Source organism: Pseudomonas sp. LTGT-11-2Z, assembly GCF_003691445.1.
In the GTDB taxonomy this organism is placed as follows: domain Bacteria; phylum Pseudomonadota; class Gammaproteobacteria; order Pseudomonadales; family Pseudomonadaceae; genus Aquipseudomonas; species Aquipseudomonas monteilii.
This window is the reverse complement of the sequence record NZ_CP033104.1, coordinates 3,666,603-3,722,845: the sequence shown is the minus strand read 5'-3', so window position 1 is coordinate 3,722,845 and position 56,243 is coordinate 3,666,603. Positions and strand designations below refer to the sequence as shown.

At 62.1% G+C, this 56,243-nt stretch carries 50 protein-coding genes and 4 pseudogenes (1 of these 54 only partly in view); 23 read left to right on the top strand and 31 right to left on the bottom strand.

What is annotated here, in order from left to right; genetic code table 11:
* Window positions 1-25 precede the first annotated feature (25 nt).
* Window positions 26-619 carry a cupin domain-containing protein gene (locus tag D8767_RS17355; RefSeq protein ID WP_016715694.1) on the bottom strand — a complete coding sequence of 198 codons (594 nt, stop codon included), beginning with the start codon at window positions 617-619 and terminating at the stop codon, window positions 26-28.
* A 346-nt stretch (window positions 620-965) separates the two neighbouring features.
* Here D8767_RS17355 and glnT point away from each other — a divergent pair, with 346 nt between their 5' ends.
* The 5 genes and pseudogenes from glnT (at window position 966) to D8767_RS17330 (ending at window position 6,186) form a co-directional block, all read left to right on the top strand.
* Window positions 966-2,300, top strand: coding sequence for a type III glutamate--ammonia ligase (gene glnT, locus D8767_RS17350; RefSeq protein WP_016715695.1), 1,335 nt, complete (start codon window positions 966-968; stop codon window positions 2,298-2,300).
* A gap of 65 nt (window positions 2,301-2,365) precedes the next feature.
* Window positions 2,366-3,271, top strand: a complete 906-nt coding sequence (locus D8767_RS17345) for a glutamine amidotransferase family protein (RefSeq protein ID WP_016715696.1) — start codon at window positions 2,366-2,368, stop codon at window positions 3,269-3,271.
* 27 nt (window positions 3,272-3,298) lie between these two features.
* Window positions 3,299-3,973 carry a protein glxC gene (locus tag D8767_RS17340; protein ID WP_025754498.1) on the top strand — a complete coding sequence of 225 codons (675 nt, stop codon included), beginning with the start codon at window positions 3,299-3,301 and terminating at the stop codon, window positions 3,971-3,973.
* 15 nt (window positions 3,974-3,988) lie between these two features.
* Window positions 3,989-5,314, top strand: coding sequence for an FMN-binding glutamate synthase family protein (locus D8767_RS17335; RefSeq protein WP_016715698.1), 1,326 nt, complete (start codon window positions 3,989-3,991; stop codon window positions 5,312-5,314).
* A gap of 57 nt (window positions 5,315-5,371) precedes the next feature.
* Window positions 5,372-6,186, top strand: a pseudogene (locus tag D8767_RS17330) (ammonium transporter).
* Window positions 6,187-6,249: 63 nt separating this feature from the next.
* Here the strand turns inward: D8767_RS17330 and D8767_RS17325 are convergent.
* Both D8767_RS17325 and D8767_RS17320 read right to left on the bottom strand, forming a co-directional pair.
* On the bottom strand, window positions 6,250-7,662 hold the full coding sequence (locus tag D8767_RS17325) for a cytosine permease (RefSeq protein ID WP_016715699.1): 1,413 nt from the start codon (window positions 7,660-7,662) through the stop codon (window positions 6,250-6,252).
* A 294-nt stretch (window positions 7,663-7,956) separates the two neighbouring features.
* On the bottom strand, window positions 7,957-8,409 hold the full coding sequence (locus D8767_RS17320; RefSeq protein ID WP_016715700.1) for an Lrp/AsnC family transcriptional regulator: 453 nt from the start codon (window positions 8,407-8,409) through the stop codon (window positions 7,957-7,959).
* A gap of 112 nt (window positions 8,410-8,521) precedes the next feature.
* On the opposite strand from D8767_RS17320, the gene D8767_RS17315 reads away from it, so the two are divergent.
* Window positions 8,522-9,136, top strand: coding sequence for a LysE family translocator (locus D8767_RS17315; RefSeq protein ID WP_016715701.1), 615 nt, complete (start codon window positions 8,522-8,524; stop codon window positions 9,134-9,136).
* A gap of 66 nt (window positions 9,137-9,202) precedes the next feature.
* Window positions 9,203-9,835 carry a LysE family translocator gene (locus D8767_RS17310; RefSeq protein ID WP_016715702.1) on the top strand — a complete coding sequence of 211 codons (633 nt, stop codon included), beginning with the start codon at window positions 9,203-9,205 and terminating at the stop codon, window positions 9,833-9,835.
* 3 nt (window positions 9,836-9,838) lie between these two features.
* On the opposite strand, the gene D8767_RS17305 is transcribed toward D8767_RS17310, so the two are convergent.
* The 10 genes from D8767_RS17305 to D8767_RS17260 all read right to left on the bottom strand — a co-directional run bounded on the left by D8767_RS17305 (window position 9,839) and on the right by D8767_RS17260 (window position 18,962).
* Complete coding sequence (locus D8767_RS17305) at window positions 9,839-11,620, bottom strand: ATP-binding protein (RefSeq protein WP_016715703.1); 1,782 nt, start codon at window positions 11,618-11,620, stop codon at window positions 9,839-9,841.
* Window positions 11,621-11,720: 100 nt separating this feature from the next.
* On the bottom strand, window positions 11,721-12,284 hold the full coding sequence (locus D8767_RS17300; RefSeq protein WP_016715704.1) for an NUDIX hydrolase: 564 nt from the start codon (window positions 12,282-12,284) through the stop codon (window positions 11,721-11,723).
* 21 nt (window positions 12,285-12,305) lie between these two features.
* Window positions 12,306-13,052 carry a GntR family transcriptional regulator gene (locus tag D8767_RS17295; protein ID WP_016715705.1) on the bottom strand — a complete coding sequence of 249 codons (747 nt, stop codon included), beginning with the start codon at window positions 13,050-13,052 and terminating at the stop codon, window positions 12,306-12,308.
* Window positions 13,053-13,140: 88 nt separating this feature from the next.
* Complete coding sequence (locus D8767_RS17290; RefSeq protein WP_016715706.1) at window positions 13,141-13,530, bottom strand: carboxymuconolactone decarboxylase family protein; 390 nt, start codon at window positions 13,528-13,530, stop codon at window positions 13,141-13,143.
* Between the two features lie 72 nt (window positions 13,531-13,602).
* Entirely contained in the window at window positions 13,603-14,088 is a 486-nt protein-coding gene (locus D8767_RS17285) for a flavin reductase family protein (protein ID WP_016715707.1), read from the bottom strand.
* Window positions 14,089-14,100: 12 nt separating this feature from the next.
* Window positions 14,101-15,582, bottom strand: coding sequence for an aldehyde dehydrogenase (locus D8767_RS17280; protein ID WP_016715708.1), 1,482 nt, complete (start codon window positions 15,580-15,582; stop codon window positions 14,101-14,103).
* Window positions 15,579-16,412: an alpha/beta fold hydrolase gene (locus tag D8767_RS17275; RefSeq protein ID WP_016715709.1), complete on the bottom strand. Its 834-nt coding sequence runs from the start codon at window positions 16,410-16,412 to the stop codon at window positions 15,579-15,581. The genes D8767_RS17280 and D8767_RS17275 overlap by 4 nt, the downstream gene beginning before the upstream one ends.
* 69 nt (window positions 16,413-16,481) lie before the next feature.
* On the bottom strand, window positions 16,482-17,078 hold the full coding sequence (locus tag D8767_RS17270; protein ID WP_016715710.1) for an amino acid synthesis family protein: 597 nt from the start codon (window positions 17,076-17,078) through the stop codon (window positions 16,482-16,484).
* 282 nt (window positions 17,079-17,360) lie between these two features.
* A complete protein-coding gene (locus tag D8767_RS17265; RefSeq protein WP_016715711.1) occupies window positions 17,361-18,401 on the bottom strand; it encodes an LLM class flavin-dependent oxidoreductase in 1,041 nt (346 codons plus the stop codon).
* A gap of 75 nt (window positions 18,402-18,476) precedes the next feature.
* The gene (locus D8767_RS17260; RefSeq protein ID WP_016715712.1) at window positions 18,477-18,962 is read right to left on the bottom strand and encodes a flavin reductase family protein; all 486 of its coding nucleotides are present in this window, start codon (window positions 18,960-18,962) and stop codon (window positions 18,477-18,479) included.
* 317 nt (window positions 18,963-19,279) lie between these two features.
* Here D8767_RS17260 and D8767_RS17255 point away from each other — a divergent pair, with 317 nt between their 5' ends.
* Window positions 19,280-20,686, top strand: a complete 1,407-nt coding sequence (locus tag D8767_RS17255; RefSeq protein ID WP_016715713.1) for a cytosine permease — start codon at window positions 19,280-19,282, stop codon at window positions 20,684-20,686.
* Between the two features lie 52 nt (window positions 20,687-20,738).
* On the opposite strand, the gene D8767_RS17250 is transcribed toward D8767_RS17255, so the two are convergent.
* Together D8767_RS17250 and D8767_RS17245 are read right to left on the bottom strand one after the other, a co-directional pair.
* Window positions 20,739-22,364, bottom strand: coding sequence for a methyl-accepting chemotaxis protein (locus tag D8767_RS17250; protein WP_016715714.1), 1,626 nt, complete (start codon window positions 22,362-22,364; stop codon window positions 20,739-20,741).
* A gap of 316 nt (window positions 22,365-22,680) precedes the next feature.
* Window positions 22,681-23,592 (bottom strand): AraC family transcriptional regulator, encoded by a 912-nt coding sequence (locus D8767_RS17245; protein WP_016715715.1) that lies wholly within the window; start codon window positions 23,590-23,592, stop codon window positions 22,681-22,683.
* A 102-nt stretch (window positions 23,593-23,694) separates the two neighbouring features.
* Here D8767_RS17245 and D8767_RS17240 point away from each other — a divergent pair, with 102 nt between their 5' ends.
* The 5 genes from D8767_RS17240 (at window position 23,695) to D8767_RS17220 (ending at window position 28,184) form a co-directional block, all read left to right on the top strand.
* Window positions 23,695-24,255, top strand: coding sequence for a carboxymuconolactone decarboxylase family protein (locus D8767_RS17240; RefSeq protein ID WP_025754491.1), 561 nt, complete (start codon window positions 23,695-23,697; stop codon window positions 24,253-24,255).
* A gap of 99 nt (window positions 24,256-24,354) precedes the next feature.
* Entirely contained in the window at window positions 24,355-25,419 is a 1,065-nt protein-coding gene (locus D8767_RS17235) for an acyl-CoA dehydrogenase family protein (protein WP_016715717.1), read from the top strand.
* Complete coding sequence (locus D8767_RS17230) at window positions 25,416-26,237, top strand: ABC transporter ATP-binding protein (protein WP_016715718.1); 822 nt, start codon at window positions 25,416-25,418, stop codon at window positions 26,235-26,237. The genes D8767_RS17235 and D8767_RS17230 overlap by 4 nt, the downstream gene beginning before the upstream one ends.
* Complete coding sequence (locus D8767_RS17225) at window positions 26,224-27,429, top strand: ABC transporter substrate-binding protein (protein ID WP_016715719.1); 1,206 nt, start codon at window positions 26,224-26,226, stop codon at window positions 27,427-27,429. The genes D8767_RS17230 and D8767_RS17225 overlap by 14 nt, the downstream gene beginning before the upstream one ends.
* The gene (locus D8767_RS17220) at window positions 27,429-28,184 is read left to right on the top strand and encodes an ABC transporter permease (protein ID WP_063977388.1); all 756 of its coding nucleotides are present in this window, start codon (window positions 27,429-27,431) and stop codon (window positions 28,182-28,184) included. The genes D8767_RS17225 and D8767_RS17220 overlap by 1 nt, the downstream gene beginning before the upstream one ends.
* Before the next feature lie 49 nt (window positions 28,185-28,233).
* Here D8767_RS17220 and D8767_RS17215 read toward each other — a convergent pair whose 3' ends face one another.
* Together D8767_RS17215 and argC are read right to left on the bottom strand one after the other, a co-directional pair.
* Window positions 28,234-28,920 (bottom strand): GNAT family N-acetyltransferase, encoded by a 687-nt coding sequence (locus D8767_RS17215; RefSeq protein ID WP_016715721.1) that lies wholly within the window; start codon window positions 28,918-28,920, stop codon window positions 28,234-28,236.
* An 80-nt stretch (window positions 28,921-29,000) separates the two neighbouring features.
* On the bottom strand, window positions 29,001-29,942 hold the full coding sequence (argC, locus tag D8767_RS17210) for an N-acetyl-gamma-glutamyl-phosphate reductase (RefSeq protein ID WP_016715722.1): 942 nt from the start codon (window positions 29,940-29,942) through the stop codon (window positions 29,001-29,003).
* A gap of 115 nt (window positions 29,943-30,057) precedes the next feature.
* Here argC and D8767_RS17205 point away from each other — a divergent pair, with 115 nt between their 5' ends.
* The 3 genes and pseudogenes from D8767_RS17205 (at window position 30,058) to D8767_RS17195 (ending at window position 31,666) form a co-directional block, all read left to right on the top strand.
* Window positions 30,058-30,939: a LysR family transcriptional regulator gene (locus D8767_RS17205; RefSeq protein ID WP_016715723.1), complete on the top strand. Its 882-nt coding sequence runs from the start codon at window positions 30,058-30,060 to the stop codon at window positions 30,937-30,939.
* A gap of 75 nt (window positions 30,940-31,014) precedes the next feature.
* Window positions 31,015-31,308 (top strand): annotated as a pseudogene (locus tag D8767_RS17200) (LysR substrate-binding domain-containing protein); the annotation flags it as partial.
* A 94-nt stretch (window positions 31,309-31,402) separates the two neighbouring features.
* Window positions 31,403-31,666, top strand: coding sequence for a hypothetical protein (locus D8767_RS17195; protein WP_016715725.1), 264 nt, complete (start codon window positions 31,403-31,405; stop codon window positions 31,664-31,666).
* A gap of 123 nt (window positions 31,667-31,789) precedes the next feature.
* Here D8767_RS17195 and D8767_RS17190 read toward each other — a convergent pair whose 3' ends face one another.
* Entirely contained in the window at window positions 31,790-32,440 is a 651-nt protein-coding gene (locus D8767_RS17190; protein WP_063977386.1) for a TIGR04211 family SH3 domain-containing protein, read from the bottom strand.
* 200 nt (window positions 32,441-32,640) lie between these two features.
* Between D8767_RS17190 and D8767_RS17185 the strand changes: the two genes are divergently transcribed.
* Window positions 32,641-33,120, top strand: coding sequence for a VOC family protein (locus tag D8767_RS17185; protein ID WP_016715727.1), 480 nt, complete (start codon window positions 32,641-32,643; stop codon window positions 33,118-33,120).
* A 148-nt stretch (window positions 33,121-33,268) separates the two neighbouring features.
* On the opposite strand, the gene D8767_RS17180 is transcribed toward D8767_RS17185, so the two are convergent.
* Window positions 33,269-35,014, bottom strand: a complete 1,746-nt coding sequence (locus D8767_RS17180) for a BCCT family transporter (protein ID WP_121757645.1) — start codon at window positions 35,012-35,014, stop codon at window positions 33,269-33,271.
* A gap of 316 nt (window positions 35,015-35,330) precedes the next feature.
* Here D8767_RS17180 and D8767_RS17175 point away from each other — a divergent pair, with 316 nt between their 5' ends.
* The 4 genes and pseudogenes from D8767_RS17175 to D8767_RS17160 all read left to right on the top strand — a co-directional run.
* Window positions 35,331-35,648, top strand: coding sequence for a hypothetical protein (locus D8767_RS17175; RefSeq protein WP_016715729.1), 318 nt, complete (start codon window positions 35,331-35,333; stop codon window positions 35,646-35,648).
* Window positions 35,649-35,656: 8 nt separating this feature from the next.
* On the top strand, window positions 35,657-35,857 hold the full coding sequence (locus tag D8767_RS17170; protein WP_016715730.1) for a DUF1289 domain-containing protein: 201 nt from the start codon (window positions 35,657-35,659) through the stop codon (window positions 35,855-35,857).
* A gap of 51 nt (window positions 35,858-35,908) precedes the next feature.
* Complete coding sequence (locus tag D8767_RS17165; protein ID WP_016715731.1) at window positions 35,909-36,550, top strand: LysE family translocator; 642 nt, start codon at window positions 35,909-35,911, stop codon at window positions 36,548-36,550.
* A gap of 118 nt (window positions 36,551-36,668) precedes the next feature.
* Window positions 36,669-37,115 (top strand): annotated as a pseudogene (locus tag D8767_RS17160) (transporter substrate-binding domain-containing protein); the annotation flags it as partial.
* A gap of 21 nt (window positions 37,116-37,136) precedes the next feature.
* On the opposite strand, the gene D8767_RS17155 reads toward D8767_RS17160, so the two are convergent.
* The 4 genes from D8767_RS17155 to D8767_RS17140 are packed head-to-tail and all read right to left on the bottom strand — an operon-like array spanning window position 37,137 to window position 42,238.
* Complete coding sequence (locus D8767_RS17155; RefSeq protein ID WP_016715733.1) at window positions 37,137-38,159, bottom strand: XdhC family protein; 1,023 nt, start codon at window positions 38,157-38,159, stop codon at window positions 37,137-37,139.
* A 12-nt stretch (window positions 38,160-38,171) separates the two neighbouring features.
* Window positions 38,172-39,515: a c-type cytochrome gene (locus tag D8767_RS17150; protein ID WP_016715734.1), complete on the bottom strand. Its 1,344-nt coding sequence runs from the start codon at window positions 39,513-39,515 to the stop codon at window positions 38,172-38,174.
* Window positions 39,516-39,533: 18 nt separating this feature from the next.
* On the bottom strand, window positions 39,534-41,783 hold the full coding sequence (locus D8767_RS17145; RefSeq protein ID WP_016715735.1) for a xanthine dehydrogenase family protein molybdopterin-binding subunit: 2,250 nt from the start codon (window positions 41,781-41,783) through the stop codon (window positions 39,534-39,536).
* Complete coding sequence (locus D8767_RS17140) at window positions 41,783-42,238, bottom strand: (2Fe-2S)-binding protein (protein WP_016715736.1); 456 nt, start codon at window positions 42,236-42,238, stop codon at window positions 41,783-41,785. The genes D8767_RS17145 and D8767_RS17140 overlap by 1 nt, the downstream gene beginning before the upstream one ends.
* A gap of 245 nt (window positions 42,239-42,483) precedes the next feature.
* Here D8767_RS17140 and D8767_RS17135 point away from each other — a divergent pair, with 245 nt between their 5' ends.
* Complete coding sequence (locus D8767_RS17135; protein ID WP_016715737.1) at window positions 42,484-44,670, top strand: OsmC domain/YcaO domain-containing protein; 2,187 nt, start codon at window positions 42,484-42,486, stop codon at window positions 44,668-44,670.
* 250 nt (window positions 44,671-44,920) lie between these two features.
* The gene (locus D8767_RS17130; protein WP_016715738.1) at window positions 44,921-45,736 is read left to right on the top strand and encodes a class I SAM-dependent methyltransferase; all 816 of its coding nucleotides are present in this window, start codon (window positions 44,921-44,923) and stop codon (window positions 45,734-45,736) included.
* Here D8767_RS17130 and D8767_RS17125 read toward each other — a convergent pair.
* From D8767_RS17125 to icmH, 8 genes and pseudogenes are all read right to left on the bottom strand, one after another.
* Window positions 45,720-46,601 carry a DUF6708 domain-containing protein gene (locus tag D8767_RS17125; RefSeq protein ID WP_122048345.1) on the bottom strand — a complete coding sequence of 294 codons (882 nt, stop codon included), beginning with the start codon at window positions 46,599-46,601 and terminating at the stop codon, window positions 45,720-45,722. The two genes, D8767_RS17130 and D8767_RS17125, sit on opposite strands and share 17 nt — an antisense overlap.
* Window positions 46,602-46,603: 2 nt before the next feature.
* A pseudogene (locus D8767_RS17120) lies at window positions 46,604-48,043 on the bottom strand (hypothetical protein); the annotation flags it as partial.
* A gap of 74 nt (window positions 48,044-48,117) precedes the next feature.
* A complete protein-coding gene (locus tag D8767_RS17115) occupies window positions 48,118-49,011 on the bottom strand; it encodes a DUF6708 domain-containing protein (RefSeq protein WP_122048344.1) in 894 nt (297 codons plus the stop codon).
* A gap of 2 nt (window positions 49,012-49,013) precedes the next feature.
* Complete coding sequence (locus tag D8767_RS17110; RefSeq protein WP_122048343.1) at window positions 49,014-52,004, bottom strand: T6SS effector BTH_I2691 family protein; 2,991 nt, start codon at window positions 52,002-52,004, stop codon at window positions 49,014-49,016.
* Window positions 51,997-52,929 (bottom strand): DUF4123 domain-containing protein, encoded by a 933-nt coding sequence (locus D8767_RS17105; RefSeq protein ID WP_029380311.1) that lies wholly within the window; start codon window positions 52,927-52,929, stop codon window positions 51,997-51,999. Before D8767_RS17105 ends, D8767_RS17110 begins: the two co-directional genes overlap by 8 nt.
* On the bottom strand, window positions 52,926-55,094 hold the full coding sequence (locus tag D8767_RS17100; RefSeq protein ID WP_016714375.1) for a type VI secretion system Vgr family protein: 2,169 nt from the start codon (window positions 55,092-55,094) through the stop codon (window positions 52,926-52,928). The genes D8767_RS17105 and D8767_RS17100 overlap by 4 nt, the downstream gene beginning before the upstream one ends.
* A gap of 74 nt (window positions 55,095-55,168) precedes the next feature.
* Window positions 55,169-55,684: an Hcp family type VI secretion system effector gene (locus D8767_RS17095; RefSeq protein ID WP_016714374.1), complete on the bottom strand. Its 516-nt coding sequence runs from the start codon at window positions 55,682-55,684 to the stop codon at window positions 55,169-55,171.
* Between the two features lie 132 nt (window positions 55,685-55,816).
* Window positions 55,817-56,243, bottom strand: the 3' portion of a protein-coding gene (icmH, locus tag D8767_RS17090; protein WP_016714373.1) for a type IVB secretion system protein IcmH/DotU. 437 nt of this gene lie beyond the right edge of the window; 427 of the gene's 864 nt are visible here — the last part of the coding sequence; the start codon falls outside the window, past its right edge; the stop codon is at window positions 55,817-55,819.

Here is a 56,243-nt window from a genome sequence, read left to right as displayed (position 1 = left end):
TCGGCAGTTGCCTTGCTACGCCGCGTTACTCTTCGCCGTAGTTCATGATCGACAACAGGCGGATGGGCACCTGCACCAGCTGTTCGGGGCCATGCGGGGTTTCACCGTCGAAGGTCAGGCTGTCGCCGGCATGCATGTGATAGAGCTGGTTGCCATGGCGGTACACCAGTTCGCCTTCCAGCAGGTGGAGGAATTCGGTGCCCGGGTGGGCGAAGGTCGGGAACTCTTCGCTGGCGTCATCCATGCTCACCATGTACGCCTCGAAGTTCTTTTTCGGCCCCCTGGCGTGATTGAGCAAATGGTAGGTGTGGCCCTTCTCGGTGCCGCGGCGCACCACCTCCAGCCCTTCGCCGGCCTTCACCAGCAAGGCATTGCCGTCGGGCTGGTCATATTGGCTGAACAGCTTGGCCATCGGCATGCCCAGTACATCGCACAGGCGGCTGAGGGTGTCGAGGCTGGTGGACACCTGGGCGTTCTCGATCTTGCTCAGCATGCCTTGGCTGATGCCGGCGATGCGCGCCACGTCGGCGAGCTTGAGGGACTGGGCCTGGCGCTGGCGCTTGATCTGCAGGCCTAGGTACTGCTCCAGGCGAAGGCGCGGTTCGGTTTCGGTCGACATCGAATGTCCTGCACGGTTTCAGTTCAAGAATAAAGATTTCGCACTGGGAAAGTGCGAAAAGCAGCTGCGTTGACTGCTTCTTTCCTCGGGTGAAAACAAGTTTCCCATAAATAGAGCATAAATATCAGCCTGGGTTTTGAGTGGCCTGTGCGGGCCTCATCGCGGGCAAGCCCGCTCCTACAGGGGCTGCGGTGCATTTTTGCAGGAGCGGGCTTACCCGCGATGAGGCCAGATCAGGCGATACACAAGGGCGCTGTGGACAGAGTTGGCAAGTGCATTGCATTCCTGTGAGGAAAGTAAGTTTCTCGTGCGGAATCATTGCCCCTTACCCAGGAGTGTTCAACCCATGTTGCCAGCAGAAACCCAGCGCACCCTCGACCAGCACGGCATCAAGTACGTGCTGGCGCAGTTCGTCGATATTCATGGCTCGGCGAAGACCAAATCGGTGCCGGTCTCGGGCCTGAAGATGGTGGCCGAGGAGGGCGCCGGCTTTGCCGGGTTCGCCATCTGCGGCATGGGCATGGAGCCGCACGGCCCGGACTTCATGGCCCGTGGCGACCTTTCCACCTTGATCCCGGTACCGTGGCAGCCGGGGTACGGCCGGGTGGTGTGCGTGGGGCATGTCAACGGCCAGCCCTGGCCTTACGACAGCCGCTATGTGTTGCAACAACAGGTGCAACGCCTGGCCGACAAGGGCTGGACCTTGAACACCGGCCTGGAGCCGGAATTCAGCCTGTTCCGCCGTGACGAAGGCGGCAAGCTGCAACTGGTGGATGCCTCCGACAACCTCGACAAGCCCTGCTACGACTACAAGGGCCTGTCGCGCTCGCGGCTGTTTCTCGAGCGCCTGACCGAGGCCCTGCAACCGGTAGGCTTCGACATCTACCAGATCGACCACGAAGACGCCAACGGCCAGTTCGAGATCAACTACACCTACAGCGACGCCATGGAGTCGGCCGACCGCTTTACCTTCTTCCGCATGGCCGCCGGTGAAATCGCCAACGACCTGGGGATGATCTGCTCGTTCATGCCCAAGCCCGACCCCAAGCGTGCCGGCAATGGCATGCACTTCCACCTCTCGCTGGCCAGCCGCACCAACAAGAACCTGTTCCACGACGCGTCCGACAGCAGCGGCATGGGCCTGTCGAAGCTGGCCTACCACTTTGCCGCAGGCTTGATGGCCCACGGCCCGGCGTTGTGTGCCTTTGCGGCGCCAACGGTCAACTCCTACAAGCGGCTGGTGGTGGGGCGTTCCTTGTCGGGTTCGACGTGGGCGCCGGCCTTCGTGGCCTGGGGTGCCAACAACCGTTCGGCGATGGTGCGCATCCCGTATGGCCGCCTGGAGTTCCGTCTGCCGGACGCCGGTTGCAACCCGTACCTGGTTACCGCCGCGATCATCGCCGCCGGGCTCGATGGCATCGACCGCCAGTTGGAGCCGGGCGAGATGTGCAACGAGAACCTTTACAACCTCAGCCTCGAAGAAATTGCTGCACGCGGCATCAAGACCCTGCCGCAATCGCTGAAGGAAGCCGCCGACGCGCTCGAAGCCGACCCGTTGTTCCGCGAGGTGTTGGGCGCCGAGATTGTCGACGAGTTCATCAAGCTCAAGCGCATGGAGTGGGTGGAGTACTGCCGCCATGTCTCCGACTGGGAAATCCAGCGTTACACCGAGTTCTTCTGACCGCCCCAATCCCCTGGGCGGCCAATACGACAGCGACCGCCCACTGCCTAGTAAGGAGCATCACCATGTGTGGAATCGTAGGTCTGTACCTGAAAAAGCCCGAGCTGGAGGCCCAGCTTGGCAAACTCTTCGAACCCATGCTCGAAGCCATGACCGACCGTGGCCCGGACAGCGCAGGCTTTGCCATCTACGGCGACGAGGTGGCGGATGGCTGGGTCAAGCTGACCCTGCAAGCCACGGATATCAACTACGACTGGGCCACCCTGATGGGCCAGCTGGAGGGGCGCCTGGGCTGCTCGCTTGACGGGTTCCAGAATGCCAGCGCGGCGGTACTCAAAGTGCATACCAGCGAAGCGGCTGCCCGCCAGGCACTGAGCGAACTGGCCCCGGCCGTGCGCATCATGAGCGCCGGGCAAAGCATCGAAATCCTCAAGGGTATGGGCCTGCCGGCTGAAATCTCCAGCCGTTTCGGCCTGGCCGGCATGAAGGGCAGCCACATCATTGGCCATACCCGCATGGCCACCGAAAGCGCCGTGACCATGGAAGGCAGCCACCCGTTTTCCACCGGTGCCGACCTGTGCCTTGTGCACAACGGCTCGCTGTCCAACCACTTCCGCCTGCGCCAGGAACTGAAGCGCGAAGGCATCAGTTTCGAAACCGATAACGACACCGAAGTGGCCGCCGGCTACCTGACCTGGCGCCTGCAGCAGGGCGATACCCTGGCCCAGGCCCTGGATGGCGCGCTGGAAGACCTGGACGGCTTCTTCACCTTCGCCATCGGCACCCGCAACGGCTTTGCCGTGATCCGCGACCCGATTGCCTGCAAGCCGGCAGTGCTAGCCGAGACCGAAGACTACGTGGCCATGGCCTCGGAATACCAGGCACTGGCCAGCCTGCCGGGTATCGAGCATGCCAAGGTCTGGGAGCCGGCTCCGGCCACCCTGTACGTCTGGGAGCGCGAAAGCGCCTGACCTGCCACCGAACCTCTGGAGAACCTTATGAAAACGATCGACCTTTCCAGCACTTCGGTGCGCGTGCTCAACCAGTCCCTGCACGGTGAGGTGCAAGACCACGAATGGCGGGTGACCCACCCCGACGGCAAACACAACCTGGCCGTGGGCATCAACGCGGCCGTGGCGGTGGATATCGAGGGCCACGCCGGTTACTACTGCGCCGGCATGAACCAGCAGGCTAGCGTGACCGTGCATGGCAACGTGGGCGTGGGCGTGGCCGAAAACATGATGTCTGGCTCGGTGCGGGTCAAGGGCAGTGCCTCCCAGGCCGCTGGCGCCACCGCCCATGGCGGGCTGCTGGTGATCGAGGGTGATGCCGGTGCCCGTTGCGGCATTTCCATGAAAGGCGTGGACATCGTGGTGGGCGGCAGCATCGGCCACATGAGCTGTTTCATGGGCCAGGCCGGGCGCCTGGTGGTGTGTGGTGATGCCGGCGATGCGTTGGGCGACTCGCTGTACGAGGTGCAGATTTACGTCAAAGGCTCGGTGCAGTCGCTGGGCTCGGACTGCATCGAAAAAGAAATGCGCGCCGAGCACCTTACAGCGTTGCAGGAGCTGCTGAACAAGGCAGGCCTGGAGCACAAGGCCGCCGATTTCAAACGCTACGGCTCGGCCCGCCAGCTGTACAACTTCAAAGTCGACAACGCCAGCGCGTACTGATCCAGGAGCATTGCCATGAGCGAACAATTCCCCCCGGTACTGCGTGAGTCGGCCACCTTCGATCGCCTGACCATCCAGGAAATTCAGCGTGCCGCCGAAACCGGCATCTACGACATTCGCGGTGGTGGCACCAAACGCCGTGTGCCGCACTTCGACGACCTGTTGCTGCTGGGTGCCAGCGTGTCGCGCTACCCGCTGGAAGGCTACCGCGAGAAGTGCGGCACCGATGTGGTGCTGGGCAACCGGTTTGCGAAAAAGCCGATCCACCTGAAAATCCCGGTGACCATCGCCGGCATGAGCTTCGGCGCGCTGTCGGCCAATGCCAAGGAAGCGCTGGGCCGTGGTGCGACCATCGCCGGCACCAGCACCACCACCGGCGACGGCGGCATGACCCCGGAAGAACGCGGCCAGTCGCAGCACCTGGTGTACCAGTACCTGCCGTCGCGCTATGGCATGAACCCGGATGACCTGCGCAAGGCCGATGCTATCGAGATCGTCCTCGGCCAGGGCGCCAAGCCGGGCGGTGGCGGCATGCTGTTGGGCATGAAAGTCACCGAACGGGTGGCCGGCATGCGCACCTTGCCGATTGGTGTCGACCAGCGCAGCGCCTGCCGCCACCCGGACTGGACCGGGCCGGACGACCTGGCGATCAAGATTGCCGAGATCCGTGAAATCACTGACTGGGAAAAGCCCATCTACGTGAAAATCGGCGCCAGCCGCCCGTACTACGACGTCAAGCTGGCAGTGAAGGCCGGTGCCGATGTGATCGTGCTCGACGGCATGCAGGGGGGGACTGCGGCGACGCAGGAAGTGTTCATCGAACACGTCGGCATCCCGATTCTGCCGGCCATTCCGCAGGCAGTGCAGGCCCTTCAGGAAATGGGCATGCACCGCAAGGTGCAGCTGATTGTATCGGGTGGCATTCGCAACGGTGCCGACGTGGCCAAGGCCATGGCACTGGGCGCCGATGCGGTGGCCATTGGTACGGCGGCGTTGATCGCCCTGGGTGACAACCACCCGCGACTGGACAGCGAACTGAAGAAGATTGGCTCGGCGGCCGGCTTCTATGACGACTGGCAGAACGGTCGCGACCCGGCCGGCATCACCACCCAGGACCCGGAGCTGGCCAAGCGCCTGAACCCGGAAGAGGCCGGGCGCCGATTGGCCAACTACCTGCGCGTACTGGTGCTGGAAGCGCAGACCATGGCACGGGCGTGTGGCAAGTCGCACCTGCACAACCTGGACCCGGAGGACCTGGTGGCGTTGACCGTGGAAGCGGCGGCGATGGCACGGGTGCCGCTGGCGGGGACTGCGTGGGTACCGGGCCAGGCGCAGTACTGATCTACCCCGACACCGCCGGCTGCCAGCCGGCGGTTTTCATTGCACAGGAGTGACTCCATGAAGCTTGCCCTTGCTGTTGTGCTGTTCGCACTGACACCGCTGGCCTATGCCGCGGAACCCACCCTGGACACCGGCAACACCGCCTGGATGATCTGCGCCGCGATGTTCGTGCTGATGATGTGCATACCCGGCCTGGCGCTGTTCTACGGTGGCATGGTACGGGCGAAGAACTTCCTTTCGGTGTTCACCCAACTGTTTGCCGTAGCGGGTGTGATCGGCATCCTTTGGGTGCTGTTTGGCTACAGCCTGGTGGTCGACACCACGGGTATGGTCGAGGGGCAGTTGACCTTCAACAGCTTCATCGGCGGCCTGGACAAGGCGCTGATGCTGAACATCGGCCACGACAGCCTGGTGGGCACGATCCCGGAAGGTGTGTTCGCGGTGTTCCAGCTGACGTTCGCCATCATCACCCCAGCGCTGATTGCCGGTGGTTTTGCCGAGCGCATGAAGTTCAGTGCGTCGTTGCTGTTCATGGGGGCCTGGTTCGTGCCGTGACCCGGCTGAAACAGGCATTGGGGTATGACGACAGCCTGGACGTGTTCGGGCTGCATGGCGTGGGCGGGATGGTCGGTGCGATTCTGACCGGGGTGTTTGCTGCACCGGGGTTGGGCGGTTATGTAGAGGGCGTATCGCCGATAGGGCAGGCGCTGGTGCAGTTGAAGGGGGTGGCGTTCACCTTCGTCTACTGCTTCGTGGTGAGCTGGGCGATTCTTGGGGCCGTCAAGCTGACCGTGGGCCTGCGGGCCAGTCGGGAAGAGGAAGAGCAGGGGCTGGACCTGGCGGAGCACAATGAGCGGGCGTACAACCTCTGATGGCAAGTGGTCTGTGCTGGCCTCTTCGCGGGGTTGCCCGCGAAGAGGCCAGCACAGGCTGAATCAGTGCCCCATGGCCAACTTGGCACTGATCTGCCGACGACGGTAGGCACTGTCACGCGAAGCCAGCCACCAGTACAGCGGCGAGGTAATCGCCAAGCCCACCAGCCAGGACAGGTCAGCCCCGTTGATGTGCTCGGAAATCGGCCCGACATACAGCGGCGTGTTCATGAACGGGATCTGCACCACGATGCCCACGGCATAGGCGATCAGCGCCTGCGGGTTGTAACGGCCGTAGATACCGCCATCGACCTGGAAGATCGACTGGATGTCGTAGTCCCCCTTGTGAATCGCGTAGAAGTCGATCAGGTTGATCGCCGTCCATGGCACCAGCACCACCAACAGCACCAGCACCATGTCGACGAAGTGGCCGATGAAGTCTGCCGAGGCGAACACCGCCACCACACAGCAGGCCGACAGCACGATCAGCGAAAGTATCGCGCGGCTCTTGGCGGTCGGGATCCAGCGGTAGGCGAAGGTTTGCACCAGGGTGATGATCGACAGCACAGCACCATACAGGTTGAGGGCGTTGTGGCTGATGACACTGAGCAGGAACAGCACCAGCATGACCGGGCCAAGGGTGCCGGTGGCCAGCTTGACCGCGTCCATGGTGTCCATGCCGGCCGGGATCGCCAGTACCGCCACGGCGCCGAAGATGAACGACAGGCTCGAACCCAGGGCCGAGCCCAGGTAGGTGGTCCAGAAGGTCGAGCTGACTTTCACATCCGCCGGCAGGTAGCGGGAGTAGTCCGACACATAGGGCGCAAAGGCGATCTGCCACAGCGCCGCGAGCGACACGGTGGCCAGCCAGCCGGCCAGGTTGAAGCCGCCGCGGGTTAGGAAGTCGTCGCTTTGCACATGGGTGAAGATGTAGCCGAAGCCCACCACGATGCCGATGCCCAGCACCCAGGTGCCGATACGGTTGAGCACGTGGATGAAGCGGTAGCCGATGATGCCGATGATGCCCGAGCCCAGCGCACCGATGACGATGCCCACCGGTACCGGTACGGCGTCGACCACGCCATGCAGCGACTTGCCGGCGAGCACGATGTTGGAGGCGAAGAAACCGATATACATGACCCCGGCGATCACCACCACCAGCAGCGCGCCAAGGGTACCGAACTGGGCGCGGCTCTGGATCATCTGCGGGATGCCCATTTGCGGGCCCTGGGCCGAGTGCAGTGCCATCAACACACCACCAACCAGGTGGCCGACCAGGATGGCGATGATGCCCCACACCAGGTTCAGGTGGAACAACTGCACGCCCAGCGCGCCGGTAACGATGGGCAACGGCGCGATGTTGCCGCCGAACCACAGTGTGAACAGATCCCTTACCTTTCCGTGGCGGTCTTGCGGCGGTACGTAGCCGATCGTGTGTTTTTCTATGAGGGGTGCCGAATTGGCTGCACTGGTCATGACTGACTCCAAGGCAAGGTAGGGCATCGGGAACTGCCCGGGGGCGTGCCGGCGAAGGGCGACGCGTTCTTGTTGGAGGGATGATGCGGGGCGCGGGGATAACGAGAAATTAGTAAATATGTACCCATAAACCTTAAAAAACCTAAGGCTGACAAAAGCTTAAGCGGTGGACGGTAGCAAGGAGGGTGCCAGTTGGCGGGAGGGCTTGTAGTAGAGGGGGGTGTGGTCTGGCGGGTTGATTGTAGTGGGCTGTGCTGGTGCGCTGCGCCCGTTTTCAGGGCGCTGGCAAAACAGCTACATCGGCAACAACCGATCCTGAATCACCTCTTTCATCACCAAGGTCGAACTTAACCGCTTCACATTGGGAATGCTGGTCAGCTTCTCGTCATACAGCTTCTGAAACGCCGGCAAGTCCTTTGCCACCACGTGCAGCAGGTAGTCCGGGTCACCGAACAGCCGCTGCGCCTCGACAATCTGCGGGATCTCGGCCACTGCCGCTTCAAAGTCCGCCACCGGCTGGCGGGTGACTTCGCGCAGGGTCACGAATACCAGCGCGGCAAAGTTCAGCCCCACAGCGCTCGGCGCCAGGCGGGCGTGATAGCCCAGAATCGCCCCGGACGCCTCCAGTGCCTTCAGGCGCCGATGGCAGGGCGAGAGGCTGAGCCCCACGCGATCGGCCAGTTCGGTCACCGAGAGGCGACCGTCTTTTTGTAGCTCGGCAAGAATCTTTCGATCGGTCCTATCCATTGAGAAGGATCTTCCAGTAATTGAACCACGAAGGGGAATATACGAAAGAAAATCCCTGAGCGGAATCCGTAATCTTTCGACATCCCAAGGCAGTGGAAAAAGGAAGATTCAAGTGGCTATCAGTGTTCTGACGGCATTCTGGGCCGTGTCGATGCTGTTCGTGATTACCCCGGGGGCAGACTGGGCCTACGCTATTTCGGCGGGCATGCGCGGGCGCTGGGTGATGCCGGCGGTGGCGGGCATGCTGTCGGGGCATTTCCTGGCCACCCTGGTGGTGGCGGCTGGGGTCGGCAGCCTGCTGGCCGGCCACCCGTTGGCGCTGACCTTGCTGACCCTGGCAGGGTGCAGCTACCTGTTGTGGTTGGGCGGCAACCTGTTGCTGAGCCCGGCATTACCCGAGGCCGGGCAGGGCGGTGTGGGAGAATCGGGCTCGCGCTGGGCGTTGAAGGGTTTTTGCGTCAGCGGGTTGAACCCGAAAGTGTTCCTGCTGTTCCTGGCCCTGTTGCCGCAGTTCACCGACCCGCAGTCAAGCTGGCCGGTGCCGTTGCAGATTTTGCTGCTGGGCCTGGTGCACCTGTGCAGCTCGCTGGTGATCTATTCGTTGGTCGGCTATGGCGCCAAGGCGGTGCTGAGCACCCGGCCGGGGGCGGCCAGGCTGGTCGGGCGGGTGTCGGGGGTGGCGATGATCACGGTGGCCTTGGGCTTGATAGTGGGGCAGATCAACTGAGTTCACCGGTTTCAAAAGGCTTCAGATAAACTCGCAGCAGTCCACAGCACAACCAGGATGTGCCCGATGCCCGAGACAACCCAACTGTTAACGTTTGCCCTGATCTGCCTCGGCATGGTGCTGACCCCGGGGCCGAACATGATTTACCTGATTTCCCGCTCGATCTGCCAGGGGCGCAAGGCCGGCTTGATTTCCCTTGGCGGCGTAGCGCTGGGTTTCGTCATCTACATGTTCTGCGCTGCACTGGGCATCACCGCCCTGGTGATGGCTGTGCCTTTTGCCTACGATGCGCTGCGCATTGGTGGCGCGCTGTACCTGCTGTACCTGGCCTGGCAAGCGCTGCGCCCGGGCGGTCGCTCCCCGTTCCAGGTCAAGGACCTGCCGGCGGACAGCCCGCGCCGGCTGTTCACCATGGGCTTTGCCACCAGCCTGCTGAACCCCAAGATCGCCGTCATGTACCTGTCGTTGATGCCGCAGTTCATCGAGCCAGGGCATGGCAGCGTGCTGCTGCAGTCGCTGGTGCTGGGGTCGACGCAGATCGCCATCAGCGTTTCGGTCAATGCACTGATCGCAGTCATGGCCGGGTCGATCGCCGTATTCCTCGCCGGTCGCCCGTTGTGGCAGCAGGTTCAGCGCTGGCTGATGGGGACGGTGCTGGCGGGCCTGGCCGTGCGAATGCTGGCCGAAGGGCGGCGCTGATCGCTAGGCCTCAGGCGGCGGCTCCTGGGGCAGGTACAAGGTAAAAGTGGTGCCCTGGCCCGGCACACTGTTCACCTGCACATCGCCCCCGGACTGCTTGGCAAAACCGAACACCTGCGACAGCCCGAGCCCGGTGCCTTCACCCGGTGCCTTGGTGGTGAAGAACGGGTCGAAGATGCGCTCCAGCAGTTCGGCGGCAATGCCGACACCGCTGTCGCTCACCGAAATCGCCGCGAACTGGCCCGGCTGTGGCGCCTGGCCACGCAGGGTGGGCAGGTGCTGGTCGGCCTGCAGGCGCAGCTGCAAGGTGCCTTCGCCGGCCATGGCATCGCGGCCGTTGAGCATCAGGTTGATTACCGCGGTTTCCAGCTGGTTGAGGTCGGCACGGATATGGCAAGGCGCCTGCGGCAACTGCAGCTCGACCTGGATCCGCGCACCGGTGGCCGTGTCGAGCATGTCGGCCATGGCTTCCAGTCGTGGCCCGACCTCGAACACTTGCGGGCTCAGGGCCTGGCGGCGGGCGAAGGCCAGCAACTGACCGGTCAGCCTGGTACCGCGGTCAACGGTGTCGGACATGGTTTTGAGGTAGCGCTCTCGACGCTGTGCGTCGAGGTTGGGGCGCTGCAGAAAATGCAGCGATGAGCGAATGATGGTCAGCAGGTTGTTGAAGTCATGGGCCACGCCGCCTGTCAGTTGGCCGATGGCTTCGAGCTTCTGGGCCTGGCGCAGCACGGCTTCTGTGTGTAGCAACTGGCTGGTGCGTTCATCCACGCGCTGTTCGAGGGTGGCATTCAGCGCCTCCAGTGCCGCCATGGCCTCACGCACTTCGGCGTGGGCCTTTACCCGCTGGACATGCGCCCAGGAGCGCTCGGTGACTTCGCTGATCAGTGCCTGTTCATAGTGGGTCCACTCCCGTGGCGCCTTGTCGTGGATGGCCATCAGCGCGGTCAGCCGGCCGCCTTTGATCAGGGGCATGCAAATAGTCGCGGTAATGCCGATGGCCTGGAAGGTGGCAGCTTCCTCCGGGGACAGCTCGCTCAGGTTGTCCCGGATGACCAACGGCAGGCCACTGCGCAGGCGGCCGACCGCCAGCTTGCCGAAATCCTCCAACCGATAGCGGCCCAACAGATGCGGCGAGCCTGGCGCCACGGCGTCACCGCAGATGGTGAAACCGTCCTCGTCGGGCTCCATCACCGCATAGGCGCAACTCGACAGTTGCAGGTGTTCGACCAGCAGGCGCGTGGTAGTGGCAAGGATCTGGTCCGGGGCGGTGGCGTCGGCCACGGCACGGCCCAGGTCGTCGAGGAATTTCAGGCGCTGGTTGGCGAGCACGCTGGCGGTGGTTTCGGTGACTGTATCGAGCATGCCCAGCACCTTGCCGTCGTGGTCACGGATGGGGCTGTAGCAGAAGGTGAAATAGGCCCGTTCGGGGCTGCCGTTGCGGTCGATGACGAGCGGGAAGTCTTCGATGTACACCGCCTCGCCGGCCAGGGCGCGGTTGGCCATGTGGCCGATGTCGGCCCAGGCTTCCTGCCACACGGCGCGGAAGGGGATGCCCAATGCCGAAGGCTTCTGCCCGAGAATCTGCGAAAAGGCGTCGTTGTGCAGGGTGAGCAGGTCTGGCCCCCAAAGCACGGCTTGCGGGAAGCGCGAGGCCAGGCACAGGGCCAGGCTGGTTTTCAGCGGGTCGGGCCAGTGCTGCAGCGGGCCCAGTGTGGTGGCGGCCCAGTCGTGGTTGCGGATGCGCTCGGCCATCAGCCCGCCGCCGTCTAGCCATTTTGCCATTTGCTCTGCTGGTCCTTTTGCGTAAGGCCTTAAGGGGGCATCCAGAATAGACGTTTGGCGAGAATTTTTGGTGGCTTGCCGGCGATAGGGCCGATACAGGCTAGCGAATGAAGTGCACCTTGCCAGTGTCGTCATTGCCCATGTAGATGCCATAAACACCGGCCTGTCGTTCGAGGATATAGCGCTCGAGAATCTGCCGGATTGCCGGATAGTAGATCTCGTCCCACGGGATCTCGTCCGGTTCGAAAAACTTGTACGCCAGCGTCTCGGCCCCGTACTGCCCGGTTTCTTCGATGACGATGGCGCGGAAGATGATATACACCTCGCTGATTTTCGGCACGCTGAAGATCGAATAAGGCGAAACGATGTCGGCACGTACGCCGCTTTCTTCCCACACCTCGCGCAGCGCCGCCTGCTCGGTGGTTTCGCCGGCTTCCATGAAACCAGCCGGCAAGGTCCAGGTACCCGGGCGCGGGGGGATGGCGCGCTGGCACAGCAGGTACTTGCCATCGCGCTCGATGATGCAGCCGGCGATGATCTTCGGGTTCACGTAGTGGACGTAACCGCAGCCGTTACAGTGCAGGCGTTCGTGGGTATCGCCTGTGGGAACGCCCCGGGCCAGTTCCGTGGTGCAGTGCGGGCAGTAGCGCGGGGCGTTGGGCATGATCAGCGGCCTATGCGGTTCTTATATACGTGGATCCTTCAGGGCCAGGGGCTCGACCATGTCGCGCACCTTGGCGTTGTCATCCTGCTTTTGACGCAGGTAGTCCAGCGCTACCTTGGCGGCAGCGCGGACGTGGTCGACAGAGGCCTGGTGGGCCACCAGCGGGTCGCCGCCCTTGATCGCCTCGACGATCTTTTCCATTTCGCGGTTGCTGGCGCCACGGCGGTTTTCCTGCGACACCGAGGTGGCACGCAGGTAGCTGATGCGCGCCTGCAACTGGCGCAGCTGCTGGGCCGCCACCTGGTTACCGGAGCCTTCCAGCAGCACATCGTAGAAACCTTGAACCGAGTCCAGCACCTGTTGCAGTTCGCCTTCTTCGAGGGCCTCGCGGTTGACCTCCAGCGCACGTTCCAGGGCACGGATGTCCTTGGCTTTGGCGTTGAGGGTGAACAACTGCACGATCAGCCCTTCGAGCACGCAACGCAGCTCGTAGATGTCGCGGGCATCTTCCAGGGTAATAATGGCTACACGCGGGCCCTTGGCGTCGGCGAATTCCACCAGGCCTTCGGATTCCAGATGTCGCAGCGCTTCGCGCACCGAGGTACGGCTGACCCCAAGGCGGTCGCAGAGGTCACGCTCGACCAGGCGGTCGCCTGGCAGCAGGTGGAAGTTCATGATCGCGGCGCGCAGCTTGTCGAGCACGATTTCGCGCAGGGTAACGGGGTTGCGGTTGACCTTGAAGCTGTCGTCGAGTGGCTGGCGTTTCATCAGGTGCGCTCTTTATGAGGCTGTTGCGCCAACATCGCGGAATACCCCGAACCGAGGCGTTCCATGCAGTGGTTCGAACAGCCCGTTGTTAACGGGTTGGCTCCGCATCGGCTTCGGCAAACGCTTCACGGGCCAGGCGGAAGCTGTCCACCGCCGCGGGTACGCCGCAGTAAATGCCGACCTGGAGCAGGATTTCGCGAATCTGTTCACGGCTCAAGCCATTGCGCAGTGCGCCCCGAATGTGCAGCTTGAGTTCGTGGGGCCGGTTGAGCGCGGAAATCATGGCCAAGTTTATCATGCTGCGCTCTTTGAGCGACAAGCCTTCGCGGCCCCAGACGTGGCCCCAGCAGTATTCGGTGACCAGTTCCTGCAAAGGCTGGGTGAACGCGTCGGCGTTCTGGATCGAGCGGTTGACGTAGTCCTCGCCCAGCACCTGGGTGCGGATGGCCAGGCCTTTCTCGTACTTTTCGTTGCTCATCTGCAGTACTCCGGAATAAAACAGGGGCCGCAACCGAGGGTGAGACGATGAGCGCGGCCCCTAAAAGGGTGATCAGCCAAGCGGGGGCAGGGCGCCCAGCTTGCCTTTGTGGTACACCATCGGCGTTGCCGGCTGCTCGGGCAGCACCAGGTTTTTCACAGCGCCCACGATGATCGCGTGGTCCCCGCCGTCATACTCGCGCCACAGTTCGCACTCGATGATCGCCGTAGCCTTGGCCAGCAGCGGGTTGCCCAGCTCGCTCAGGTGCCAGTCGATGCCTTTGGCCTTGTCCTTGCCCTTGCCGGCGAAGGCATAGGCTTCGGCGGTCTGGTCGGCGGACAGCAGGTGGATCGCAAACTGCTTGCTGTCGCGCAGGATCGGGTAGGTGTCGGAGGCGTAGTTGGGGCAGAACAGCACCAGCGCCGGGTCGATCGACAGCGCGCTGAAGGCGCTGGCGGTGATGCCGACGATGGCGCCGTCGGCGTCCAGGGTGGTGACTACCGTGACGCCGGACGGGAAGGAGCCCATCACGTCTTTGTAGATGCCGGGTTCGATCATCTCGTGTTCCTCTTAGCGCATCACGAACGGGTCGGGCATCGGCGCGGTGGACAGGTTGATCCACACGGTCTTCAGCTCGGTATAGGCCAGCACCGAATCGATGCCGCTCTCGCGGCCGTAGCCGCTGTTCTTGAAGCCGCCGATCGGCGCCATGGCCGACACGGCGCGGTAGGTGTTGACCCAGATGATCCCCGAGCGCACGTCGCGGGCCAGGCGGTGGGCACGGCCCAGGTCGCGGGTCCAGATGCCGGCGGCAAGGCCGAACTGCGAGTCGTTGGCGATTTCCAGTGCCTCTTCTTCGGTCTTGAAGCGGATCACCGCAGCAACCGGGCCGAACACCTCTTCCTGCATGATGGTCATCGCGTTGCTGTCGCACTCGAACAGGGTCGGCTCGTAGAACCAGCCGTCACCTTCGACCTCGGCACGCTTGCCGCCCATGTGCAGCTTGGCGCCTTCGGCCTTGGCTGCAGCGACCAGGCCTTCAACCACCGCAAGTTGTTGCGCGGTGGCCATGGGGCCCATTTCGCTGGCGTCGTCCTGCGGGTTGCCGATGCGGATGCGCTTGGCGCGGGCGATCAGGCGTTCGACGAACACGTCGAAGATTTCGTCCTGTACCAGCAGGCGCGAACCGGCCACGCAGCTTTGGCCGGAGGCGGCATAGATGCCGGCCACGGCGCCATTGATGGCGCTGTCCAGGTCGGCGTCGGCAAAGATGATGTTCGGCGACTTGCCACCCAGTTCCAGCGACAGCTTGGCAAAGTTTTCGGCGCTGCTGCGCACCACATGGCGCGCGGTGGCGGCGCCGCCGGTGAAGGCGATCTTGCGCACCAGCGGGTGGCGGGTCAGCGCCGCGCCGGTGCTTGGGCCGTAACCGGTGACCACGTTGACCACACCGGCCGGGAAACCGGCCTCAAGGGCCAGGCGGGCCAGTTCGAGGATGGTCGCCGAGGCGTGCTCGGACGGTTTGAGCACGATGGTGTTGCCGGCGGCCAGGGCCGGGGCCAGCTTGATCGCGGTGAGGTACAGCGGGCTGTTCCACGGGATGATGCCGGCCACTACGCCGATCGGCTCGTGCACGGTGTAGGCGAACAGGTCGGGCTTGTCCAACGGCAGGGTGCCGCCTTCGAGCTTGTCGGCAAGGCCCGCAGTGTAGTGGAAGAACTCTGGCAGGTAGCCCACCTGGCCGCGGGTTTCGCGGATCAGCTTGCCGTTGTCGCGGCTTTCCAGCTGGGCTAGGTGCTCCTTGTTTTCGGCAATCAGGTCGCCCAGGCGACGCAGCAGCTTGCCGCGCGCGGTAGCGGTGATGCTACGCCATTCCTTGCTGTCGAAGGCACGCTGGGCGGCCTGCACCGCCAGTTCGACGTCGGCTTCATCGGCGTCGGGCAGTTGCGCCCAGGCCTGAGCGGTGGCCGGGTTGAGGCTGTCGAAGGTCTTGCCGCTCTGGGCATCGCGCCATTGGCCGTCGATGCACATCTGGAAACGAACGAGGGTCATGCAACAATCCCCTTGGCGGATTCGGTGAGGGTGCGGGCTTGCGCGAGGAAGTCCAGCAGCATCTTGTTGACTTCACGCGGGGCTTCTACCGGCATCATATGCCGTTGCTCGGCGAGGACCACACTGTGCGCCCCAGGAATGCTGGCGGCGAGCTGGCGGGTCATGGCCGGGGTCGAGCCCGAGTCGAGTTCGCCGGTGGCGATCAGCGTCGGCACCTGGATGCTGCCCAGGTCGTTGGCGCGGTACATGTCTTGGGTGGCGAACAGCGAATAGGTGGTGTGGTAGCCCTGCGGGTCGTTGCTCGCCAGCACCTGGCGGATGGCGGCGACCTGCGCCGGGTTGGCAGCCTTGTATTCACGGCTGAACCAGCGGTCCAGGGCGGCGTCGACGTTGGCGTCGGGGCCCAGCTGCGCAGCCTGGGCGGCGCGGGCAATAACGCCGGCGCTCTGCTCGGGGGTGCGGTTGAACACGCTGTTGAGTACCACCAGTGCTGCCAGGCGTTGCGGGTAGTTCAGGGCAAATGCACGGGCAACCAGGCCGCCCATGGAGAAGCCGATCACGGTGGCTTGTGTGATTTGCAGGTGGTCAAGCAGTTCGGCGAGCTGGGCGGCATAGCCTTCCAGGCCGATGTCGGCAGCCGGCAGGGCGCTTTGGCCGTGGCCGAGCATGTCGTAGACGATGACGCGGTAGTCGTTGGCCAGGCCAACGATCTGACCGCCCCACATTTCCTTGTTCAGGCCCACGCCGTGGATCAATACCACGGGTTGGCCCTGGCCGACGGACAGGTAGCTGGTGCCGGCAGGGGTGTGTTCAGCGACAGGCTGAATCATGGAGGGCGCTCCTTGAAGGTCGGGCGCGGCGGGTAAGCACGCCACGCCCCGGCCCCGTTTTGGTTGTTGTTATTGAGCGTTGGCTTTTTCGGCAGCCAGTTCTTCCAGGTCGATGTAGCGGTTGCCGATGCGCGGGTGCAGGCGGCCGCCGTCGGCAGCGCCCAGAACCACGACGATTTCATCGGCACGCGGGGCGTCTTCGATCTGCATTTCCAGGGTGATGTAGTGCGAACGCAGGCCTTCGTCGTCCTTCTGCATCATCGGGATCTGGATCGAGGTGCCTGGGCCGCCACGTTTGTTGGTGAAGCTCAGATAGCTCTTGGCCTGTACCGCTTCGCGGTAGTGGTTGCCGAAGCGCAGGGTGTGGATCACCGCCGAGGCGTGCTCGATTTCGCCATCGGCGCCCACTACTGCAGCTTTACCGTAGGCTTCGATCTTGTCGGCACCGCCGATGGCGGCAGTCAGGCGCTCGACCATCAGGGCACCCAGGTCCGAGCAGTTGGCGCGGATTTCCGGCTTCAGATCTTCAACGAAACCGCGACCGGCCCATGGGTTCTTGATCACGACGGCCAGGCCGACCATGGTCACCGGCTTGTCGGTGGCCTTGCCGCCTTCGATGCGGGTCTCTTCGGAGTAGGTGACGATCTTGCGGATTTCGAAACTCATGGGTGGCTCCTGGTGAGGGTTATCAGCTCTTGTTGTCTGATGGTATACCATAATATTTGTAGTGCAAGAGGGGGCTGAACATTTCTCTTGCTGGGAGACGAAAGGTGGCGTGATGCCTTGATTCTTGTCGTGTCTGTACTGGCCTCTTCCCCGGCAAGCCCGCTCCCACAGGGATCGCACAGTCTTCCTGCCTTGCGCCGATTTCATAAAAAAGCCCGCTCACGCAGGCCTCAGAGGCCCACGGGAGCGGGCGCGTCCCGCAATGATTCAGGCAATGGGAATTCAGGCGAACGCCGGCACCACTTCCTTGATGAACAGCTCCAGCGACTTCTTCTTCTCGGCGTGTGGCAGGCTGTTGTCGCACCAGAAGCTGAACTCGTCGACACCGAGCTCCTGGTAGTACTTGATGCGCGCAATGATTTCTTCCGGGGTGCCGATCATGGTGTTCTTGCGGATGTTCTCCAGCTCGAACGCTGGCACTTCGGCGAACTTCGACTCCGGGCTTGGCTCCAGGAAGCCGTTGACCGGGGTGGTCTTGTTGCCGAACCAGGCGTCGAAGGTGCGGTAGAAACGCGAAATGGCCTGGGCGCCGACCTTCCAGCCTTCCGGCTCGGCCGGGCTGTGCACGTGGGTGTGGCGAAGCACCATCAGTTGCGGGCGCGGCACATCCGGGTTGTTGTCGAGGGCGGCTTGGAATTTGTTCTTCAGGTCCAGCACTTCTTCGTCCCCCTTCATCAGCGGGGTTACCATGACGTTGCAGCCGTTGGCCACGGCGAAGTTATGCGAGTCCGGGTCGCGGGCAGCGATCCACATCGGTGGGGTGGCGTTGAACGGCTTCGGTACGCTGGTGGAAGTGGGGAACTTGTAGACTTCGCCGTCGTGGGCGTAGTCGCCTTCCCACAGCTTGCGCACCACCGGCACCATCTCGCGCAGCGCCTTGCCGCCGTCGGTGGCCGGCATGCCGTTGGCCATGCGGTCGAATTCGAACTGATAGGCGCCACGGGCCAGGCCCACTTCCATGCGCCCGTTGCTGATCACGTCGAGCAGGGCGCATTCACCCGCCACGCGGATCGGGTTCCAGAACGGCGCGATGATGGTGCCGGCGCCCAGGCGGATCTTGTCGGTGCGTGCGGCCAGGTAGGCCAACAGCGGCATCGGGCTTGGCGATATGGTGTATTCCATGGCGTGGTGTTCGCCAATCCACACGGTGCTGAAACCGCCGTTTTCGGCCATCAGGGTCAGTTCGGTCAGGTCTTCGAACAGCTGGCGGTGGCTGACCTGTTCATCCCAACGTTCCATGTGTACGAACAACGAAAATTTCATGGGGCTTTCCTCAACGCTTGAAAGGGGCTGGCGCCGGGCGGGGGGGGCGCCAGGGGGCTCGATTCAGAATAGGCTTCAGGCAAAGGCCGGCAGGCTGGCCATCTTGCCGCGGCAGTACACCATCGGCCGTGGCGCTTCTGCTGGGACGATCAGGTTGTGCACCTTGCCGACCATGATGGCGTGGTCGCCACCTTCATATTCACGCCACAGTTCGCATTCGATAACGGCGGTGGCGCCGGCCAGGATGGGGTTGCCCAGTTCGCTCAGGGTCCACTCGATACCACTGGCCTTGTCCTTGCCCTTTTTGGCGAACGCATAGGCTTCTGCCTGCTGTTCACCTGAGAGCAGGTGAATGGCGAAACGCTTCTGCTTCATCAGCACAGGGTAGGAATCGGAGGTGTAGTTGGGGCAGAACAGCACCAGCGGCGGATCCATCGACAGGGAGGAGAAGGCGCTGGCAGTCAGGCCGACAACCGAGCCGTCATCGTCCAGGGTAGTGATGACGGTAACGCCGGAGGGGAAGGAGCCCAGGACGTGCTTGTAGACGGTTGCGTCGATCATCGGGTGTACCTCTAAAGGGCTGCGGTGGTCCGCGGTTTTTATCGTTGATGTGTCTGATGGTATACCGTAATACCTAATTTGCAAGCGGAATTTTCAAGCCTGTTTTTTCACGATGAACGGCGCGAACCCACGAATAACGTGGCCTTGAGTGGTGAGGTGGTTTGTCGCAGGCGTTTCACGAGCAGATCAGCGGCCGTTTTTTCCTGCGGATCAGTGTTGTCAAAAGTTTGGAATACCATAATATGGTCCGCAGCTGAGAGGCCGCCCTGGATGCGGTTTCCTTACAACGATAAAAACGACCTTTCGAGCTGAATCCTATGTCCCAACCGTCGTCGCAACACCCGTTTGTCGAGAACCACACGGTCGATTACGTTCCACCTGCCGAGCGCCACGGGAAGGCGCGCGACCTGTTCACTCTCTGGTTCAGTACTAACATTGCGCCACTGCCTATCGTCACCGGCGCCATGGTGGTCCAGGTGTTCCACCTCAATTTGTTATGGGGGCTGATCGCCATTGTGCTGGGCCATCTGGTCGGCGGCGTGGTCATCGCCCTGGCCTCTGCGCAGGGACCGCAGCTGGGCATTCCACAGATGGTGCAGAGCCGTGGCCAGTTCGGTCGCTACGGCGCCTTGCTGATCGTGTTCTTCACCGCCCTGATTTATGTCGGCTTCTTCATTTCAAACATTGTCCTGGCGGGCAAGACCATCCATGGCATCACCCCAAGCGTGCCGATGCCGGGCGCGATCGTGATCGGCGCCCTGAGCGCCACTGCCATTGGCGTGATCGGTTATCGCTTCATTCATATTCTGAACCGTATCGGTACCTGGGTGATGGGGTCGGCACTGCTGGCCGGCTTCATCATGATGTTCGCCCAGGACCTGCCGGCCGACTTCTTCAGCCGTGGTGCATTCAACCTGGCGGGCTTCATCGCCACCGTATCGTTGGGCACCATCTGGCAGATCAGCTTCTCGCCATACACCTCCGACTACTCGCGCTACCTGCCGCGTGAAGTAGGCATCGCCAAGCCGTTCTGGGCCACGTACTTCGGCGCCACCCTGGGCACCATCCTGTGCTTCAGCTTTGGTGCGGTGGCGGTGCTGTGCGTGCCGGAAGGGACCGACGCCATGGATGCAGTGAAGCAGGCCACTGGCTGGTTGGGCCCGATCCTGATGGTGCTGTTCCTGCTCAACATCATCAGCCACAACGCCCTCAACTTGTATGGCGCGGTGTTGTCGATCGTGACCGCGATCCAGACCTTCATGGCCGAATGGACACCGAGCATCAAGGTGCGGGTGTTGCTGGCATCGGTGATTCTGGTGGGCTGCGGGATGGTTGCACTGAATGCCTCGGCGGATTTCATTGGCCACTTCATCGGCCTGATCCTGGCGCTGTTGCTGGTGCTGGTGCCGTGGGCTTCGATCAACCTGATCGACTTCTACCTGATCAAGAAGGGGCAGTACGACATTGCGTCGATCTTCAGTGCTGATGGCGGTATCTATGGCCGCTTCAATCACCACGCGATCATTGCCTACGCCTGCGGGATTCTGGTGCAGCTGCCGTTTGCCAATACGTCGCTGTATGTGGGGCCGTATTCCAACATTGTCGAAGGGGCGGACTTGTCCTGGTTGTTCGGGTTGATCGTCACGGTGCCGCTGTATTACTGCCTGGCGACGCGCGGCAAGGCTGTCGAGAAGGCTGGGCGGGTTGTGAGTGTTAACGACTGATAGATGACTTTTGCTGCAAACGGGGCTGCTTTGCAGCCCCTGTTGTTTCAGGTCAAACCTTGAACTGCGCCACCATGCCGTTCAGGTCCACCGCCAGTCGCGACAGATCCTGCGCCGCCGCACTGGTCTGGTTCGCACCCGCCGACGTCTGCATCGCCAGATCACGAATGTTCACCAGGTTACGGTCCACCTCGCGTGCCACCTGCGCCTGCTCCTCCGAAGCACTGGCAATCACCAGGTTGCGCTGGTTGATCGCCGCAATCGCCTCGGCAATCACCTCCAACGCCTGGCCGGCGCCTTGGGCCACTTCCAATGTGCCCGAGGCACGCCCCTGGCTGCTGTGCATCGCCGTCACCGCCCGCTCGGTACCGTTCTGGATACCGGCGATCATCTGCTCGATCTCCGCCGTCGACTGCTGGGTGCGGTGGGCGAGGGCGCGAACCTCGTCTGCCACCACCGCAAAGCCACGGCCCGCCTCGCCTGCGCGGGCTGCTTCGATAGCGGCGTTCAGCGCCAGCAGGTTGGTTTGCCCGGCAATCGCGCCAATCACATCCAGCACGCGGCTGATCTCGTTGGCATTGCTGGCCAGTTGCTCGATTTCGGCCGAGGTGCCCGTTACGTCAGCCACCAGATGCTGAATGGATGCCAGCGCCTGATTGACCCGGTCGCGGCCATCGCGGGTGGTCTGGTCGGCGCCCTTGGAAGCATCGGCAGTGCTGACCGCATTGTTCGCGACCTCTTCGACGGCGGCGGTCATCTGGTTGACGGCGGTGGCCGCCTGGTCGATTTCCGCGCTCTGCTGGTGCAGGCCGCGGCTGGTGTCTTCGGTAACGGTGTGCAGCTCTTCCGAAGCCGAGGCCAGCTGGTCGGACGACGCGGCGATCTTGCGCAGGGTATCTCGCAGGCTTTCCTGCATGCGGGCCAGGGCGCGTAACAACAAGGCTGGCTCGTCGCGCCCGGTCACGCGTATTTCCCGGGTGAGGTCGCCGGTGGCCACGCGTTCGGCAACAGCCACGGCATCGGCCAGTGGTGCCACGATGCTGCGGGTAAGCACGGTGGCAATGGCGGCCAGGGCAAGCATGATGACCAGCAACGAGGCGATGATGGCGGTGAACGCTTCGTCGGCCACATCGCTGCTGCGCTGCGAGGCGTCTTCGGCACCTTTGCTGTTATAGGCGAGCAGGGCGGTCATGGCCTTCATCATGGTGTCGGCGCGCTGAGTGAGGGGGCCGTTGATCTGCTGCTTGGCATCGTCCATGCGGCCTGCAGCAATGTCCTGCAGCACTTTCACCTGCAGGTCGAGGTACTGCTGGTGTGCGTCATTGAGGGTGTTGAACAGGGCGCGGTCGTCGGCCGCGATGAGGGTGTCGGCGTAGTCTTTCAACCCACCCTTGAGCTCGGCGTTGATGCCTTCGAGCAACTGCAGGTTGCGTGCGCGCTCGGCGGGGTTGTCGTCCAGTGCGGCGCGCAAGGTGATAGCCCGTGCGCGGCCGAGGTTGCTGCTGATGTCACCCAGGGCTACCACGGCGGGCATCCAGGTGACACGGATCTCGTCGGTGGCCTTGTCCATCTGGCGGGTTTCATAGAGTGCGATAAGGCCCATGAACAGGACCAGGATGCCCAATAGGGCAAATACGCTGGCAGCGCGAATGCCGATCTTCATATTCCGTAACTGCATGGAATGCTCCTTGACGGTGGCGTGCAGGCCTCAGGAGCTTGGTCGGAAAGCCGAGTCACCGGTATGGCGCCAGGCTCTTGAGGCGCTGCGGATTAGTAGTGTTACCTCACCCTCTTGAATACTTTTTTGGTTTAAATGATGCCATATGGCCATCATTATTGGACAGTCCAACAATGTAACGATATAATTGACAAAACCGTCGTTTATTGACGGTTTTGTCAGGATCTTGCTGTCAAACGATCGCAATCATCGGGTCGGCAGCAGCCAAGGCCACGGCACTTGGCGTCCGTTGTCACGGGGCAGGCCCATAATTCCTTCACCGCCCCTCATGTTGGCGCCGAAATGCCCCCGGCTGCACCCCCACCGCCTTGGCAAACGCCCGGGTAAACGCCGCCACCGACTGGTACCCCACCTGCGCCCCCACCTGCTCCACGGTATTCCCCGCCCGCAGCAACTGGCTGGCATGGCGCATACGCAGAGCCAGCAGCACCTGCCCCGGCGATTGCCCGGCCAGCTCATTGAAACGCTTGAAAAACGCCGACCGCGACAACCCCGTACAGGCAGCCATGCTTTCCAGTGTCCAGGCCTGTCCCGGTTGCTCGATCAATTGCTCCAGCAAACCGGCAAACGCCGGCTGGCGGGCGAGGGCGACCAGCCCGCCCAGTGACTGCCCGGCAATGACCTGCTGGCGCAGCACGTACAGGAACAACAGGTGCGTCAGCCGCTCCAGCAACGCCTGCGACGGGCCTGCGGCACGTCGGCACTCTTCCAGAATCAGCTCGAACAGCGCCCGCGCCGCACTGCCGGCGGGGTCTTCGGCGCGCAGCAAGATCCAGTCAGCCAGGCCTTCGACAATCAGCGAAGACAGGCCGGACTGAAAGTGGAAGAAGCCGCAGACCAGCCCTACGCCGTCACTGGCCTCACTGTCCAGCGCCTGCATGGCCTGGCGCGGCTGGGCACAGGCGTCGGCCGGGTCCTGGTCGCTGGACAAGCGATAGGCAAGGTCGCGTAACAGGAATACTGCATCGCCCTTTTCCAAGCGCACCGGTTGCGCCTCGCCGTCGATGTGCAGCCAGCAATGCCCTTGCACCACCAGGTGGAAGCTGGCACGGCCCATGCCTTGGGTGCTGGCGTGCCAGCCACCACAGTAGCGCCCGACATGAAACAGGCTGGCATCGAGCTCCAGGCCCTCTAATAACCAATCGACAAGGTGGCTGGACGAAATCATCTAATACAAACACTCAGGAGCAAGGAAAGGCGACTGATGAATATGGAGGGTAATTCTTATAACCAACAGACTGTAGTGACCCCCATCAAAGGAGACCACTCCATGTCCTCCCGCATTACTTTACACACCCTGCAAAGCGCCCCGGAAGCGGCCCGTCCATTCCTTGAGAATGCCCAGAAAAACTCAGGCTTCATCCCTAACCTGCTGGGTGTGCTGGCCAACGCCCCGGCGGCGCTGGAAACCTACGTGACCGTTTCGGCGCTCAACGGCAAGTCCGAGCTGAGCCTGGCCGAGCGTGAAGTGGTGCAACTGATTGCCGCTACCCAGCATGGCTGCGACTTCTGTGTGGCCGGCCATACTGCTGTGGCACTGAACAAGGCCAAGCTGCCGCAGGAAGTGGTCGATGCCCTGCGTGCCCGGGGCGAACTGCCCGACGCCCGTTACGAAACCCTGGCCGCGTTTGCCCGCGAAGTGATCGCCACCCGTGGCAATGTCAGCGAGGCCACCTACCAGGCCTTCCGCGCAGCCGGCTTCAGTGAAGGCAACGCACTGGAGGTGATTCTGGGCGTGAGCCTCGCAACCCTGTGCAACTTTGCTAATGTTTTCGCCCAGACGCCGCTCAATGAAGAGCTTGGCAAATACCGTTGGCAGCCATCTGCGTAACCCTCCCGTGATAGCGGCCTTGATGCGGTCGTTGTAGAAGCGGCCTTGTGCCGCGAATGGGCCGCAAGGCGGCCCCGGCGTTCCCAAAGGAGCAAGACCATGCAAGATTGCGCATTTCGTCATTGGCTGGATGCCAATGCCGAGGCCATCGACCGGGGCCTGTGCGAACCGCAACAGGTGCTGGCACAGATCGCCGAATCACAGCTGCTGCGCATTGGTGTCGACCCAGCCTTGGGTGGCACGGGCGGGCGGGTGACCGACGCCGTCGAGGCCATCGCCGCGATTGCCAGCCGTTCGTTGGCTTCAGCCTTTGTCTGCTGGGGCCAGCGTGCCTTCATTGAATACCTGTTACACAGCCCCAACCAGCCATTGCGCGAGCGCTTGCTGCCGCGCCTGTTGACGGGCGAACTGGCGGGTGCCACCGGGCTGTCCAACGCCATGAAGTTCCTGTCCGGCATCGAAGCGCTGCAGGTGCGTGGCCGGCCGGTAGCTGATGGGTGGCACCTGGAAGGGCGTTTGCACTGGGTGACCAACCTGCGCAAGAGCGGTTTCGTGGTGGCGGCGGCCATCGAAGACGAAGCCGGCGGTACGCCGTTCGTGGTGGCCATTCCTTCCGAGGCCCAGGGCCTGACACGCTCCGATGACTTGCAACTGATGGGCCTGCAATCGAGCAACACGGCGGCGCTGGCTTTCCACCAGGTGCCGCTGGCGCGTGACTGGTTGCTGCACGAGAACGCCCGCGAGTTCCTGCCGCGGGTACGCCCGGCTTTCCTGGCATTGCAATGCGGGATGGCCATCGGCTTGGCGCGACGGGCGCTGGAAGAGGTGCAGGCGCATCTGCACGGGCGTGCCTCGTTCCTCGATGAAGCCCGTCAGGTACTCAGCGAGCGCCTCGAAAACACCGTGAGCGAGCTCAAGCAGGGGTTGCTCGATGGCCGCTTCCAGCAGCAGCCAGCGGCTTTGTTCAAGTTGCGCATCACCCTGGCTGAAAGTGCCGCCGATGCCGTGCAACTGGAGTTGCAGGCCAGCGGTGGCAAGGCCTACCTCAGCGAGTATGGCGAAGGCTTTGCCCGCCGCTGGCGCGAGTCGGCCTTCGTGCCGATCGTCACCCCCAGCCTGGTGCAATTGCGCGCCGAACTGCAACGCCAGGCGGGCGCCGCATGAGCCACGTGTTGCTCGAAGCTCGCGATGTCAGCCTGGGCTACCCGCGTGAGGGTGGCTGGCAGCAAGTGCTGGCGCAGTTTGACCTGCAATTGGCACCGGGCGAAGTGGTGAGCATTCTTGGCCCCAGTGGCGTCGGCAAGTCCAGCCTGCTGCGGGTGCTGGCGGGGCTGCAGCAGCCCCGTGGCGGCAGCGTGACCTTGCACGGCCAACCCTTGCAGGGGCCGCACCCACGGCTGGCGGTGGCCTTTCAGGACCCGAGCCTGCTGCCCTGGCTGAGCCTGGAGAAGAATGTTGCCTTTGGCCTGGACTTCGCCCGCCAGCCCAAGCTGGATGCTGCCGAGCGGCGCGCGCGTATCGACCATGCGATTGCCGCCGTGGGCCTGGCCCACGCCCGTGGCCAGTACCCGGCGCAGTTGTCCGGCGGCATGGCCCAGCGCACGGCGCTGGCCCGTTGCCTGGCCCGCCAGCCCGAAGTGCTGTTGCTGGACGAACCGTTCGGCGCGCTGGATGAAGTGACCCGGGCCGACATGCAACAACTGCTGCTGCAACTGATCGCTGCTCACAACACGGCGGCGGTGCTGATCACCCACGATATCGACGAAGCCCTGCTGCTGTCCGACCGGGTTCTGCTACTGGGCAACCACCCAGCGCACATCCTCGGCCAATGGCACATCGACTTGCCGCAACCACGCGCGCAGCGGGTTGAAGAACTGGGTGCCTTGCGTATCGAAATCCTCAAAACCCTTCGGCGGGCAAGCCGCACCGTAGAACCTACCCCAACCCCGTTGCCCTCGGAGGCTGTCCATGTGCATGGATGACTGCTGTTCCTCTTCTTCGCGTCGCGATTTCCTCAAGCTTGGCGCCATGCTTACAGCGGCGGGTGCGCTGCCATTGCTGTCGAGCCTGCAGGCGCGCGCTGCCGCCGAGCCGGAGGCGCCGGTGCGCATCGGCTACCTGCCGATCACCGACGCCACGCCATTGCTGGTGGCGCACAACAATGGCCTGTTCGAGGCCGAAGGCATCAAGGCCGAGCGCCCGGTGCTGTTGCGCAGTTGGGCACAGGTGATCGAGGCGTTCATTTCCGGCCAGGTCAACGTCATCCACTTGCTGTCGCCGATGACGGTGTGGGCGCGTTACGGCAGCAAGGTGCCGGCCAAGGTCGTGGCGTGGAACCACGTGGGCGGTTCGGGCCTGACCGTGGCTCCGGACATCACCGACATGAAACAGCTCGGTGGCAAGACCGTGGCCATCCCGTTCTGGTACTCGATCCATAACGTGGTGCTGCAGCAGATGCTCAACGACAACGGCCTGACGCCAGTGTCGAAGCCGGCCAACGCTCAGTTGGCTGCCAACGAAGTCAACCTGCTGGTGCTACCGCCCTCCGACATGCCGCCTGCTTTGGCCAGCAAGCGCATTGCCGGCTACATCGTCGCCGAGCCGTTCAACGCCCTGGCCGAGAACCTCAAGGTTGGCCGCGTGCAGCGTTTTACTGGCGATGTGTGGCGCAACCATGCGTGCTGCGTGGTGTTCATGCATGAGCATGATCTGAACAACCGCCCGGAGTGGTCGCAGAAGGTGGTCAACGCCATCGTCAAGGCCCAGCACTGGACCCGCGACCACCGTGCCGAAGCCGCTGCCTTGCTGTCCAAGGCCGGCCCCAACAAGTACACCCCGCATGAGCCTGCCGTGCTGACCAAGGTGCTGGCCCCGGCCGCCGAAGACCGTGCCGGCTACATTGCCAGTGGTGCCATTCGGCATCAGCAGTGGGACGAAAAGCGCATCGACTTCCAGCCGTATCCGTTCCCCAGTTACACCGAGGAGCTTGTCAAACGCCTGAAAACCACCCTTATCGAAGGCGACAATGCGTTTCTTGCCGGGCTTGATCCGGCGCAGATTGCCCACGACCTGGTCGACGACCGATTCGTGCGCAATGCCATCGCTGCGGTGGGTGGGCCGTCGGTGTTCGGCATTGCCGAGAATTTCGAGCGTAGCGAGGAGTTTGCGGTCTGATGCGCACGCATGTCGTACATGCCGGCCTTGGCTTGGCCGGGTTGCTGGGTTTGTTGCTGTTGTGGTGGGCCGGTGTTGCCTTGTTCGGCCAGGCTGACGGGCTGTCGGCGCGCTTTTCTCCGGCGGCAACCCTGGCCAGCCTGTTCGAGTTGCTGGGGCAGGGTGATGTCTACGGGCATATCTGGGTCAGCCTCAAGCGCATCCTGGTCGGGCTGTTGCTGGCACTGCTCATCGGCGTGCCGCTGGGATTGCTGGTTGGCAGTTACCGGCACCTGGAGGCGGCAACCACCCCGGCGTTCCAGTTCCTGCGCATGATCTCGCCGCTGTCGTGGATGCCGGTGGTGGTGATGCTGATGGGGGTGGGTGACCAGCCTATCTACTTCTTGCTGGCGTTCGCCGCGTTGTGGCCGATTTTGCTGAACACGGCGGCCGGGGTCAGGCAGCTGGACCCACGCTGGTTGCAACTGAGCCGCAGCCTGAGTGCCACGCGTTGGGAGACGTTGTGCAAGGTGATCGTGCCGGGGGTGATTGGCCACGTGCTGACCGGTGTGCGGCTGGCCATTGGCATTTTGTGGATCGTGCTGGTGCCGTGCGAAATGCTCGGGGTGAGTGCGGGGTTGGGGTATTTCATTCTCGATACCCGCGACCGGCTGGCGTATTCCGAGCTGATGGCGATGGTGCTGCTGATTGGTGTGCTGGGGTTTGTGCTGGATGCCTTGGCGCGAGGGCTGCATCGGCGATGGGTGCATGGCTGAGGGGCCAGTGGGGCCTTTTCGCGGGTAAACCCGCGAAGAGGCCCTGGGATCAATGCACAGTCTTGCGCTGTCGCACACATTCTTGGGCTTGAACGGTCAATTCATCCAGCCGCTCGTCCCGCATCTGTTCGGCTTCGATCATCGCATCCTCACCCTGCTGGTTAAGCAGGTAGGTATGAATCTGCAGCACTTCTGCCGTCTGATAAATCGGCGCAATGTCCAACCGCCCGATCAGCGCGCCACTGGCCTGCCCGGTACTGCTCATCAGTACCTGCGGCCCATTGGCGGCTACAACTTGCATGCCCATCGCCTCGAACCAAGGCACCTGATTGGCAAAGGCATTCAGTTCCACACAGGCATGGCGCGCCTGCAGGTCGCCCAGCAAGGCCCGTGCGATGCCCTGGCGGCGATGGCTGGCGTTTACGGCCAGGAATGCAAGCGCACATGACTGGTCATCATCCTTGGCCGGCAGCGACAGGGCAAAGCCCAGCAACTGGTCCGGCGCTTCGGCATCCAGCGCCAGGGTCAGCGCCACGGCCAGGCCGCGGGTGCCGTCCAGCGCTTGCAGGTACTGGTGCACTTCCATACCAACGCCGTACTGGTACAGCGGGTACAGCGGGTTGTCGGCGGTGATGGCAACACTGCTCAATTCACCGACATTGTGGATCACCAGTTCGCGGATCTGGTTCTGGAAAGATTCGGGCGGCACGCTGTCGAGGCGGCTCAGGATGAACATCGGGGGGCAGGCTCCGGCGGGTAGGAATACAGCCCACGCCGTGTAGGCGCGGGTTGTACAGTTTAACCGGTTTTGCCCCATCAGCCTTGTGCCTGTAGTGCACCGAGCATCAGGTCGAGGTTTTGCACCGCAGCACCCGAGGCACCTTTGCCCAGGTTATCGAACACCGCAGTGAGCAACACCTGCCCATGTTCGGGGTTGGCGTACAATGCCAGGCGCAGGTCGTTGCTGTCGTTCAATGCTTCGGGGTCAAGGTTGGCTGCTGCGCCTTGTTGGTGCAGCGGCATCACCTGCACGTGGCGGGCCCCCTGGTAGTGCTGCTCCAGGCAGGCCTGCAACTGATCGGCGCTGACCTGGCCGGGTAGCAGGCGCAGTTGCAGCGGGATGCTCAACACGATGCCCTGGCGGTAGGCCCCATAGCCGGGCATGAACACCGGCCGTGCCGACAGCCCGGCGTGCTGCTGAATTTCGGGTACGTGCTTGTGTGCCAGTTCCAGCCCATACAGTTGCAGGGTCGGTGCCTTGCTCACACCGGGGTGCTCGTGGCGCTCGACCGCCGCACGGCCACCGCCGGAGTAGCCGGAAACGGCATGGATGCCCAGCGGGTAGTCGGCGGGTAGTAACCCAGCCTTGACCAGCGGGCGCAGCAGGGCAATAGCGCCAGTTGGGTAACAGCCTGGGTTGCTGACGCGCTTGCTTAAGGCGATGCGCTCGGCTTGCTGCTCGTCGAGTTCTGGCAGGCCATAGACCCAGCCCGGTGTGGTGCGATGCGCCGAGCTGGCGTCGATCACCCGCACCTGCGGGTTATGGATCGCCGCCACGGCCTCACGGGCGGCGTCGTCGGGCAGGCACAACAGGGCGATGTCAGCGCTGTTGATGGCCTCGCGGCGGCGTTGCGGGTTTTTGCGTTCGGCCTCGGGGAGGGTGAGCAGGCGCAGGTCGCTGCGGCCTTGCAAGCGTGCATGGATCTGCAGGCCGGTGGTGCCTTGGTCGCCGTCGATGAAAACAACAGGGGTGTGCATGGTCAGGGTCCGGTAGGGTTGGGATGACCAATGCTCGCCTGTGGCTGAGTTAATGGAAATTTGAATATCATGATGCTGATGTTCATGTTTACTGAATGAAAGGCCAGCACAGACCATGCGTGAAATCAGCCTCGACCGCCTGCGCACCCTGGTGGTCATCAGCGACTTGGGCTCCTTCGCCGAGGCCGCTCGCCAGCTCAACTTGGCACCGCCCACCATCAGCCTGCATGTGGCTGAACTGGAGTCACGTATCGGTGCGCCGTTACTTAGCCGTGCCCGCGGCCAGGTGCGCCCTACTGCGATTGGAGAAACACTGCTGGCGCGCGCCCGGCGCTTGCTGGCCGACGCTGACCTGGCGCTGGACGAAGTCCGCCGACAGGTCGAGGGGCTGACCGGCCGGGTACGCCTGGGCGCGTCCACTGGTGCCATCGCTCACTTGTTGCCACAGGCACTGGAGCACCTGCGCGTGGAGCACCCGGGGATCGACGTGCAGGTCCAGGTGCTGACGTCCCAGGCATCGCTGGCGCGTTTGCGTGAAGGCGCGCTGGATATAGGCCTTGTGGCCTTGCCGCAAGTCGCCGGCAAAGGGCTGACAGTGACGCCCTGGCGGCGCGATCCGATCCTGGCCTACGTGCCGGTCGACTGGCAGCCACCGGCCCGGGTTACCCCGGCCTGGCTGGCGCAAAGGGCGTTGATCCTCAATGACAGCAGCACCCAGCTCTCGCGAGTGACAGGGGAGTGGTTTGCGGCAGCGGGGTTGTACCCAGAGCCTCGGATCGAGCTGAATTACAACGATGCGATCAAGAGCCTGGTCGGCGCCGGGTACGGGGCGACGTTACTGCCGCAGGAGGGCGAGGCGGCCGAGCTGGACCGGCGCATTGCACGCCGGCCACTGCGGCCTGGGTTGTGGAGGCAGTTGGGTATCGCTTGCCGGGAAGGCCAGGTTGAGCGGGCCACGGCGTATGTGTTGCAGGCATTGGAGCGGTTGCGCCAGTAGCGATTACCGGCTTTACCCTCGCTCTCGTGCCCGCACCACGGTCACCGTCTCGCCACCCACTCCCCAGTTATCGGGAGTTTTCGCCAGGATGGCGGCCACATCGAGATCGAAACCCAAGGCGCATTCACCTGCCTGGGCGACTTCCTTGCCACGGCAACGCTGGTGCGCCATGGCGGCGGCTTGATGCAGGCTTACCGCTTTACCGTGCAGGACGCATTGGCCAGCGGCGAGTTGGTGGAGGTGCTTGCTGAGTTTGGCGGTACGACACGGCCGTTCATGTTGATCTACCCGCACGGCCCGCACATGCCGTTGCGGGTGCGGGTGTTCATTGATTTTCTGTTTGCCGAAGGTGCACGGCCCCAGGGCTGAGCCGAAGCGCCGGGGCGTATGGCCGACTATGCTGTTTGCTGCGTCGAGCCAATGTCATCTCGATGACCCTTCCGGTTTCCCAGGAGAACACTCCATGAAATCCATCGTACTGCTGGTGATTGCTTCTGTGTTGAGTTTTGCCGCCCATGCCGACCCGGCGAGCAACTGTGCAGCCAAGGTCAAGGAGCTTGAGGATTTCCACAAGGCCAGTGGCCAAGCGATGCACGGCGGCATGGCCCATGATTTCAAAGTCCACATGCAAAATGCCAAGGATGCTCAGAGCAAGGGTGACTATACCCAGTGCCAGGCTTCGGCGGACCAGGCCAAGACCATCTACAACAAGGCACGTAGCAAATAAGCCTTCGCGCGCCTCATCGCGGGTAAACCCGCTCCTACAGGTACATCACCGGCCTCGAACCTGTTGAAAATCCTGTGAGCGCGGGCGAGCCCGCGAAGAAGCCAGTGCAGGATGGCCCCACTGTCAGAACCAGCGATCGTTCTTCTTCCGACCCCGAGTCAGCGCCGGCAAGATCAACCCCGCCAGCAACCCCGCCCCGGCAATGCTGCCGCCATACACCATGTAGCGCATCATCACCTGTTTGTTCTCGTCACCCAGGCGTGCCTGGGTATCGCGCAGGTCCGACTGGCTCTGGTCAAGCTGCTCGCTCAGTGCCTTGTTGCGCGCCTCCAGTTCGTCGTTCAGCTTTTTGCGTGAATCCAGGGTTTCCTGCATGCCCTGCACGCGGCTCTTCCAGCTGTCGTCGATGGTCTTCAACTGCCCGGTCAGTTCCGCGACCTGGGCATCGAGCTGCGGCAGGCGCTCGTTCTGCCCCGGCACGTCCTGCAGGTCGTTGCTGAGGATCCATACCACATCGCCGTTCTGCCCGCGCACCTGGCTGTAATTGCCCTGGCTGCCGATCAGGGTCAGCTTCTGCCCGGATTTGAGGGTGCCGACGATGCGGTGCCCATCGGTCGGGCCACTACGCACGTAGGTGCTCAGGCTGTCGCTGACCCAGCGTGCATCACTGGCGGGCTCTTCGGCGTGCGCCGGTACGGCGAGGGCCACCAGAGTGGCAATCAGGCCGCCGCGCAGGGCAGGGAGGGCGGAAGCGGTTGGGCGGAAATCGGGCATGTTCGGTCTTCGCTGAAACAGGACAAAAGTAGGCCCGGTGACTGGGCCGATGAACCGGTCGGTGAGTTGACCGTCAGCGAAAGACCGTTTTTTTGTAAGCAGGTTCACTACCTGATATCGGAAATGTCTGCAGGATGTTGCAGGAGCTTTATCGGAGCTAGCGCTAGAATGAAAGGTTGACACCTTCATGGAGCAAGACCATGACTGCCAAGAACACCGTCTGCCTCTGGTTCGACAACGATGCCGAGGAGGCTGCCAACTTCTACGCCAGCGTATTCCCGGACAGTAAAGTGATTGCCCTGCACAAGGCGCCAAGTGACTACCCTTCGGGCAAGGAGGGCGATGTCATCACGGTCGAATTCACCGTCATGGGCATACCCTGCGTGGGGATCAATGGCGGCAAGGCCTTCACCCATTGCGAGGCGTTTTCGTTCCAGGTCAGTACCGAAGACCAGGCCGAAACCGACCGCTTGTGGGATGCCATTGTCGGTAATGGCGGGGAGGCCAGCGTCTGCGGCTGGTGCAAGGACAAATGGGGGATTTCCTGGCAGATCACCCCTCGTATCCTGATCGAAGCCATCGGCCATCCCGACCGCGCCGCAGCCAAACGGGCGTTCGAGGCCATGATGCAGATGGGCAAGATCGATGTGGCAAAAATTGCGGCGGCATTGAAGGGGTGATGCCGGTCTAAACGCTCTGGTTATCGTTTTGCCCTGGAAAACATCGCTTATCGAGGCGTGCCGCCGTTCCTGGCGCTCACACCCTTGGAGTTCTGCATGCTGGCAGCGTTGGGGCCGCGCAGCAGCCCCGGTTTACAGGCCGGCCCGGTCAGCTACCGGTCACTTCGGCTTCTGCCGCGGCCTTCACTGAGGCCTTCTTCTCCTGCACCACGATGTAGAACTCCTCGCCATGCTTCACCGCGCCATACAGCACGGCCTTCTCGATCAGCTCGTTACCGCGCAGGTGGCGCAGCATCATCGGGTCTTTGCGCAGGTCGCGGTACAGTGCCAGGCACAGCAGCACCATCACCACCACAAAGGGCAGGGCCACGACGATGGTCAGGTTCTGCAACCCCGTCAGCGCCTCGCCGGGGGCCCGTGGGTCGCCAATCGCCAGCATGATCGCCGCCACGGTACCGGTCAGCGCGCCCCAGAAAATCACCGTGCGCCGCGAGGGCGCTGTGGTGCCGTGTTCCGACAGTGTGCCCATCACCAGCGAGGCGGCATCGGCACCGGAAACGAAGAAGATGCCCACCAGGATCATCACCAGCACCGAGGTCGCTGAAGCCAGCGGATAGCTGTCCAGCAACTGGTACAGCGCGTGGTTGCTGTTGACTGCGCCATTAGCCAGCTGGAATGCGCCTTCGCGCACGGCATCGATGGCCGCACCGCCAAAAATGGTGAACCACACCAGGCTCACCAGGCTGGGCACCAGCAGTACACCGGTAACGAACTGGCGGATAGTGCGGCCGCGGCTGATGCGGGCGATGAACATGCCCACGAACGGTGTCCAGGAAATCCACCAAGCCCAGTAGAACACGGTCCAGCCGGCCAGCCAGCTGTTCATCTGCTCACCGCCGCTGGCGTTGGTACGGGCCATCATTTCCGGCAGCATCTTGATGTAGATGCCGAGCGAGGTCGGCAGCAGGTTGAGCATCAGCAACGTCGGGCCGACAATGAACACGAACACTGCCAGCACCAGCGCCAGCACCATGTTGGTGTTGGACAACCACTGGATGCCCTTGCCGATGCCCGACACCGCCGAGGTGACGAAGGCAATGGTCAGCAGGGTGATGATCGAGATGTAGAACAGCTTGCCGGGGCTCTCGATCCAGCCGTTGTACTCCAGGCCGCCAGCAATCTGCAGGGCCCCAAGGCCCAATGAGGCCGCCGAGCCGAACAGCGTGGCGAAAATAGCCATCATGTCGATCATGCGCCCTAGCGGGCCGTTGGCGTGCTTGCCGATCAACGGCCGGAAGGCCGCGGAAATCAGCTGTGAGCGGCCACGGCGGAAGGTGCCATAGGCAATCACCAAGCCGACGATGGCGTACATGGCCCAAGGGTGCAGGGTCCAGTGAAACAAGGTGGTGGCCATGGCCACCTGCATCGCTTCACTTGTCTGCCCGGTGGCCGAGCCTGGCGGCGGCGACACATAGTGCGACAGCGGCTCAGCTACGCCGAAGAACATCAGGCCGATGCCCATGCCGGCGCTGAACATCATGGCCACCCAGGACACCGTACGGAATTCTGGCTGCTCGCCATCACGCCCTAGTGGCACCCGGCCATAACGGCTGGCGGCCAGCCACAGCACGAACACCACGAACAAGGTGGATGTGAGCACGAAGAACCAGCCGAAGTTGAGAATGACCCAGGACTGCGCGCTGGAAGCGCTGCTGGCGAGGCTGGCCTGGTTGAGGAAGCCCCAGAACACGAACGCGATTGCCAGGAGGCTGGTGAAACCAAACACGACGCCGTCGAGTTTGCCCTCGAAATGCCGGTCCTGGCGGGCTTCTGCGGTTTTCGAGGGGTCCGTCACGCCGAGGTCGAGCGTTTCGGTGATGTGTTCCTTTGCCATGAATGATGAGGCCCCTTTGTGGCTTACCTGCATGCACAGGCTTGTTGTTGTGTGGGCTACCGAGTTCGATGACGGCCTCGGCGGGGTGGAATGCTGGCGCGATTATCCTGCGCGGGAAAAGGCGCCCCCTGTCCCGATAACGCCCTGGGGCGTCCATTGCGCGACTTGGCAAATACTTTTAGTTCTGGGGGCAATAGCCCTTTCTGCCTCGGGTTCTGGTACCCTGATGGGCATTACCCGGGCCCGCTCATCCGAGCACCGTAGAAGCGCTGCTGCTTGCGGGCCTGGCCGTACCAGGAAACGGAGATTCGTCAAAATGGCCACTGATCGTGTGAGCCTGATTCATTTCGATAAATTGAGCATGAGCCCTGCCGCTGCCGATCGGTTCCAGAAAGCCCTCGACGCGCTGGCAGCGCTCAAGCTGCAGGACCGTTATGTGTACCTCATCGCTCCCTATCTGGGTGATATCGCTGACGCATCTGACGCCGAGCAACTGGACACCGCCCTGGGCCAGTGCATCCGGGTGGTTGATGAGCTGCTGGCTGCCAGGTCGGTGAGCAAGGTCAAGGCCGACGAAGTGCGCCAGGTGTTTCATAGCGCTGCCGAGCGTGCGCGGGCAGAACTGCCTGGCTGAGTGGTGGCATGGCCAAAGACATCGACAACCCCTGCGTTTCGTTATGCCAGCTCAACAGCGAGCTGTGCGTGAGCTGCGGCCGCACCCGTGACGAAATCCGCAAGTGGCGGGGCATGAAACGGCCGGAAAAGATGGCCACCGTGCAACGCGCGGCGACGCGGATGAAGGCTATCGTCAAGAAGGCAGCCAAGCGGCAGAATGCCGACTGAACCCTCGCGCCCTGTACAGGGCCTTTCCTGATTTGCCTGAAGAGCCTGAAAATGGATGTTCACTCGTTGTTAGCGTTTACCCTGGTTGCCGCCATCGCGATCGCCAGCCCCGGCCCCGCCACCCTCATGGCCATCAACAACAGCCTGGCTCATGGCCAGCGCAGCACGATCTGGTCGTCGCTGGGCAATGGCTCGGGCCTGTTCTGCCTGTCGGCAGCCGCCATGCTGGGCCTGGGCGCACTGCTGGCCAGTTCTGAAGTGCTGTTCAATGCTGTGAAAATCCTGGGGGCGGGCTATCTGTTCTACCTGGGGGTGCGGCAGTTGCTGAAAAAAGGCCCGATGCTGGCGCAGGCTACTGCCGAGAGGGCGGCGAAGGTTCGCCCCTCGCCGCTGAAGCTCTACAAGTCGGCGTTCCTTACCGCAGTGACCAACCCCAAGGCGACCATGTTCTTCACGGCGCTGTTCCCGCAGTTCATCGACCAAGGGGCCGCACTGTTGCCGCAATTCCTGGCCTTGACCGGTATTTTCGTGGCATTGTCGCTGGTTTCGCTGAGCTTGTATGCCGCGCTGGCTGCACGGGCGAAAGGCGTGCTGACCCGGCCGTCGCTGTCGCGCTGGGTGAGCCGGGTGGTGGGCACTACCTTTATCGGGTTTGGTGCGGCGATCCTGGCGATGCGTCGTCAGGGCGCCTGATTGCCAGAGAGGGTAATCGACGACTCGTTTCACCGTTAGCCGATGAAAGGCACATCTACTTTTCGCACGGGGTCCAGACTGTCTACAGCCCGCACAGATGAATGCTGCAGTTGATCAGATGGACTTCATCACCCCGCCATTTCTGCACACGCCCAGCGTGGTCTGGTTACGCCAGGACAATGCCTTTGCCTACCACCAATGGACAGACCTGAAAGGTCGCAAGGGCGGGACCTTGGTCAACAACAGCCACGGTCAGCAGTTCGACGAGTTTGCCAGGGCCAACCTCATCCTCGAAACAGTACCCAGCGCCAGGCAGGCATTCGAAAAACTCATGCACAAACGCAGCGACTATGTCGTGTACGAGCAGTACCCCGGCATGGCACTGGCGCGCACCTTGGGTATTGCCAGCACTGTACAGGTGCTGGAACCGCCAATCTCCAGCGAAGGGCTCTACCTGGCGCTTTCGCATGATTCGCCCTGCAATCGGCCGCATTTGCGTGAAGCGCTGGCGCGGCAAATGGAAAAGATCGTGGCCGGGGCGTTGCCGCAGCAGTTGTTGCAGTAGAACCTGAAGCGGTGGCAGTAATCAGCGAGGAAGGTGCGCGGCCTCCCGTGCGTGCTTGGCCCGGGTCACGTTGACCGCGCCAGGCAGGGTGACGTCGTTCTTCGCCGCGAGGATTTCGGCCATGACGCTGACGGCGATCTCGGCCGGTGTCTTGCTGCCGATGTAGATGCCAATCGGGCCATGCAAGCGTTGCAGCGATGCCTCGCTTTCGCCGAAGTGCTCGATCAGGCGTTCACGGCGCAGCTGGCTGTTGCGCCGCGAGCCGATGGCGCCAATGTAGAACGCCGGGCTGTGCAAGGCTTCGAGCAGGGCCAGATCATCCAGTTTGGGGTCGTGGCTGACGGCGACGATGGCGCTGCGCAGGTCCGGCGCGAAGGCGCGGACCACGTCGTCGGGCATGCCGGCCAGCAGGTTGACGCCGGGCACGCTCCAGCCCGCGGTGTACTCAGGGCGTGGGTCGCACAGCGAAACGTTGAAACCATTGAACAGGGCCATGGTGGCCAGGTACTCGGCCAGTGCGCCACCACCTATCAGCAGTAAACGGTAGCCCGGCCCAAGGGTGCTGAGCATGTGTTGGCCATCGAAGCTGAACAGGTCAGGCGTGCTGGTGGGGGTAAGGCTGATATCACCGTTGTGCAGGTTGAGCCCGCGGCGGACCAGGCTGCCCTTATCGAGGCAGGCCAGCAGTCGTTCGAGGTGCTGCAGCGGCGGTGCGAACTCCAGCACAAGCTCCAGTGTGCCGCCACAGGGCAGGCCGAAACGGTGTGCTTCGTCGGCGCTGACGCCGTAACGCACCACTTGAGGCAGGCCGTTGGGCATGCCGGGGCCGCCGTAGGCGGTGGTGTAACGGTGAATGAGGTCATCCTCGATACAACCACCGGAGACACTGCCGACCACCCGGCCGTCACTGCGCAAGGCCATCATCGAGCCCACCGGGCGCGGGGAGGAGCCCCAGGTGCGGGCGACCGTGGCCAGCAGGACGCGGTGCCCGGCGGTGAGCCAGTCTCGGGTGGTGCGCAGCACCAGCAGGTCGATGCTTTCCATGGAGGCTCCCGTTCAGCGCATATGCAAAATGATCGGGCTACTGCTGGCCGGGTCGGTATGCCCACGCAACGTGCCCACCGCCTGTGCATTCACGACACCGCCCTGGTTTCCCCAGGCCGTGCGCACGAAGCTCAGCACATCGGCAATCTCCTGGTCATTCAGTTGCTCTCGGAACGCCGGCATGCGGTAGGCATCAGGCAACCCCGCCGTCACCACCCGCTGCGAACCGTTCAGGGTAATGTTGATCGCCGAAGCGTCTTCTTTCGCCAGCGCCGAGGTTGCCCCCGCCAAAGGCGGCATCCATTGGTCCTGGCCCTTGCCCTCCAGCCCGTGGCACGAGGCGCAGCGAGTCACGTAGGTATGTGCGCCCGGGCTGTTGAGCTGTGTTGCTGCCGACTCGGCCACGTACTGCCACGGCGCCCCATCGCGCTGCGGGTCGCCGGGAAGCGATTTCAAGTAGTGGGCGATGGCCCTCAGGTCATCGTCGCTCATGAACTGCGTGGAGTTGTTGAACGCCTCGGTCATCGAGCCGAATACGACGGCATGGCGGTTGCGGCCGGTTTTGAGAAACTGCGCAATCTCGTCTTCGCTCCAGCGCCCCAGCCCTGTGTTGTGGTCGGCACGCAGGCTCGGTGCGTACCAGCCATCGAGCAGGGCGCCCGCCAGGAATGGTTTGCCGCTGCCATCCAGCGCCTTTTCGTTGAAGGCCAGGCCACGGGGCGTGTGGCAACTGCCACAGTGACCAGGGCCCTGAACGATATAGGCACCCCGGTTCCACAGCGCATCCTGCCCGGCCTTGGCGGCGTAAGGCGTGGTGGCGGCGAACAGGCCGTTCCACAGGGCAATGGGCCAGCGCAGGTTCAGTGGCCAGGGGATGTCGCTGGCCAGGTTGGCCTGCCGGGCCGGTTGCACGCCGTGCATGAAAAATGCGTACAGCGCCTTTACATCGTCGTCACTGAGCTTGGCGTAGGACGGGTAGGGCATGGCCGGGTACAGCCTCCGGCCGCCGGGCGCGACACCCTGGCGCACGGCGCGGTCGAAGTCGGCGAGGCTGTAGCTGCCGATACCGTTGTCGCGATCAGGGGTAATGTTGGTGGCGTGAATAGCCCCCAGCGGGGTGGCCATTTCCAGCCCGCCTGCGAACGGTTTGCCGTCCGGCAGGCTGTGGCAAGCCACGCAGTCGCTGAGCCGGGCCACGTACTCGCCACGGCTGACCAGCGCCGGGTCGGCGGCACTGGCCTGTGCATCGACGAACGGCGAGGCAGGCTCGCGGGTGACATACCAGGCCATCAGGCCTGCCGCGACCAGGCACGGCAGTGCCAGCCAGCCAGCGGTTCTTGCGAAGCGATGGGTCATGGGGCGATCCTTGTGCGGTCAGCTGAAGGTATGGCGGCTCAACGGCAGGCTGCGCACGCGCTGGCCAGTCAGTTGCGCGACGGCGTTGGCCACCGCCGGGGCTACGGCCGGCAACGGAGGCTCGCCAATGCCGCCCATCTTCGCCCCGCTTTCGACAATGCGCACATGCACCCGGGCCATGCGTGAAGGCGGCAGGATCGGGTACAGGTCATAGTTGCGCGCTCGTGGTTTGCCGTCCACGTATACCGCCTCTTCCACCAGCGTCTGCGACAGGCCCAAGGCGACGGCGCCGTTCACCTGATGCTCGATGATCGCCGGGTTGACGATGCTGCCCGGGTCGATGGCTTGCCAGATGTCGTGCACCTTCACCTGGCCGTTCTCGATCGACACCTCGGCGATGACTGCTGCCTCCGAGCCGAATGGCGAGGCCATGGCCACGCCGCGTGCCCGCTTGCTGCCATCCTCGGCGGTGAACGGGCCGCGCTTCCAGCCACCGGACAGGTCGGCGACCGCGTTCAGCAGATTGGTCAGGCGCGGGTTGTCGCGCAGCAGGTGCAGGCGCAGTTCGAACGGGTCCTTGCCGCCTTTGTCGGCCAGTTCGTCGAGGAACGACTCGTAGAAAAAGTCGTTCAGTGAGTTGCCCACCGAGCGCCAGTAGCCGAGCATGGCCGGGCCTTTTACGTAGATCTGCGCGATGCGCTTGTTGGCGATGGCGTAGGCCTTGCCCGACAGCCCTTCAAGCGCGGTCGGGTCGATCTTTTCACCTTGCTTGCCGGCCAGGGCCTCGGTTGGGCCTTCGGTGGCGCTTACCGCTTCGAGGGCCACTGGCATGCCGTCGGCATCCAGGCCGGCGTGGAACTTCACCACGGCGACCGGGCGCAGCACATCACGCAGGAATTCCTCTTCGCGGCTCCAGATAAGCTTCACCGGCCGCTCGACCGCCTTGGCCAGGGCAATGGCCTGCGGGTAGGGGTTGGCCGAGTCGTACAGGAAGTGGCGGCCAAAGAAGCCGCCCAGCAGTGGCGAATGCAGGTTGATCTGCGCAGCCTCCAGGCCTGTACGTTTGGCAATGTCGTCGCGGAACATGTCCGGTGCCTGGTTGGGCAGCCACACGTCCAGGGTGCCGTCCGCGTTGAAGCGGGCGAGGGCAGAGGGCGGTTCCAGCTGGGCATGGTTCAGGTACTGGTTGTGGTAGCTGGCCTCTACCTTGGTCTTGGCGTTGCTCAAGGCACCCGTGATATCACCCTCGTTCTCTTCATCACGTGCCGGGCCCTCGACCGTGGCCAGGTGCTCGCGCCAGCCATCGCTGGAGAAGTCTGCAGGCATCGCCCGCACCTTGGTGTCGGCGGTCGCCTCTTGCCAGTCCACCTGGATAGCCTCCACCGCGCGTTTGGCATGCCACCAGCGTTCGGCGACCACGGCGACAGCGCCCGGTAACTGATGCACGGAATGCACGCCCTTCATGGCCTTGACCTGCTTTTCGTTGCGCAGGCTGCCCACGGTCATGCCCAAGCGTGGCGCGTGCTGCACGGCGGCGTGGAGCATGCCGTCGACCTTGATGTCGATGCAGTACTGCGCCTTGCCGGTGGACTTGTCGTAGGCATCCAGGCGACGCACTGGCTTGCCGATCCAGCGAAACTGGCTGGGGTCGCGCAATTTGACGCTGTCCGGGGCGGGTACTGGCAGGTCCATGGCGCGGCCGGCAAGTTCGCCATAAGGTACTGAGCGCCCGCTCATGGTATGTACTACGTTACCCGGTGTGGTAGAGAGCTCCTCGACCGGCACGCCGAGCTGTTCGGCGCCCGCCTGCAGCAGCATGGCCCGGGCGAGGGCACCCAGGCGGCGCATGGTCGGGTAGCTCATGCGCACCGACATGCTGCCGCCAGTGATGCGCATACCGTTTTCCATGACGACATAGGCTTCGCCCGGTGGCGCGCTGTCGACCACGAAATGGGCAGGGTCGACATCCAGCTCTTCACCTACGATCTGCGCCATGGCGGTGAAGGGCCCTTGCCCGCCCTCCATGAAGGGGCTGAGCAGGCGCACCGTGCCATCCGGGCGAATTTCAAGAAACGCGGGCACTTGGGTGCCGCGTTGCGGGGCGGCTGCAATCGCCGCCTGCACGCGTGCTGGCCCCATTGGCAGGCCGAATCCCAGCACCAGGGCACCGACGGCCGTGCCGGCAAGAAAGCGCCGACGTGACAGGTTGACGGTTTCGCCCATTTGCAGCTTGAGCAGTTCGGCCGGTGTATCGACGGGCGTGTTCATCAGGCCTGCTCCCCTTGGGCCAGTGCATTCACGGCAGTATGGATGGCGTTGTAAGTGCCGCAGCGGCACAGGTTGACCATGGCCGCGTCGATCTGCGCGTCACTGGGCTTAGGGGTGTGCTTGAGCAGCGCCGTGGCCGCCATCACCTGGCCGGACTGGCAGTAGCCGCACTGGGCCACCTGGTGCTCGACCCAGGCCGCGACCACCCGTTTGCCGACGGCATCGGCTTCGATTGCCTCGATGGTGGTCACCTCGCGCCCGACCACACCGGCCACCGGGGTGACACAGGCGCGCACCACGTTGCCGTCCACCAGCACCGAACAGGCGCCGCACTGGGCCAGGCCACAGCCATACTTGGTGCCGGTCAGCCCCAGGTCGTCGCGGATCACCCACAGCAGGGGCGTGTCGGCGTCCACCTCGACCTGATAGGTCTTCTGGTTGATGCGTAGTTCCATGGTTCACCTGCCAATCATCGGTTGCTATCGCTGTGTTTTTTCTGGGCGGGGAATACGTTGTTCCCCAGAGAAGAAACGCTAGCACAGGGGGATGACCGCTGGTCTGGTGGCGGGGGCAGGTTCAGAGGATCAGGCAAGCAATCCGGTGGAATGCGCAAGCGACGAGGTAAACAGGACTTCCAGGCTGAAAACCCGGATAATGCCGGCCACTTTCGTTTTGCACGCTTAAATCACGGTAAACCCGCATGGAAATCAAGGTCAATTTTCTCGACAATCTCCGTCTCGAAGCCAAGTTCGACGACTTCACGGTGATCGCCGACCAACCGATCCGCTACAAGGGTGATGGTTCGGCCCCAGGCCCGTTCGATTACTTCCTGGCGTCTTCGGCCTTGTGCGCGGCTTACTTCGTCAAGCTGTACTGCCAGACCCGCGACATCCCCACCGAGAACATTCGCCTGTCGCAAAACAACATCGTCGACCCGGAAAACCGCTACAACCAGATCTTCAAGATCCAGGTCGAGCTGCCCGAAGACATTTCCGAGAAGGACCGCCAGGGCATCCTGCGCTCGATCGACCGCTGCACCGTCAAGAAGGTGGTACAGACCGGCCCTGAGTTCGTGATCGAAGTGGTTGACAACCTCGACGCCGATGCCCAGGGCCTGCTGATGCCGGTGTCGGACAGTACCACCTACATCCCTGGCAAGGACCTGCCGCTGGAGCAGACCATCGCCAATATGTCGGGCATCCTGGCCGGGTTGGGGATGAAGATCGAGATCGCTTCGTGGCGCAATATCGTGCCCAACGTGTGGTCGTTGCATGTGCGTGATGCGCAGTCGCCGATGTGCTTCACCAACGGCAAGGGTGCCACCAAGGAAGCCGCGCTGGCATCGGCGCTGGGTGAATTCATCGAGCGCCTGAACTGCAACTTCTTCTATAACGACCAGTTCTGGGGCGAGGACCTGGCCAACGCGCCGTTCGTGCATTACCCGAACGAGCAGTGGTTCAAGCCTGGCCCACGCGATGCGCTGCCCGCCGAGATCCTCGACGAGCACTGCCTGGCAATCTACAACCCCGACGGTGAGCTGCGCGGTTCGCACTTGTACGACACCAACTCGGGCAACACGGCGCGCGGCATCTGCTCGCTGCCGTTCGTGCGTCAATCGGACGAGCAGGTGGTGTACTTCCCGTCCAACCTGATCGAAAACCTGTTCCTCAGCAACGGCATGAGCGCTGGCAACACCCTCGCTGAAGCGCAGGTGCAGTGCCTGTCGGAAATCTTCGAGCGCGCGGTCAAGCGCGAAATCCTCGAAGGCGAGCTGTGCCTGCCGGATGTGCCGCAGGACGTACTGGCCAAGTACCCGGCCATTGTTGCCGGCATTCAGGGCCTGGAAGAACAGGGCTTCCCGGTGCTGGTCAAGGATGCTTCGCTGGGTGGCGAATTCCCGGTCATGTGCGTCACCCTGATGAACCCGCGCACCGGCGGCGTATTCGCCTCGTTCGGCGCCCACCCAAGCCTGGAAGTGGCACTGGAGCGCAGCCTTACCGAACTGCTGCAGGGCCGCAGCTTCGAAGGGCTGAACGACCTGCCGCAGCCGACCTTCGAAAGCCATGCCCTGACCGAGCCGAACAACTTCGTCGAGCACTTCATCGACTCCAGCGGTGTGGTGTCGTGGCGCTTCTTCAGTGCCAAGGCGGACTTCGAGTTCGTCGAGTGGGACTTCTCCGGCCACGGCGAGGATTCCAATATTCAAGAGGCCGCAACCCTGTTCGGCATCCTCGAAGACTTGGGCAAGGAAGTGTACATGGCGGTGTACGACAACCTGGGCGCCACCGCCTGCCGCATCCTGGTGCCGGGCTACTCGGAAATCTACCCCGTCGAGGACCTGATCTGGGACAACACCAACCGCGCCTTGTCGTTCCGCGCCGACATCCTCAACCTGCACAGCCTTGAAAGCCGCGCCCTGAAGCTGCTGCTCAAGCGCCTGGATAACTGCGATGTGGATGACTACACCACCATCACCACACTGATTGGCGTGGAGTTCGACGAAAACACGGTGTGGGGCCAGCTGACCATTCTGGAACTGAAGCTGCTGATCTGCCTGGCAGTGCAGCGCTTCGAGGAGGCCAAAGAACTGGTCGAGGCGTTCCTGCAGTTCAACGACAACACTGTTGAGCGCGGGCTGTTCTACCAGGCCCTGAACGTGGTGCTGGAAGTGCAACTGGATGACGAGCTGGAGATGGACGACTACGAAGCCAACTTCCGCCGCATGTTCGGCAACGCACGCATGGATGCTGTGCTGGGCTCGTTGGATGGTAGCGTGCGCTTCCATGGCCTGACCCCGACCAGCATGAAGCTCGAAGGCCTTGATCGCCACCTGCGCTTGATCGAAAGCTACAAGAAACTGCACGCAGCCCGGGCCAAGTTCGCCTGAGTGCACAATCGGTTGCAGGGCTCGCAGCCCTGCCCGATATCCTGACGCCTGCGCGTTTACTGTGGGAGCGGGCTTGTCGAACCGCCGCGAACACCGGCGCAGCCGGTGCCATATATCGCTTTGATCAAGGTCCTATCCCCAATTCGCCTTTCCGCTTGGCCTGAGAGGCGCGTAACATTTTGCTCCCCAAATCCATGGCGCGTTAACCGCCAGAAGGACCTCGGCCGCGCACAGCAAAAAGGCGCAGACCATGAGCACCCCTTTGGATACCAATGCCCTCAAAGCCCGTCAGCAAGCCGCCTGGGCCAGCGGTGACTACGCGGTAATCGGCACCACCCTGCAACTGGTTGGCGAGCGCCTGGCAGAAGCCTGTGACCTGCGCTGGGATGAGCAGGTGCTGGATGTTGCGGCCGGTAATGGCAACGCCACACTGGCGGCTGCCCGACGCGGTTGCCGCGTCACCTCCACCGACTATGTCCCCGAACTGCTAAAGCGTGGCGAAGAGCGGGCACGGGCCGAACACCTGAATGTGCTGTTTCAGGCTGCCGATGCTGAAGCGTTGCCGTTTGCCGATGGCACCTTCGATGCGGTGCTTTCCACGTTCGGTGTGATGTTTGCCCCTGATCAGGCCCAGGCCGCACGTGAGCTGGGGCGGGTATGCCGGCCCGGTGGTCGTATAGGCTTGGCCAACTGGACCCCGCAAGGTTTTGTCGGGCAGATGTTCAAGACCCTCGGGCGGCATGTGCCGCCCCCCGCCGGGGCCTTGCCGCCCTCGCGGTGGGGTGACGAGGAACAGTTGCGCGTGATGTTCGAAGGGGTGCTGGGTGAGCTGAATGTCAGTCGCCAGCACTTCAACTTCCGCTACCGCTCGGCGGCGCATTTCATCGAGGTTTTTCGTACCTGGTACGGGCCGGTGCACAAGGCGTTTGCTTCGCTGGATGCGGAGAAGGCCAGTGCTTTGGAGCGAGACCTTGCTCAGTTGCTGGATGACTGCAATGTGGGAGGGCCTTCATCGTTGGTGGTGCCCAGCGAATACCTTGAGGTGGTGATCATTCGCGGGCGGTAGCCGGCACACCTTCAAAAGCCTCGGCGGGTGGCGGTGCCGCGCGAACATTGAAGAGCTTGCAGATGAGGTACCAACAGATGGCGACGGTGAGGTTGTAGGGGAACAGCACGGCCCAGAAGGGCAGTTGCCAATTCTTCTTGCCCTGCATTTCACCAGGTTCTCCGGTTCGCCAAGGGGCGTAGTGGCGCCAGGCTTCAGCCGGGGTCAGGCAGATGGCATGCAGTGGCTTGTGCCACCAGTTGGGTTCGCCGGGTGGGGGGAGTTTGTCGGGGCCATGGGCCATGAAGTGGCGCAGGTATTCCCAGACTTCGGCGACGTGCCTGACGTCGGACTCGGTGGGTTCGTTGCTGTCGACCCAGAGGCAGTCTTTTTGGTGGAGGCTACCGTCTGCTCGGCGCGGGGCGAAGGCGAGGGCGTAGCTGGTGCTGAAGGATGAGCCGCCGTTTTCGGTGCGTTTGAAAAGGCCCCCTCCGGTGTTGCTCCACTCAAAGATGAATAGCTTGCTCAAGCGTTGATAGTAAATTTTCTGAGTTGATCGGTTGAAGCATATGCTCGATAAGCGCTTTATGAAATATATTCGATAGGCTAAGAATGGGAGGAAGATGAAAGGGGCAATCACATTGAGGATGATGAAGGTATAGCTAAAGGTGTATGGGTTCCAGGCATCGCTGGTTAGAAAATAAGGATAAGTGAAAATAATCAGTGCTATGGTCATTGCGCAGTACAGCTTTCCCATAAAAACTGAGTCGGTTACCCATGGGTTTCGCAGGCATAAAGTGCTTTTTGAACAGCTCAATAGCTGCCCGCCGATGGCGGGCTTGTACCCCGAGATTGAGGTCGAGTTGAATATCCAGATAGTTGCCATATTCAGCGCTCCAGGCGAAATATTGATTGGGTCTCATTGTCTTCGTCCAGCCCCTGATTGGCGCTGTAAGCTATTTGCAGTGAGACATGATTTTGGTTGGCTAGTGTGTTCTCGAAATGCAGAACCAAGCCAGCACCTACGATGTGGCTGGTCGGGGCGACTGGGAATACGTCCATTCCTTGGTCGTCACGGAGGGAACTCAAGCTTCCTGACCATTCGCTTACGCCTAGCCTAAAGCCAGGCAGCAGCACGGTGAATTCAACGGTTGTTTGAGGTGTGGCTACTTCGTTGTGTGTGATAGCGGTCCAGTTGGGCGGAGACCAGTGATCATTTCGATGCCATTTCGTGTCGACCTTAGTTATACCGAGTGATAGGGCCTGCTCAGCGGACAGTAGTTTGGGGCCGTAATGCTCGTTGTGCCAGGCTTTGACCTCAGCTTTTAGTGAGGCGTAAGCAGGCAGTTTTTTCTCATAGTCCAAGGTAATATCAGGACGCACCTCTCCGTCATTGATGCGATTACCGAAAATGCTGCGTGCGGCCCAAAGCTCAATGGGGCTGTGAAGGTGCTCGTGTGCCTTGGCGTGCAGGTACAGGCCTCCTGCAATGATGGCTACGCCCACGAGGACAAGGGCGGCTGCGGCCCATCCGGCAAAAGGCACTACTGACGTAGCGCCAGCAATGGCAAGTCCAGCCTCAAGGACGACAGCGGAACCAACAGCCATGGTAAAGCCACCAGTCAAAGTGTAATCGGCAGCTGCTTCATTACCGTTGGCTTTCTGACGTCTTGCTTTGAAGATGTCAGAAACTAAGCTGAATGCTATTGCCGGATAACCAGCTAAACGCGCAAACAGATTACTGCTTAGAAACTTGATAATTCCGTTGCCAAACGCCATCCCTGGTGCTGTCGAACTTAACCGCAGCATCACGGCCTTCTGCGTCGCCCTTACGCTGACCAGCGTCGCCGCTGCTGCACCGATCACCCCGAAAATCGACGAAGCAAAACCCAAGGTGTATTCCGGAGCATTGCTCTTTTGCAGGCTGTTGTAGGCCGTCTGGAGCGATATGATGTTGTACCACAGCATCCCTGCGTTCAAACCACCGCCTCCGCCCGAGGTGAGCATCCCGAGAAAGTTGGGTTTCACTCGCGCAGTGGTGGTCAGTTCTATCGAGACCGTCCGGCTCCCCGAAATGCGCAACTGCTTCATCTCCTCAACCTGCGCCATGCCACTCTTCAGGTACTTCTCCACCTCCTGGCTGAACGGGTTGTTCTTGATGGCCTGCCCGGTGATCCCGTAACGCGCTGCCAACAACCCCAGCGCTTTCTCTGCATTCGCTTCACGCGCCGCCAACAACACTTGCTGGCGCAGGCCATGGCTGGCATCCCAGCGGGTTTGCCCGCGCAGGCGTTTGAGCACCACGGTATTGACCGACTGGGCGGTAAGATAACGAATGGGCAGAATGGGGACGCGTGTGCTGCAGGCGGGGCCGGAGGTGGCGCTGCTGACGGAGGCGTTAGTCATGCACGCCTCCTTTTGCTTGCACGTGCCGGCAGTTCCTCAAACGCTTCAGGCGGTGGTGGTGCTGCGCGAACATTGAAGAGCTTGCAGATGAAGTACCAACAGATGGCGACGGTGAGGTTGTAGGGGAACAGCACGGCCCAGAAGGGCAGTTGCCAATTCTTCTTGCCCTGCATTTCACCAGGTTCGCCGGTTCGCCAAGGGGCGTAGTGGCGCCAGGCTTCAGCCGGGGTCAGGCAGATGGCATGCAGTGGCTTGTGCCACCAGTTGGGTTCGCCGGGTGGGGGGAGTTTGTCGGGGCCATGGGCCATGAAGTGGCGCAGGTATTCCCAGACTTCGGCGACGTGCCTGACGTCGGACTCGGTGGGTTCGTTGCTGTCGACCCAGAGGCAGTCTTTTTGGTGGAGGCTACCGTCTGCTCGGCGCGGGGCGAAGGCGAGGGCGTAGCTGGTGCTGAAGGATGAGCCGCCGTTTTCGGTGCGTTTGAAAAGGCCCCCTCCGGTGTTGCTCCACTCAAAGATGAATAGCTTGCTCAAGCGTTGATAGTAAATTTTCTGAGTTGATCGGTTGAAACATATGCTTGATAAGCGCTTTATGAAATATATTCGATAGGCTAAGAATGGTAGGAAGATGAAAGGTCCAATCACATTGAGGATGATAAAGGTATGGCTAAAAGTGTATGGATTCCAGGCTTCGCTGGTTAGCAGGTAAGGATAGAAAACAATAATCGATGCGATAATCATTGCGCAGTAGATTTTTCCCATGAACACAGAGTCTGTTATCCAAGGGTTTCTCAGGCATAAAATGTTTTCCGACAGGTTTAATAACTGTCCGGCAATAGCGGGTTTGTGTCCGGAGTCTGACATTGAATTGAATATCCAGATGGTTGCCATGGTTAACGCTCCAAACGGAAAATTGATAGGATCGCATGGTCTTCGTCCAATCCTTGGTTGGCGCTGTAAGTTAGATGCAGTGAGACATAATTTTGGTTGGCCAGTGTGTTCTCGAAATGCAGGACCAAGCCCGCACTTACGATGTGGCTGGTCGGGGCGATAGGGAATACGTCCATTCCTTGGTCGTCACGGAGGTTACTCAAGCTTCCTGACCATTCGCTTACCCCCAGCACAAAGCCAGGCAGCAGCACTGTGAACTCAACGGTTGGTTGAGGTGTGGCTACTTCATTATGGGTAATGGCTGTCCAGTTTGGAGGAGACCAGTGATTATTTTGATGCCATCGGGTGTCAACTTTAGATATCCCAAGCGATAACGCCTGCTCTGCGGATAGTAACTTTGGGCCGTAATGGTCGTTGTTCCAAGTTTTGACTTCCTCTTCTAGCGAGGCGAAAACGGGAAGCTTCTGCTCATAGTCCAAGGTGATGTCGGGGCGCACCTCTCCATCATTGTTGCGATTACCGAAAATACTACGTGCTGCCCAAAGCTCAATTGGGCTATGAAGGTGCTCATGTGCCTTGGCGTGTAGGTATAGCCCCCCTGCAATGATGGCTACTCCCACGAGGACCAAGGCAGCTGCAGCCCATCCGGCAAAGGGCACTAGCGTTGTAGCCCCAGCAATTGCAAGACCAGCTTCAAGAGCAACAATGGAGCCAGCAGCTACGCTTAGACCTCCAGCCAGTGTGTAATCGGCCGCCGCTCGATTACCGTTCGCTCTCTGACGCTTTGCCTTGAAGAAATCAGAAAACAGGCCGAATGCTATTGCCGGATAACCAACCAAGCGTGCAAACAGGTTGCTACTTAAGAACTTGATAATTCCGTTGCCAAACGCCATCCCCGGTGCTGTCGAACTTAACCGCAGCATCACGGCCTTCTGCGTCGCCCTTACGCTGACCAGCGTCGCCGCTGCTGCACCGATCACCCCGAAAATCGACGAAGCAAAACCCAAGGTGTATTCCGGAGCATTGCTCTTTTGCAGGCTGTTGTAGGCCGTCTGGAGCGATATGATGTTGTACCACAGCATCCCTGCGTTCAAACCACCGCCTCCGCCCGAGGTGAGCATCCCGAGAAAGTTGGGTTTCACTCGCGCAGTGGTGGTCAGTTCTATCGAGACCGTCCGGCTCCCCGAAATGCGCAACTGCTTCATCTCCTCAACCTGCGCCATGCCACTCTTCAGGTACTTCTCCACCTCCTGGCTGAACGGGTTGTTCTTGATGGCCTGCCCGGTGATCCCGTAACGCGCTGCCAACAACCCCAGCGCTTTCTCTGCATTCGCTTCACGCGCCGCCAACAACACTTGCTGGCGCAGGCCATGGCTGGCATCCCAGCGGGTTTGCCCGCGCAGGCGTTTGAGCACCACGGTATTGACCGACTGGGCGGTGAGGTCGGTGATGTCGGCCATGGCCGGGAAGCGACCGGCCAACCCTTCGATCACATTGTCGCTGGCGCCGAACAGGCTGCCGATCGAATCGGCCTTGTCCTTGAACGGGTTGAACGGCGCAAGGGCGGTGTACAGCGGGCTGTCGTCCCGGTCCAGCCACTGTTCCAGGCGTTTGAAGCGCCGGTCCAGCGCTTCGGCGCCCGGCGTCGGTTGGCCCATCGGGTGGATCAGCAGCGCCAGGGAGATTTCCAGGCCACGGGCGGACACGATTTCGTCGCGGTCGTAGCAGGCCAGGGCGGCGGCCAGGCTGTAGGGGTTGTCGATATGCTCGGGCTCGGCCGTCGCCAGCCAGGCGTCATGGTCGTTGCTGGCGTGCAAGGCCTGGTTGCGCAGGGCGGCCATCCGGCGTCCCAGCTCGTCGCGTTCGGCGAGGAAACGCCGGTATTTGTCCAGATCGAGGCGCTGTGCCAGGCGCGCGCCGTGGGGGGAGTAGTCCTTGTGGGTGAGGGCCTGGAAATGTGACTCGGCGGGCGACAGGGCGGGGCCCCGGCGCTCCGTGCCCAGCCGGAACGCGGCGAGTTCGGGCGAGGCAGCGTCGGCCGGGTACATACTCTCCAGCGTCTTGTTCAGCAGCATGGCCACCAGGTTGCGATGGTGAAAATCACGGCTCTGCGTGCTCAACTGTTCGGCATCCAGCTGGAAGCACGCCGGCACGCGTTCGTGCTCGGGCGGTTGGGCGGGTTTGGTGTGTTGCAGCTGCTCGGCGGGCATCAGGTCGCGCAGCTGGTGCTGGTAGGCCGACACCGACAGGCTCAGGTCCAGGGCCATGCCTTCGGCGTCGGCGAGGGCGACCACCACCGGCACTTTGGGTTGGGTCCAGGGATAGTGCCGGGCCACGGCGACGAGGTTGCCGATGGGCAAGGTGTCGGTGATCGGGTCGCTGCTCCAGCTCAACGGCATGCGCCGCTCGGTGGGCTTGAAGTCTTCGACCCAGGTTTGCAGGGCACTGACCGGCAAGACATGGGGCTGGGTCGAAGGTGCCCGGTTGCCGGCTATCAGTTCGGCCATGTCCAGCCGGCGCATGTGCCGTTTACGCAGGGCGGACGAGCCGGTGATGCGGGCGGTCATGGCGTTGGTCCACAGGTGCGGGCTGTAGCCGATCCACACCTCCTTGGCGGTATCGGGGCAGGTGTCGGCCCACACCCAGCCCATGGGGCGGCTGGAGAGGTAGCGGTCACGCCGGTGGTAGCCATCCAGCCCCTTGTAGAGCAGTTCCTTGTAGAGGCCCGCGCCGACGTACTCATGGATGACCAGCTTCTGGCCCAGAACGCCTTTCATGAACACGTAGACATAACCCGGGCGCAGTGCGCGAAGGGTATAGGCGCAGTGCTGCAGCGGGGCGAAGCCTTGTTCCAGGTTGAAGCCTGAGTCGGCGTAACGGCAGGCGGGTGCGTCAGCGGTGCGCGGCACGATGGCATAGCGGATGGGCAGAATGGGGACGCGTGCGCTGCAGGCAGGGCCGGAAGTGGCGCTGCTGACACTGTTGTCATTCATGGTTGGATTCCTTGCTTTTGACCAAGGCGTGCAGTTCGTACAGTCGGCCCTGTGGAGACTCCTCGAGGTTGGTGTAGATCTTCCCGGCCTGGTCATCGGTCATGAGCCACATGTGCCTGGCAATCAGCCTGATGAATTCCCCAGCGACTTCCTCATCGCGAAAGTTGAGGGCTTTCAGTTGCGGCAGCAGGCTTTCAATCCATTGCCTGATGTCGGCCAATGTGTGGGTGGCGTGCTGTGGCAGGGTTACCACCTCGTGTGCCAGCGTGAGCACGAAGTGCTCGTGCATGCCTGCTTGCAGTCGCTCAAGTTCAGGCCTGCGAAGTGAGAGCGGGGCTTGCGAAAAGGAACGTGCATGGGTCGGGCTACGCTCAAGCGACTTCCACGCGTGAGCTGGCCCCCAGTTGACTCGCCAGGCCAGCGAAGTCACAGGCCCGAGCCATGCATCCCGATGGTCTTCATCCAGTGCATCCAGCCAGGCCGCCAGGTGGTCCGGGTTGAACTGGTAAGTGGCCAGCCCCTGATCCGGAAGCGAAATTTGCACAAGGCTGGTGAAATGGTCTGCCAACTGGGCAAGGTCAATCTCGGCATCCAGCGCAATCACGCCGCCAATAGGCATCCAGGTGGAGATTGCATGGGCAAGCAATTCTGGTGCATCTGACACGGCTACCAGCAACGGCCCGAAGTCATGGCGTTCGTCCAGAGCGCTGCGCCTCCACAACCACGCATGCTGGCTGTTCAGGCTGACATCATTGATAAGCTCAAGCACCGAAGGGGCATAGGCGGGTACCAGCTCACCATTGGCAAGTATTCGGGTTATAGGCCGGTAGGCCCAGTGCTCGATCACGCGGCTTTCGAGCAGCAGAAAGCGAGCGTTCTTCCCGAAGTGCTCACTCGGTTGTGAGATTGTGGTTGTTGTACTCATTGGCCTGGCCCTCGCATACAGCGGCAGTCGGGCATGGCGCAGGTGCCATCGGCGCGGCGCCCGCACTGGCGCTCCAGAGGTTTGCCGGTGACCGGCGTGCCGCTGATTGAAAAGGGGTTGGTTGCCCCGTCTGCAGACTTGAGCATCTGACCGTTGATGCGAATCGTCGGGCTGTCCAGCGTGATGCCTGTCTCGTCGATCCGGATGGCGCCCCCAGGGCCCTGGATGATCACCGCTTCCGCTGTGCGAAGCTCATAGCGGCGTGTACGCCTGCGGATTTCTCCACGGGCTTCAAGCTCGGCAAGCCCTTCGACCTGCTGATTGAGGTTACCGCCGATATGGGTGTGGTGATTGGCGGTGATCCGGTCGTGGCGGTGATTACCGATGGTTTCAACGCGGTCCTTGGCAATATTGATGGTCTGATTGCGACCTATATCGAGCGCGGCGTCCTGGCCAATGGTGACGCGTTCATCATTGCCAACCGTTTCCGTGCGGTCACGGCCAATCAGAATGGTTTCGTCGTTACTGACCTGTTCATGGCGATCATTGCCCACCTGTGTCGTCTCGTCGTGCTTGACCACATTGTTCTGGTCTTTCTGGGCATGGATGAACACCTCTTCCTGGCCCAGTTCATCTTCAAAACGCAGTTCATTGAAGCCATCACCCTTGTGGGTCTGGCTTTTGATGGTCATGCGGGTCTTGTGCCGGGGCAGGTCGTAAGGCGGTAGCTGGTCACCGCAGTAGGTGCGGCCGGTGATCATCGGCTGGTCAGGGTCGCCGTTGACGTAATGGATGATCACGTCCTGGCCGATACGCGGGATAGCCATCGAGCCCCAGCTACCCCCGGCCCAGCCTTGAGATACCCGTACCCAGCATGAACTGAACGCGTTGTCCTGGCTTTCGCGGTCCCAGGGGAAGCTGACCTTCACCCGGCCCCATTCATCGCAATAGATTTCCTCACCTGGCGGCCCGACAACGGTCGCCATGTGGGGGCCATCAACCCGTGGCCTGGGCAGCGGGGCAGGGCGCCATTCAGTTCGGCCTGGTACCAGTAGCGCCTTTTGTTCGTAGCGTGTGCCTTGATTGGCACCGGCCGATTCTTCCTGCAGGCTGGTGAACTGGCTGCCTTCGTGGGTGACCGTGCTTGCCCGCCAGTGCACATTCAGGTCTTCCCGGGGGTGGCCGGTCAGGGTGAAACTCAGGCCCGGTTGCAGGCGTACATCGTCGCCTCGGACTTCGGCAATGCGTACGTCATGGCGCAGGGCGGTGATGCGGTTTTCGGTGAACGGCTTACCGACGGCGTCGCGCTTGTAGCGGCCGGGGTAGTCGAAGCACTCATAGTCCGTGGACTGGTGTTCCAGATGGGGCCCCGAGGCCCGATGCTCCTGGCGATAGGCCGGGTGGGTGAAGGTGTAATCGCGCTGAACCTGGCGTGCGGTTCGCACGTGTTCGCTGTAGCGCAAGTGTTGCAGACAAGGGGTGTGTCGGGTGCCCCCGCTGTTGGCGTGGTACAGCACGGTGTAAGGCCTGGCAGGTTTGTTACCCTCGACGAAGCCTTCGTCCTCATCCTCGCCATGGGCTATGTCGCACTCGATATGCCCCAATGTGAGCAGTCGGTCGGTGATGATCAGTTTGTGCTGCTTTTCAGTGTGCTCAAACCGATAGACCATGCCTTCTTCAGCAGCGATGCGGGCAAAGAAGTCGAGATCGGTTTCGCCAGCCTGTACGCAGAATTCCCGAACGTGGTAGTCGAAGCCGGTGCCGAATTGATAGTGGACGATACCTTGACGCTTGAGCATCAGTTCGAGAATTTGCGGGGCGGTCTTGTGCTGGAAGATGCGCCAGTTCGAGCGCAGCCTGGCGCGGGCCAGTTGGGGCTCGACCAAGGCATGGTAATAGGTACGGCAGAAGCCACTCTCACCCTGGCTGAAGCGGCTGACCAGGCCATGTATGTACCGTACGGGGCGTTCACCCTGCCAGATGGTGAACAGCACCGGTTTGTCGAGCAGGTGGCCGAAGTCGATGTCGTGTTCGAAGCTGATCAGCTCCAGGGTCAACGTAAACGGTTGGCTGAGTGCTTCCTCGAGCTTGAATGACACCACTTCGAACTCAGCGTTTCCAACGAGGGGCTGGAAGCTGTATCGCAAGTCGGATTGGCTGGGCATAAGCAGTCCTTGTCCTTCGCCTGAGACTTCGAAGAGCCCAGGCAGACCATGGCTGCCCGGGCTTTTCCGTTAGATCAGGCGATCGGTTTACGCCAATCGTCAGAGCCTTCGGTACCTGCGGTCACATGTGTCCAGGAGATCTTGCGGTATGACATGGCCACTTCGACCAGCTGCGTGTAATTCTCGTTTTTCTGATTCTGGGCATGCGGAAGGACGGTATTGATGTCCACGATGGTGGCGTCCTCCAGCTTGGTGGTGAAGAAGTGCTCCTGCTTGCCTTCCACTGAGGTGCGATACCAGTTCACTTCAACGACCGGCAGCATTTCGCCGCTGGCCAGGGCCTGGTACATCAGTGGTGTGGCTTTGTTCAATGAACTGGTGAAAACGAAGGGCTTATGCACCCTTTGGCCGGCAGGCTGGCCACTTTGCGGATCGGTGGGGACGGTTACCTGGTGCTTGATTTCCTGCACCAGAATTTCGTCTTCATGGCCCTCGACGAACACATTGCCGACGGAGTCGGACGTGAATGCACCTGCGGTGATGTTGCCTTGGGTCTTGCCTTCGATCTTGATGTAAGCGGGTGTTGGCATGGCAGTTTCTCCTGCGTCCATGTGGATTAGCACGCACACCACAGGTGGCGTGGCCATCGAAAACGATGGGCTTTTCAATGAGGCAGATGCCTCGCTATTGGGGTGAATTCGGTGGGTGCATGTAGCATTCGCCTACTGCTGCAGGATGGCGTTGAGCGACTCCAGTACTTCGGTGGTAATCAGGTGCAGGCGGTAGCTGTAGATGCCGTAGGCCACTGCCATGGCGATGGCGGAAATCACCAAAGGGCTCCACCAGGGCCATTGCCGGTTCATGCGGAAGTTGCGTGGGGCCACATTGGTGTAGGGGTCGCAGACTTCTTCAGGGGTGGGGCCACGCAGTTCGCGGATGATCCCGTGCAGTTGGTGAATCAGTGCAGTGACGGTTTCTTCACCTTTCGGCGCCAGCGCATACTTGCCCCTCAGCCCAAGGCAAAGGGCGAAGTACATGAACTCCAGCACGTCCTGATAACGCTTGGGCTCCTGCATCAGGCGCGAGATCACGGTGAAGATCTTTTCTCCGCCCCAGGTCTCGTCGTGGAAGATGCTCAGCAAGGGTTCC

Coding starts and splice junctions, on each gene's coding strand:
- D8767_RS17130 (WP_016715738.1), top strand. CDS start 44,921: ATGAGCACCCCTTTGGATACCAATGCCCTCAAAGCCCGTCAGCAAGCC.
- D8767_RS17100 (WP_016714375.1), bottom strand. CDS start 55,094: ATGCCCAGCCAATCCGACTTGCGATACAGCTTCCAGCCCCTCGTTGGA.
- D8767_RS17305 (WP_016715703.1), bottom strand. CDS start 11,620: ATGGCAAAATGGCTAGACGGCGGCGGGCTGATGGCCGAGCGCATCCGC.
- D8767_RS17280 (WP_016715708.1), bottom strand. CDS start 15,582: ATGACCCTCGTTCGTTTCCAGATGTGCATCGACGGCCAATGGCGCGAT.
- D8767_RS17260 (WP_016715712.1), bottom strand. CDS start 18,962: ATGATCGACGCAACCGTCTACAAGCACGTCCTGGGCTCCTTCCCCTCC.
- D8767_RS17195 (WP_016715725.1), top strand. CDS start 31,403: ATGAAATCCATCGTACTGCTGGTGATTGCTTCTGTGTTGAGTTTTGCC.
- D8767_RS17275 (WP_016715709.1), bottom strand. CDS start 16,412: ATGATTCAGCCTGTCGCTGAACACACCCCTGCCGGCACCAGCTACCTG.
- D8767_RS17145 (WP_016715735.1), bottom strand. CDS start 41,783: ATGAACACGCCCGTCGATACACCGGCCGAACTGCTCAAGCTGCAAATG.
- D8767_RS17095 (WP_016714374.1), bottom strand. CDS start 55,684: ATGCCAACACCCGCTTACATCAAGATCGAAGGCAAGACCCAAGGCAAC.
- D8767_RS17170 (WP_016715730.1), top strand. CDS start 35,657: ATGGCCAAAGACATCGACAACCCCTGCGTTTCGTTATGCCAGCTCAAC.
- D8767_RS17255 (WP_016715713.1), top strand. CDS start 19,280: ATGTCCCAACCGTCGTCGCAACACCCGTTTGTCGAGAACCACACGGTC.
- D8767_RS17340 (WP_025754498.1), top strand. CDS start 3,299: ATGAAAACGATCGACCTTTCCAGCACTTCGGTGCGCGTGCTCAACCAG.
- D8767_RS17175 (WP_016715729.1), top strand. CDS start 35,331: ATGGCCACTGATCGTGTGAGCCTGATTCATTTCGATAAATTGAGCATG.
- D8767_RS17310 (WP_016715702.1), top strand. CDS start 9,203: ATGCCCGAGACAACCCAACTGTTAACGTTTGCCCTGATCTGCCTCGGC.
- D8767_RS17155 (WP_016715733.1), bottom strand. CDS start 38,159: ATGGAAAGCATCGACCTGCTGGTGCTGCGCACCACCCGAGACTGGCTC.
- D8767_RS17235 (WP_016715717.1), top strand. CDS start 24,355: ATGCAAGATTGCGCATTTCGTCATTGGCTGGATGCCAATGCCGAGGCC.
- D8767_RS17245 (WP_016715715.1), bottom strand. CDS start 23,592: ATGATTTCGTCCAGCCACCTTGTCGATTGGTTATTAGAGGGCCTGGAG.
- D8767_RS17115 (WP_122048344.1), bottom strand. CDS start 49,011: ATGGCAACCATCTGGATATTCAATTCAATGTCAGACTCCGGACACAAA.
- D8767_RS17215 (WP_016715721.1), bottom strand. CDS start 28,920: ATGTTCATCCTGAGCCGCCTCGACAGCGTGCCGCCCGAATCTTTCCAG.
- D8767_RS17110 (WP_122048343.1), bottom strand. CDS start 52,004: ATGAATGACAACAGTGTCAGCAGCGCCACTTCCGGCCCTGCCTGCAGC.
- D8767_RS17240 (WP_025754491.1), top strand. CDS start 23,695: ATGTCCTCCCGCATTACTTTACACACCCTGCAAAGCGCCCCGGAAGCG.
- D8767_RS17190 (WP_063977386.1), bottom strand. CDS start 32,440: ATGCCCGATTTCCGCCCAACCGCTTCCGCCCTCCCTGCCCTGCGCGGC.
- D8767_RS17320 (WP_016715700.1), bottom strand. CDS start 8,409: ATGGATAGGACCGATCGAAAGATTCTTGCCGAGCTACAAAAAGACGGT.
- D8767_RS17220 (WP_063977388.1), top strand. CDS start 27,429: ATGCGCACGCATGTCGTACATGCCGGCCTTGGCTTGGCCGGGTTGCTG.
- D8767_RS17285 (WP_016715707.1), bottom strand. CDS start 14,088: ATGATCGAACCCGGCATCTACAAAGACGTGATGGGCTCCTTCCCGTCC.
- D8767_RS17355 (WP_016715694.1), bottom strand. CDS start 619: ATGTCGACCGAAACCGAACCGCGCCTTCGCCTGGAGCAGTACCTAGGC.
- D8767_RS17105 (WP_029380311.1), bottom strand. CDS start 52,929: ATGAGTACAACAACCACAATCTCACAACCGAGTGAGCACTTCGGGAAG.
- D8767_RS17135 (WP_016715737.1), top strand. CDS start 42,484: ATGGAAATCAAGGTCAATTTTCTCGACAATCTCCGTCTCGAAGCCAAG.
- D8767_RS17345 (WP_016715696.1), top strand. CDS start 2,366: ATGTGTGGAATCGTAGGTCTGTACCTGAAAAAGCCCGAGCTGGAGGCC.
- D8767_RS17185 (WP_016715727.1), top strand. CDS start 32,641: ATGACTGCCAAGAACACCGTCTGCCTCTGGTTCGACAACGATGCCGAG.
- D8767_RS17165 (WP_016715731.1), top strand. CDS start 35,909: ATGGATGTTCACTCGTTGTTAGCGTTTACCCTGGTTGCCGCCATCGCG.
- D8767_RS17150 (WP_016715734.1), bottom strand. CDS start 39,515: ATGACCCATCGCTTCGCAAGAACCGCTGGCTGGCTGGCACTGCCGTGC.
- D8767_RS17230 (WP_016715718.1), top strand. CDS start 25,416: ATGAGCCACGTGTTGCTCGAAGCTCGCGATGTCAGCCTGGGCTACCCG.
- D8767_RS17270 (WP_016715710.1), bottom strand. CDS start 17,078: ATGAGTTTCGAAATCCGCAAGATCGTCACCTACTCCGAAGAGACCCGC.
- D8767_RS17265 (WP_016715711.1), bottom strand. CDS start 18,401: ATGAAATTTTCGTTGTTCGTACACATGGAACGTTGGGATGAACAGGTC.
- D8767_RS17300 (WP_016715704.1), bottom strand. CDS start 12,284: ATGCCCAACGCCCCGCGCTACTGCCCGCACTGCACCACGGAACTGGCC.
- D8767_RS17290 (WP_016715706.1), bottom strand. CDS start 13,530: ATGAGCAACGAAAAGTACGAGAAAGGCCTGGCCATCCGCACCCAGGTG.
- argC (WP_016715722.1), bottom strand. CDS start 29,942: ATGCACACCCCTGTTGTTTTCATCGACGGCGACCAAGGCACCACCGGC.
- D8767_RS17140 (WP_016715736.1), bottom strand. CDS start 42,238: ATGGAACTACGCATCAACCAGAAGACCTATCAGGTCGAGGTGGACGCC.
- D8767_RS17125 (WP_122048345.1), bottom strand. CDS start 46,601: ATGGCAACTATCTGGATATTCAACTCGACCTCAATCTCGGGGTACAAG.
- D8767_RS17335 (WP_016715698.1), top strand. CDS start 3,989: ATGAGCGAACAATTCCCCCCGGTACTGCGTGAGTCGGCCACCTTCGAT.
- D8767_RS17180 (WP_121757645.1), bottom strand. CDS start 35,014: ATGGCAAAGGAACACATCACCGAAACGCTCGACCTCGGCGTGACGGAC.
- glnT (WP_016715695.1), top strand. CDS start 966: ATGTTGCCAGCAGAAACCCAGCGCACCCTCGACCAGCACGGCATCAAG.
- D8767_RS17225 (WP_016715719.1), top strand. CDS start 26,224: ATGTGCATGGATGACTGCTGTTCCTCTTCTTCGCGTCGCGATTTCCTC.
- D8767_RS17325 (WP_016715699.1), bottom strand. CDS start 7,662: ATGACCAGTGCAGCCAATTCGGCACCCCTCATAGAAAAACACACGATC.
- D8767_RS17205 (WP_016715723.1), top strand. CDS start 30,058: ATGCGTGAAATCAGCCTCGACCGCCTGCGCACCCTGGTGGTCATCAGC.
- D8767_RS17295 (WP_016715705.1), bottom strand. CDS start 13,052: ATGAAACGCCAGCCACTCGACGACAGCTTCAAGGTCAACCGCAACCCC.
- D8767_RS17250 (WP_016715714.1), bottom strand. CDS start 22,364: ATGCAGTTACGGAATATGAAGATCGGCATTCGCGCTGCCAGCGTATTT.